This is a genomic window from Huijunlia imazamoxiresistens, from assembly GCF_037132455.1.
GTDB classification, from domain to species: Bacteria; Bacteroidota; Bacteroidia; order Chitinophagales; family Chitinophagaceae; genus Flavisolibacter; species Flavisolibacter imazamoxiresistens.
Map to the genome: position 1 here is coordinate 57,672 of NZ_JBBBEI010000002.1, position 57,671 is coordinate 115,342.

General features: G+C 56.9%; 44 protein-coding genes (2 of these 44 cut by a window edge). 33 read left to right on the forward strand and 11 right to left on the reverse strand.

Annotation, left to right across the window (positions count from 1 at the left end):
• Positions 1-2,099 carry the 5' portion of a PAS domain S-box protein gene (locus V9K67_RS02110; protein ID WP_336719740.1) on the reverse strand. 604 nt of this gene lie to the left of the window's left edge, so only the first 2,099 of its 2,703 coding nucleotides appear in the window; the start codon lies at positions 2,097-2,099; its stop codon lies off the left edge, out of view.
• 397 nt (positions 2,100-2,496) lie between these two features.
• On the opposite strand from V9K67_RS02110, the gene V9K67_RS02115 reads away from it, so the two are divergent.
• The gene (locus tag V9K67_RS02115) at positions 2,497-5,451 is read left to right on the forward strand and encodes a CheR family methyltransferase (RefSeq protein ID WP_336719742.1); all 2,955 of its coding nucleotides are present in this window, start codon (positions 2,497-2,499) and stop codon (positions 5,449-5,451) included.
• Positions 5,452-5,501: 50 nt separating this feature from the next.
• Here the strand turns inward: V9K67_RS02115 and V9K67_RS02120 are convergent, their stop codons facing one another.
• A complete protein-coding gene (locus V9K67_RS02120) occupies positions 5,502-6,518 on the reverse strand; it encodes a chemotaxis protein CheB (protein ID WP_336719743.1) in 1,017 nt (338 codons plus the stop codon).
• A gap of 124 nt (positions 6,519-6,642) precedes the next feature.
• Here V9K67_RS02120 and V9K67_RS02125 point away from each other — a divergent pair, with 124 nt between their 5' ends.
• Positions 6,643-7,449 (forward strand): chemotaxis protein CheB, encoded by an 807-nt coding sequence (locus V9K67_RS02125; RefSeq protein WP_336719744.1) that lies wholly within the window; start codon positions 6,643-6,645, stop codon positions 7,447-7,449.
• A gap of 15 nt (positions 7,450-7,464) precedes the next feature.
• A complete protein-coding gene (locus V9K67_RS02130) occupies positions 7,465-7,677 on the forward strand; it encodes a hypothetical protein (protein WP_336719745.1) in 213 nt (70 codons plus the stop codon).
• 112 nt (positions 7,678-7,789) lie between these two features.
• Here the strand turns inward: V9K67_RS02130 and V9K67_RS02135 are convergent, their stop codons facing one another.
• Together V9K67_RS02135 and V9K67_RS02140 are read right to left on the reverse strand one after the other, a co-directional pair.
• The gene (locus V9K67_RS02135; protein ID WP_336719746.1) at positions 7,790-8,185 is read right to left on the reverse strand and encodes a hypothetical protein; all 396 of its coding nucleotides are present in this window, start codon (positions 8,183-8,185) and stop codon (positions 7,790-7,792) included.
• Positions 8,186-8,267: 82 nt separating this feature from the next.
• Entirely contained in the window at positions 8,268-8,957 is a 690-nt protein-coding gene (locus tag V9K67_RS02140) for a Crp/Fnr family transcriptional regulator (protein ID WP_336719748.1), read from the reverse strand.
• 180 nt (positions 8,958-9,137) lie between these two features.
• Between V9K67_RS02140 and V9K67_RS02145 the strand changes: the two genes are divergently transcribed.
• Positions 9,138-9,905 (forward strand): hypothetical protein, encoded by a 768-nt coding sequence (locus tag V9K67_RS02145; protein ID WP_336719749.1) that lies wholly within the window; start codon positions 9,138-9,140, stop codon positions 9,903-9,905.
• A gap of 72 nt (positions 9,906-9,977) precedes the next feature.
• Here V9K67_RS02145 and V9K67_RS02150 read toward each other — a convergent pair whose 3' ends face one another.
• Positions 9,978-10,664 (reverse strand): Crp/Fnr family transcriptional regulator, encoded by a 687-nt coding sequence (locus V9K67_RS02150; protein WP_336719750.1) that lies wholly within the window; start codon positions 10,662-10,664, stop codon positions 9,978-9,980.
• 570 nt (positions 10,665-11,234) lie between these two features.
• Here V9K67_RS02150 and V9K67_RS02155 point away from each other — a divergent pair.
• From V9K67_RS02155 to V9K67_RS02225, 15 genes are all read left to right on the forward strand, one after another.
• On the forward strand, positions 11,235-12,797 hold the full coding sequence (locus V9K67_RS02155) for an alginate export family protein (RefSeq protein WP_336719751.1): 1,563 nt from the start codon (positions 11,235-11,237) through the stop codon (positions 12,795-12,797).
• Between the two features lie 179 nt (positions 12,798-12,976).
• Complete coding sequence (locus V9K67_RS02160) at positions 12,977-14,206, forward strand: CmpA/NrtA family ABC transporter substrate-binding protein (RefSeq protein ID WP_336719752.1); 1,230 nt, start codon at positions 12,977-12,979, stop codon at positions 14,204-14,206.
• Between the two features lie 108 nt (positions 14,207-14,314).
• Positions 14,315-15,103, forward strand: coding sequence for a nitrate ABC transporter permease (gene ntrB / locus V9K67_RS02165; protein WP_336719753.1), 789 nt, complete (start codon positions 14,315-14,317; stop codon positions 15,101-15,103).
• Between the two features lie 75 nt (positions 15,104-15,178).
• On the forward strand, positions 15,179-16,048 hold the full coding sequence (locus tag V9K67_RS02170; protein WP_336719754.1) for an ABC transporter ATP-binding protein: 870 nt from the start codon (positions 15,179-15,181) through the stop codon (positions 16,046-16,048).
• A 611-nt stretch (positions 16,049-16,659) separates the two neighbouring features.
• Entirely contained in the window at positions 16,660-17,973 is a 1,314-nt protein-coding gene (locus V9K67_RS02175) for a NarK family nitrate/nitrite MFS transporter (RefSeq protein ID WP_336719755.1), read from the forward strand.
• Positions 17,974-18,073: 100 nt separating this feature from the next.
• Positions 18,074-21,610: a molybdopterin-dependent oxidoreductase gene (locus V9K67_RS02180; protein ID WP_336719756.1), complete on the forward strand. Its 3,537-nt coding sequence runs from the start codon at positions 18,074-18,076 to the stop codon at positions 21,608-21,610.
• 16 nt (positions 21,611-21,626) lie between these two features.
• Entirely contained in the window at positions 21,627-23,126 is a 1,500-nt protein-coding gene (locus V9K67_RS02185; protein ID WP_336719758.1) for a rubredoxin, read from the forward strand.
• 230 nt (positions 23,127-23,356) lie between these two features.
• Positions 23,357-24,322 carry a GTP 3',8-cyclase MoaA gene (locus tag V9K67_RS02190; RefSeq protein ID WP_336719759.1) on the forward strand — a complete coding sequence of 322 codons (966 nt, stop codon included), beginning with the start codon at positions 23,357-23,359 and terminating at the stop codon, positions 24,320-24,322.
• A gap of 105 nt (positions 24,323-24,427) precedes the next feature.
• Positions 24,428-24,661: a MoaD/ThiS family protein gene (locus V9K67_RS02195; protein ID WP_336719760.1), complete on the forward strand. Its 234-nt coding sequence runs from the start codon at positions 24,428-24,430 to the stop codon at positions 24,659-24,661.
• Entirely contained in the window at positions 24,621-25,136 is a 516-nt protein-coding gene (locus V9K67_RS02200) for a molybdenum cofactor biosynthesis protein MoaE (protein ID WP_336719761.1), read from the forward strand. Before V9K67_RS02195 ends, V9K67_RS02200 begins: the two co-directional genes overlap by 41 nt.
• Positions 25,137-25,216: 80 nt before the next feature.
• On the forward strand, positions 25,217-25,510 hold the full coding sequence (locus tag V9K67_RS02205; RefSeq protein ID WP_336719762.1) for an Rdx family protein: 294 nt from the start codon (positions 25,217-25,219) through the stop codon (positions 25,508-25,510).
• A 28-nt stretch (positions 25,511-25,538) separates the two neighbouring features.
• Positions 25,539-26,168 carry a molybdenum cofactor guanylyltransferase gene (gene mobA, locus V9K67_RS02210; protein ID WP_336719764.1) on the forward strand — a complete coding sequence of 210 codons (630 nt, stop codon included), beginning with the start codon at positions 25,539-25,541 and terminating at the stop codon, positions 26,166-26,168.
• 215 nt (positions 26,169-26,383) lie between these two features.
• Entirely contained in the window at positions 26,384-30,613 is a 4,230-nt protein-coding gene (locus V9K67_RS02215) for a MopE-related protein (protein ID WP_336719765.1), read from the forward strand.
• An 85-nt stretch (positions 30,614-30,698) separates the two neighbouring features.
• A complete protein-coding gene (locus V9K67_RS02220; protein WP_336719766.1) occupies positions 30,699-32,573 on the forward strand; it encodes a sensor histidine kinase in 1,875 nt (624 codons plus the stop codon).
• Positions 32,548-33,183: a response regulator gene (locus V9K67_RS02225; RefSeq protein ID WP_336719767.1), complete on the forward strand. Its 636-nt coding sequence runs from the start codon at positions 32,548-32,550 to the stop codon at positions 33,181-33,183. Before V9K67_RS02220 ends, V9K67_RS02225 begins: the two co-directional genes overlap by 26 nt.
• Here the strand turns inward: V9K67_RS02225 and V9K67_RS02230 are convergent.
• Positions 33,152-34,138, reverse strand: a complete 987-nt coding sequence (locus V9K67_RS02230) for a glycosyltransferase family 2 protein (protein ID WP_336719768.1) — start codon at positions 34,136-34,138, stop codon at positions 33,152-33,154. The two genes, V9K67_RS02225 and V9K67_RS02230, sit on opposite strands and share 32 nt — an antisense overlap.
• Before the next feature lie 501 nt (positions 34,139-34,639).
• Positions 34,640-35,458 carry an SMP-30/gluconolactonase/LRE family protein gene (locus V9K67_RS02235; protein WP_336719769.1) on the reverse strand — a complete coding sequence of 273 codons (819 nt, stop codon included), beginning with the start codon at positions 35,456-35,458 and terminating at the stop codon, positions 34,640-34,642.
• Positions 35,459-35,560: 102 nt separating this feature from the next.
• Between V9K67_RS02235 and V9K67_RS02240 the strand changes: the two genes are divergently transcribed.
• Complete coding sequence (locus V9K67_RS02240) at positions 35,561-36,634, forward strand: aldose epimerase family protein (protein ID WP_336719770.1); 1,074 nt, start codon at positions 35,561-35,563, stop codon at positions 36,632-36,634.
• Positions 36,635-36,689: 55 nt separating this feature from the next.
• Here the strand turns inward: V9K67_RS02240 and gyrB are convergent, their stop codons facing one another.
• The 3 genes from gyrB to V9K67_RS02255 all read right to left on the reverse strand — a co-directional run bounded on the left by gyrB (position 36,690) and on the right by V9K67_RS02255 (position 41,390).
• Positions 36,690-38,684: a DNA topoisomerase (ATP-hydrolyzing) subunit B gene (gene gyrB, locus V9K67_RS02245; RefSeq protein ID WP_336719771.1), complete on the reverse strand. Its 1,995-nt coding sequence runs from the start codon at positions 38,682-38,684 to the stop codon at positions 36,690-36,692.
• A 240-nt stretch (positions 38,685-38,924) separates the two neighbouring features.
• On the reverse strand, positions 38,925-39,980 hold the full coding sequence (gene lpxD, locus V9K67_RS02250; RefSeq protein ID WP_336719773.1) for a UDP-3-O-(3-hydroxymyristoyl)glucosamine N-acyltransferase: 1,056 nt from the start codon (positions 39,978-39,980) through the stop codon (positions 38,925-38,927).
• Positions 39,981-40,175: 195 nt separating this feature from the next.
• Complete coding sequence (locus V9K67_RS02255) at positions 40,176-41,390, reverse strand: HD domain-containing protein (RefSeq protein WP_336719774.1); 1,215 nt, start codon at positions 41,388-41,390, stop codon at positions 40,176-40,178.
• 281 nt (positions 41,391-41,671) lie between these two features.
• Here V9K67_RS02255 and porX point away from each other — a divergent pair, with 281 nt between their 5' ends.
• From porX to V9K67_RS02275, 4 genes are all read left to right on the forward strand, one after another.
• Positions 41,672-43,228 carry a T9SS response regulator signal transducer PorX gene (gene porX / locus V9K67_RS02260; protein ID WP_336719775.1) on the forward strand — a complete coding sequence of 519 codons (1,557 nt, stop codon included), beginning with the start codon at positions 41,672-41,674 and terminating at the stop codon, positions 43,226-43,228.
• Positions 43,225-43,521, forward strand: coding sequence for a hypothetical protein (locus V9K67_RS02265; protein ID WP_336719776.1), 297 nt, complete (start codon positions 43,225-43,227; stop codon positions 43,519-43,521). The genes porX and V9K67_RS02265 overlap by 4 nt, the downstream gene beginning before the upstream one ends.
• Before the next feature lie 71 nt (positions 43,522-43,592).
• The gene (locus V9K67_RS02270; protein ID WP_336719777.1) at positions 43,593-44,372 is read left to right on the forward strand and encodes an MBL fold metallo-hydrolase; all 780 of its coding nucleotides are present in this window, start codon (positions 43,593-43,595) and stop codon (positions 44,370-44,372) included.
• A gap of 68 nt (positions 44,373-44,440) precedes the next feature.
• A complete protein-coding gene (locus tag V9K67_RS02275; protein ID WP_336719779.1) occupies positions 44,441-45,580 on the forward strand; it encodes an acyl-CoA dehydrogenase family protein in 1,140 nt (379 codons plus the stop codon).
• Positions 45,581-45,734: 154 nt separating this feature from the next.
• Here V9K67_RS02275 and V9K67_RS02280 read toward each other — a convergent pair whose 3' ends face one another.
• Positions 45,735-47,561, reverse strand: coding sequence for an ABC transporter ATP-binding protein (locus V9K67_RS02280; RefSeq protein WP_336719780.1), 1,827 nt, complete (start codon positions 47,559-47,561; stop codon positions 45,735-45,737).
• A gap of 104 nt (positions 47,562-47,665) precedes the next feature.
• On the opposite strand from V9K67_RS02280, the gene V9K67_RS02285 reads away from it, so the two are divergent.
• From V9K67_RS02285 to V9K67_RS02325, 9 genes are all read left to right on the forward strand, one after another.
• Entirely contained in the window at positions 47,666-48,490 is an 825-nt protein-coding gene (locus V9K67_RS02285) for a glycosyltransferase family 2 protein (RefSeq protein WP_336719782.1), read from the forward strand.
• 11 nt (positions 48,491-48,501) lie between these two features.
• On the forward strand, positions 48,502-48,900 hold the full coding sequence (gene rbfA, locus V9K67_RS02290; protein ID WP_336719783.1) for a 30S ribosome-binding factor RbfA: 399 nt from the start codon (positions 48,502-48,504) through the stop codon (positions 48,898-48,900).
• A gap of 43 nt (positions 48,901-48,943) precedes the next feature.
• On the forward strand, positions 48,944-50,242 hold the full coding sequence (locus tag V9K67_RS02295; RefSeq protein ID WP_336719784.1) for an FtsX-like permease family protein: 1,299 nt from the start codon (positions 48,944-48,946) through the stop codon (positions 50,240-50,242).
• A 579-nt stretch (positions 50,243-50,821) separates the two neighbouring features.
• Positions 50,822-51,970, forward strand: a complete 1,149-nt coding sequence (locus V9K67_RS02300; protein WP_336719786.1) for a glycosyltransferase family 4 protein — start codon at positions 50,822-50,824, stop codon at positions 51,968-51,970.
• Between the two features lie 162 nt (positions 51,971-52,132).
• Positions 52,133-52,696 carry a ribosome recycling factor gene (gene frr / locus V9K67_RS02305; protein WP_336719787.1) on the forward strand — a complete coding sequence of 188 codons (564 nt, stop codon included), beginning with the start codon at positions 52,133-52,135 and terminating at the stop codon, positions 52,694-52,696.
• A 177-nt stretch (positions 52,697-52,873) separates the two neighbouring features.
• On the forward strand, positions 52,874-53,620 hold the full coding sequence (locus V9K67_RS02310) for a PPK2 family polyphosphate kinase (protein WP_336719788.1): 747 nt from the start codon (positions 52,874-52,876) through the stop codon (positions 53,618-53,620).
• A gap of 42 nt (positions 53,621-53,662) precedes the next feature.
• Complete coding sequence (gene mscL, locus V9K67_RS02315; RefSeq protein ID WP_336719789.1) at positions 53,663-54,112, forward strand: large conductance mechanosensitive channel protein MscL; 450 nt, start codon at positions 53,663-53,665, stop codon at positions 54,110-54,112.
• A 110-nt stretch (positions 54,113-54,222) separates the two neighbouring features.
• Positions 54,223-55,005 carry a segregation and condensation protein A gene (locus tag V9K67_RS02320; protein WP_336719790.1) on the forward strand — a complete coding sequence of 261 codons (783 nt, stop codon included), beginning with the start codon at positions 54,223-54,225 and terminating at the stop codon, positions 55,003-55,005.
• Between the two features lie 244 nt (positions 55,006-55,249).
• Positions 55,250-57,671, forward strand: partial view of a PAS domain-containing sensor histidine kinase gene (locus V9K67_RS02325; protein ID WP_336719791.1) — the 5' portion only. The gene runs 47 nt beyond the window's last position; only the first 2,422 of its 2,469 coding nucleotides appear in the window; it begins with the start codon at positions 55,250-55,252; the stop codon falls past the right edge of the window.

Below are 57,671 nucleotides of genomic sequence, written 5' to 3' on the forward strand. Positions count from 1 at the left end.
CCATAGTATTCCTCGCTTTTGCGGTTCCAGTACACGTAGTTCATGTTGCGGTCCAGCACCACGATGCGGTCTACGGTGGCCTGCAGGAGGCTTTCAATAAAGCTGAGGCGCTGGGCCAGGCTTTCTTTCAGCTTCACGTCTTCCGAAACGTCGCGAATGAGCTGGAGCACGCCGGCCACCTCGCCGGTTTCGGTTTTCATGGGCAGCAGGTGCAGGTCGATAAAGCCGCTGGCGGACAGGCTGGCCAGCTGGGTTTCCCGGAAGGTCTTACCCTCCAGGGCTTCCTTCAGGCGGTTGAAGACGCCGGTTTCTTTCAGCTGGGGCAGGATCTCGAACAGGTTGCGGTGCAGCACCTGGGATTTTTTCAGTTTATAAACCGCCTCGCACTGGTGGTTCCAGAAAATGATGTTGTGGTCCGGATCGGTGATCATCACCCGGTCGGGGACGTTTTCGGCCAGCAGTTCGGCCAGCTGCAGGCGATCGGCCAGGTGCCGGTGCTGGCGGTGGGGGGTAGTCACATCCTGGAAGGCGGCGGTGACGATCTTTTTTTCTTCCTGGTCGTGGAGGGCGAAGAGGACTTTTACCCGGATGGTTTCGCCGGTCCGCCACAGGTTGAGCTCAAAGGGGGCCGGGGGCTCTCCCGCCAGCACCTGGTTCAGCTCGTAGGTATAGCGTTCCCGGTCGGTGGGGTGAATAAATTTCAGCAGGAGCTGTTGGTCGGGTTCTACGGCCCCGGGCTTGTAGCCCAGCAGGCGAAACAGGTTGTCGCTCCAGGCCGTGCGGCCGCTTTCGGGAGCCCAGGTCCAGTTGCCCGCCTGGGCCAGGCTTTCGGAATGGTCCTGGGCCAGTTGCAGCAAGTGCAGCTTTTCCTGGAGTTCCCGCAGTTTTTTGTCTGCCACCTTTTCGTGGGTCAGGTCGCGCAGGGTGCCGAAGATCACCAGTTCGGTGCCACCCAGTACTTCCGGTTTACCGGTTTGTTGCAGGAACCGGATCTTGCCGTCGGGCCGCTGGATGCGGAACTCCAGGTCGGGCAGGGTATGTTCGTGCCGCATTTTGCGCAGGGATTCTTCCACCCGGGGCTGGTCGTCGGGGTGCAGGTAGGGCACGAAGGCCTCGAGCCGGGGGGTGATGGACTGGGGCCGCAGGCCGAAGAGGCGGAAACAGTTGTCGGAATACACCGTCTGGCGGGTCAGGGGGTTAAAGAACCAGTGGCCGGCATGGGTGCTTTGGTCGAGGTGGCGCAGCTGCAGGCGCAGAAGGGTTTCGAGGCGGCCGGCCTGCTCCAGCTGCCGGTCGCGTTCTTTTTCTTCCGTGATATCCTGGAGCACGCCCAGCAGGATATATTCTCCCCGGGAACTGAAGCTCCACTGGGTAGTCTGGCGCAGGAGGCGTTCCTGGCCGTCGGCCCGCAGGATGCGGAATTCTACGTGCAGGGGCAGCTGTTGGTTGTAGGCCCGGTTAAAGGCTTCGTTATAAGGCTCCCGGTCGTCGGGGTGGAGGAAGGGCAGGAAGGTGTTGGGGTGGGGGTTCAGGCTCTGGGGCGCCAGGCCAAAGAGGCGAAACACCTGGTCGGAAAAACTTGCTTCGTGGGTGGAGGCGTTGATAAACCAGTTGCCGGTCTGGGCAATGCGTTCCGAAAACAGGAAGCCTTCCCCTTTCAGCTCCTGTGCCTCCTGCTGGCGGCGGCGGGCGTGCCGCTCCTGTTCCGCCTCCATTAGGTCCAGGGTGGGATAGAGGTTCGGGGCTTCGTCGGAAAGGACCACCTGCAGGCCCTGCAGGGTTTTTACTTCGCCATAGGTGGTAATGACGCGGAAGGACAGGTCGACAGGCTTTTTTTCTTCCAGCAGCGGCAGCTTTTTCTTCAGGCCCGGAAGGTCGTCGGGATGAATCAGGGTCTGGGTACCCCGGAATTCCTTTATATGCGACAGGATCACATCGCTGCAGCAAATGGCGGGGGAGGAAAGGTCCCACTGCCAGTCGCCTGTCAGCAGCAGGCTCTTCAAGTCCAGCAACAGCACCACCTTCCGTTCTGCTGCTGCTCCCTCCTCGGGATCGGCCGTGCCGGTCATTGCCTGTGTATCTATCTGGTTCGGATTCATGGTTGTAAAAAGCTAATACCCAGTTGGGTTTCGGTTCTTTTTTACGGGTTCGGGCAGGTGATGGAACGCCTTATAAAGGTAAACCATCAAGGATAGAAAATTAAGCGATAACGGGGGGAATTTCCCCCGTTCTTTATTTCTTCACAGCAAGAATAGTGCACGGTTGAAGGCTGGTTCGGAAAGGATGTGGAAAAATAATCTGCCGGTAGGTTTGCCGTTCATTTTCAATGAAATAGGGTAAATTTATAGGTCCTCCCGGACCGGTTGGGCCTGCTGTGTGCCGGAGCGGATCAGCGGGTATAACTGCTCCGGTTGAAAATCAGCGGGGTAAACCGGGAAAGTTTGATTTTTTTTACTTTATTCGCCCTAAAACTTTTTCACCACCGATTCGATCGTTATGAAAAACGCTTCCGATAACAAAGTACAAAGTCAAGGCGGGCCCTTCCGGCGGGTGCCGGTAGTGGCCATTGGCGCTGCTGCGGATGGTATGGAAGCCCTGACTGACTTCCTGCGCCACTTACCCCTGCGTACGGGCTTTGCCTACCTGTTCCTGCAGGCGTCCGAAGCCGGCGGGGACGGCCGCCTGTCCGAAACCGTTACCAAACTGACGGAAATGCCGGTGGTGGAGCCGGAGGCGCCGGCCCGCCTGGAACCCGACCGCCTGTACGTGCTGCCCGCCGATAAGGCAGTGCGGATAACCGCCGGGACCCTGCACCTGGAGCCGGTGTCTGAGCCGGATGCCGCCCAGTTGCCCGTGGACCGTATGTTTGCCGCCGTGGCCGAATCCTTCCGGGAATCGGCGGTGGCTGTCGTGCTTTCCGGGCCCGGCGCCGACGGCGCCCTGGGCCTGAAGGCCGTGAAGCTGGCCGGCGGCCTTACTTTTGTCAACGGGAGCCTGGAAGGACTGAAAGCAACCGGCAGGGTGGGCGGCGAAGGCCTGGCCGACCTGGCGCTGCCGCCGGGCGATATCGCCGAGGAGCTGGGAAAGATCGGCCGCCATAAAGAGCTCTACAACTGGGTGTTCGAGCAGGGCGCCGAAAACGCCATCAGCAACACCGACGAAGACCTGGCCGGCCTGCTCCAGTTGCTGAAGAAATCCACCGGTGTGGATTTCAGCCAGTACAAAATGAGCACCATCAAGCGGCGCATCATCCGCCGCATGATGCTGTTCAAACAGGATACCCTGAAGGATTATACCCAGTTCATCCGCCGCAATACCAACGAGGTGAGCCTGCTGTACCAGGACCTGCTGATCAATGTGACCACCTTTTTCCGCGACCGCGAAGCCACCGAATACCTGCGCAGCACGGTGCTGCCGCGGATCATCCAGTCCAAGGGCGTCAACGACCCCATCCGCATCTGGGTGCCGGCTTGCTCCACCGGCCAGGAAGCCTATTCGCTGGCCATGCTGGTGATGGAAGTGCTGGGCGAGAATATCAACAACATACCGGTGCAAATCTTTGCTACCGACCTGAGCGAAAATGCCATTAACAAGGCCCGCCTGGGCATGTACAGCAAGATGGATGTGCTGGAAGTGTCGGCCAAACGGCTGCAGCGTTTTTTTACCAAGATGGACGGCAGCTACCGCATCGTCAAAAGCATCCGCGACCTCTGCGTGTTTGCTACCCATAACATTGCCAAGGACCCTCCCTTTTCGCGCCTCGATATCATCAGCTGCTGCAACCTGATGATCTACCTGGAAAACCAGTTGCAGAAACGGATTGTTGCCACCTTCCACTACGCGCTGAAAAGCAATGGCTACCTCATCCTGGGTAAGTCCGAGACTGTAGGGACGGCCACCTACCTGTTTGCGCAGCCGGATAAGAAATACAAGGTATATTCCAAGAAAAAGGATGCCACCGCCAAGGCCCTGTTCGAAATGAACGTTCGTACCGCCGAGGCAGAGCGCAGCGGGATGCTGGCCCGCCGCGACCTGGTTCAGCGGCCCAAGACCGACGAGCCCGATATCGACCGGGTGGTGGATGCCATGCTGCTGAAAAAATACACGCCCGCTTCGGTGATCGTGAACCAGGACCTGGACATTGTGCAATTCCGGGGCTCTACGGGCCTGTACCTCGAGCCCTCACCCGGCAAGGCCAGCCTGAACCTGATGAAAATGGCCCGCCCGGGCCTGGGCTTCGAACTGCGCAACATCGTGCACAAGGCCCAGAAGTCGGGCGAGCCGGCCCGCAAATCGCGGCTCGATATCCAGCTGGGTGCGAAGCATACCCAGATCGCCATTGAGGCCATTCCGCTGCGCGGCGAGTCGCCCGAGGAATACTTCCTGGTAGTGTTTGAAGAATTGCCCCCGCCGGCCGAAGAAAAGGAACTGGGCTCTTCCCGGGACCGCCGGGCCAAGCAGCTGGAGGCCGAGCTGACCGCCCTGCGCGAGGACATGCGCTCCATCCTGGAGGCCCAGGAAGCGGCTAACGAGGAGCTGCAGTCGGCCAACGAAGAGATCGTTTCCAGCAACGAGGAGCTGCAAAGCATCAACGAAGAGCTGGAAACTTCCAAGGAAGAGATCGAGTCGTCCAACGAAGAGCTTATTACCATCAACCAGGAGCTGCAGGTGCGCAACGAGCAGCTGGCCGAAGCCCTGGAATATTCCGAAGCGGTATTCACCACCATCCGCGAAAGCCTGCTGATCCTGGACAAGGACCTGCAGGTGAAGACCGCCAACCAGGCCTTTTACCGCACCTTCCTCATGCGCGAGGAGGAAACGGAAGGGCGCCTGCTCTACGAGCTCGGCAACGGCCAGTGGAACATCCCGAAGCTGAAGGAGTTGCTGGAGCGCATCATCCCGCAGAATAGCATCTTCCACGGTTACGAGATCACCCACAACTTCACCGGGTTGGGGGAAAAGGTGATGCTGCTGAATGCCCGCCGCATTATCCAGAAAACGAGGGGCGAGGAGCTGACACTGCTGGCCATCGAAGATATTACCGAGCACCGGCGGGCGCAGAGTCTGCTGTTCGAGCGGGAGGCCTGGTTCCACAACATGACCGACAACGCCCCGGTGATGATCTGGGTGGTGGATACCAACAAGTTCAGTTCGTTTTTCAACAAGGCCTGGCTGGAGTTCCGGGGCCTGCGCCTGGAAGAGGCCATCGGCAAAAGCTGGATCGAAGGGGTGCACCCGGCCGACCTGGACCGCTGTGTGGCGACCTTCGATACCTGCTTTGCGGCCCGCCAGCCCTTTGAGCTGAAATACCGGGTACAGCGCTACGACGACGTCTATCGCTGGGTGCTGAACCGCTCAAAGCCCAACATCGCCCCTGACGGCCGTTTCATCGGCTATATCGGCACGTGTGTGGAGATCCATGAGCAGGATGGCGAGAAGGGAATTGGTTAATTGGGAATGGGGAATTAGGGAGGGGACTTCCCTAATTCCCCATTCCCCGTTTACCCCGTTTCTTCCATGCCCTTGGTGTCGAACAGGAGTTGTTTCAGGCGGTCGATGTGCAGTTCGAGGCTGACCGCCCTGGAGCTTTTCTGGGCGGCGGTTTTACTCCATCCCTTGCTGTGTTCTTCGGCCGACATTTTCTCCAGCAGGCTTTTGCGTTCCTCCATCATGCGGAGGGCTACCCACAGGGTTTCTTCCAGCGCCTCGTTTTGCTTCAGCAGCAGTTCCGCCTGGGTATACGCATGCCCTGTATAGCAGCGGTAGCGGGTAATATTCCCCTCTTTAATTTCCCAGAGCCCCCCGCCGCAGTCGGGGCAGACAAAGCCGCTTTTTTCGCCCAGGTCCTTGATCGTGTCCATGCCCAGGGCCACCCGTTCCGCAATGGCGGCTTCGGCGGCCACATCCGCGGGCACCTGGTGGCGGGGCTGCACGCCGTTCCGGGTCTTTTCCAGCAATACGGCCCCCATATCGGCCAGGGAAATGCAGTAGTCCACTTCCATGCTGTTCAGTACCGACAGGGGCATGTCGGGGTATTCCGCTTCGTTGGGGTCCTGTACGATGCAGGTGCCGCCGCAGCGTTTCACGGCCAGCATGCCCGCCGTGCCGTCCTGCAGCATGCCGGTCATGATGATGCCGATCACCCGGCTGTTGTAGGCGGCGGCCGCCGAGCGGAACAGCACGTCGATGGAGGGGCGCCAGCGGTTTTCGGGCGGCCCCTGTCCCAGGCGGACCCGGCCGTTTTGAACGATCAGGTGCTGGTCGGGAACGGCCATATACAGGTAGTGTTTCCGGATGGGTTCATCCTGAACGGCCAGCTTGCAGGTGTAGGAGGTCTGTCGCTGCAGGCGCTGCACCAGCACATCGCCCAGGGAAACCTGCGAGAGGTGCAGCACTACAAACACCGCCGCATCCACCTCTTTGGTCAGTTGCAGGCAAAGCTCCACTACGGAGTTCAGGCCACCAGCGGAGGCCCCTACCACTACAATGTACTTGGGTTCATCGACTTTTATGTTCATGCCCGGTAATGGCGCAATGAACATGCCTAAGAGTTGCAGGGCCCTGAAAGGAAAGAAATAGGGGGCACTTTATTTGTAACAGATAACAGATTGGGTGTGCCAACCACCCTGTAAATTGCTGGGAATGGAAAAAAGGGATATTGTTGTTATCGGCGGTTCGGCGGGAAGTGTTCCGGCACTCATAGAGGTGGTAAAAGTGTTGCCGGCAGGGCTACAAGCGGCGATATTGATCGTCATGCACGTTTCGCCGAATGTACCCAGCCTGCTGCCGCAGATTCTTTCCAGGGCAGGTACGTTGCCGGCAGCCCATGCCCGCGATGGCGACCTGATGGAAACCGGCCGGATCTATATTGCCCCGCCCGACCGGCACTTATTGCTGGAAAGCAACCAGGTGCTGGTCAAAAAAGGGCCGAAGGAAAACCGGTTCCGTCCTTCCATTGACGCCTTGTTCCGGTCGGCGGCCTACTCCTATGGCGCCCGGGTGATCGGCGTGGTGCTTTCGGGCCTGCTCGACGACGGCACTTCCGGCCTGTGGGCGGTCAAGCGTATGGGGGGCTTAAGTGTGGTTCAGGAGCCCGAAGAGGCCCTTTGTGCCAGTATGCCTTCCAATGTGCTGGAATACGTGGAGGTAGACTACACGCTGCCTTCCGCGGAGATCGGTCGCCTGCTGCCCCGGCTTACCGGGGAGGAGGGAAGGCTGGAGTCCCAGCCGCTGCAGGAGGAGCTGAAAAGGCTGGAAACCGAAATTAAAATTGCTGCACAACAAAATGCTTTTGATATGGGTATTCTGAACCTGGGTCGCCCCGCTCCGTTGACCTGCCCGGAATGTCACGGAGCCCTGGTGGAACTGACAGAGGGCAATCTCACCCGTTACCGTTGCCATACCGGGCATTCGTTTACGCAGAGCTCCCTGCTTTCGGGGGTGTATTAAACCGTGGAGGAAAGTATGTGGCAGGCCGTCCGGGGGTTGGAGGAAGTGGTCATGCTGCTGCAGGAAACGGCCCGGCAATTCGAGCGGGCGGGAAATGTTCCTAAATCGCAGGAGTTCCAGCACAAGGCCCAGGATACACAAAAAAAGTCGGTGGCCCTGCGCGAGCAGATCTTCCTGCTCGAACCCGCCAGCCAGAAGTTGAGCAGCAACGGCGATAGCTCGAAGTGAGCAGGAATTAGTTAATTGGTTAATTGGGAATTGGGTGGAACCCACTGTATTTTATACCAGCCGGCGCTCCTGCCAAATTACCAATTAGCCAATTAACTAATTACCTCATTCCTTATTTCCCATCCGGCTGCTGCCTGTTTTTCTTGTACAGGGCATCCACTTCTTCTTCGGAATCACTTTTTCCATAAGATTTTGACTCGTAAAACTCCGCCCGGTTGCTGCCCGAGGCGGCATGGCTCTTATTGATGTCCAGGGCGTTGTGAAAGGCGGAGTCCAGGGAGTCGATGGTAGAGCCGGTATCGGTGGCCACGTCGTTGGCGAGCTGGCCGGTGGGCAAATTGCGCCCGCTGTTGACGGCCATCACTTCCTCGGTGGTGATCATATTGTTGCTGGCTTCATCGGTCCGGGCTTCTTCGGCGGCGGCGTTGCCTGGTTGTACGGCCGGGGCGGTTCCGGCGGGGTCATTTTTTTCCGGATGTTTTTGTTGTTGTTTGCGGTTCGCTTCCATAGTTGTAGAATTTAGGAATGGAATAAGAGAACCGATACGAAGATTGTGCCACGCCGGCAGGGTTTGTAGTTTGGTGCACAAACTACAAACTCGTTATATTGCTCATCAGTTTTTCCTTATCGCGGATCGTAAAATATTTACCATTCATTTCGATGGTGCCTTCCTGGATCATTTCGCTGAGGATGCGGAAGGCGGTTTCGTAGGTGGTGCCGGCCACCGAGGCCAGGTCCTGGCGGCTCAGGGCCACGTCGATATGGCCCGATTCGGTGCAGCCGAACTTTTCTTTCAGGCTCAGCAGGGCCTGGGCCACCCTTCCTTTCACCGGCAGGTGCACCAGGTTGCGCATCTTGCGCTCCGACTCTTCCAGTTCGTCCACGCAGTTGACCATCAGCTGGAAGAGGAATTCGTTGTTGACCCTTAGGGTACTGCGGAAAAAGGCCATCTCCAGGAAGCAGGCCTGCACGGGTTCGAGGGCGGTGGCGGAAACCGGGTAGAGGCCGTTGCGGCCCAGGCCGCGGTGGCCCAGGATGTCGCCCTTGCGTACGAAGTGTACGATCATCTCGCGGTCATGCCCCCATTGCTTATGGATCTTTACCAGGCCGTTGTACACGAAATAAATTCCGTTTACGGGTTCCCCTTCCCGGAAGATCTCTTCTCCTTTATTGAACTGGTAGCATTGCCGGTTGCCCGCCAGGGCCGGCAGCCAGTCTTCCAGGCAGGTGGTACATAAGATACAGCTTTTGAGATCGCACTCATGCTTTGTTTTTTTCATGTGAACCGCGGTTTGGTGACGGGCTGCAATATTAACGGGAAATCCTGAAAGGCAGCTCCTAACAGAAGTTTAACGGTCGGGCTTATGGGGGATTGCGCTTTTACAACGAAATTGAAGAGGTGTAAGCAGTTCCGGTTTTTAACGATACCGGCGCTGGCGACCGGATAAAAGCGAAAGGTTATGAAATGGAAAATTGCCCTGGCCGTGTTGATTCCGTGGATGTTCACAAGCTGCATGAAAAGCCTGGCCAATGAAGATGTGGAAGCTGTAGTGGTACCCGAAGCGTTTAACCACCAGAAGCTGGTAGGCACCTCCGCCCGCGAGTTGCTGACCGATGAAAAGTACACCTCCCTGAAAGTGGAGATCCAGTACATGAATGGCTTTGCGCCCAGCCGGGAAACCCTCCGCAACCTGCATGGCTTTTTAAATAAATACCTGAACAAACCCGGGGGCATTATCATCGTCACCAAAGAAATTAACCCCGAGGCTTTAGGCGCGCTGACCATCGACAAGGTGCGGGCGCTGGAAAAGGATTACCGTACGGTTTATACCACCGGCAAGCAACTATCCCTGTATATCCTTTTTACGGATGGCAGCCATGAAGATAACCGCATATTCGGCTGTGCCTACAACAATACCTCCGCGGTGGTGTTTGGAAAATCGGTCCACGACCGCTCCGGCGATATCGGCCGGCCGCACCGCGCCAAGCTGGAGTCTTCCGTGCTGCTGCACGAAATGGGGCACCTGCTCGGGCTGGTGAACACGGGCTCCGCTACCGTGGACAGCCACCACGACGATGCGCACGCGAAACATTGCACCAACCAACAGTGCCTGATGTATTTTCAAACGGAGATCCGGGATCCCTTCGACTACCTGCTGCGGGGAAAAATGCCCGAACTCGACTCCGCCTGCGCGGCGGATTTGAGGGCGAATGGAGCGAAGAGATAGTTCCTGAGTTCCTGAGTTCCTGAGTTAATCGTTGTCCTATTCGGAGTTACGCTAACTCAGGAACTCGGGAACTCAGGAACTTGTATAGGAGAGCAGCTTTTCCCTGCTCTTAATGATAACGTTCTTACCCGAGAGGCCGATGGCGTCTTCCTGGACGAGGTCGTTGATGATGCGGAAGACCGTTTCGTAGGTGGTGCCGACGTAGGAGGCGAGGTCCTGGCGGCTCAGGGAGATGCCCAGGGCGCCGGAGGCATCGGTGCCGAACTTTTCCTGCAGGCGGAGCAGCGCCAGTGATACCCGCCCCTTTACCGGCATGTGGGCCAGGTTGCGCATTTTGCGTTCCGACTCTTTCAGTTCATCGGCAAAGAAGAGCAGCAGCTGGTATAAAAAAGCCTGGTTCACCTGCAGGGAGCTTTGAAAGAACTCCAGGTCAAAAAAGCAGACCGTGGTGGTTTCCAGCGCCGTGGCCGATACGGGAAATACCAGCTCGGTACCCAGGCCGCGGTGGCCGACAATATCCCCCTTTTTGGCAAAGCGCACGATCAGTTCCTTGTCGCTGCCCCACTGCTTGTGCACTTTTACCGTGCCCGAATACACGAAGTACACGCCGTTGACGGGATCCCCTTCTTTAAATAACAGCTCGCCCTTCGTATACTGGAAATTTTGCCGGTGGGCGTCTACCGCGGGTAGCCAGTCCTTGATGGAGGTTCTGCAGAGAAAGCAGCTTTGCAGGTCGCAACTGCTTTTACATTTCTTCATAGCCGGTGAATGATTGTTGCAAATAAGCCTGCAATATTAGGAGGAATAATCAAGACGGGCGCCGCTTTGCGCCGATGATTTGCCGCTTTGGTCCAAAAAGACGCGCGGCGCTTTTATTGAAAATATTCTGAAAATAAATATTTATTGTTCAGTTGGCGGTTTGGATGCAGTGCGGGCGGGCGTTTGCCAGGGATTATATGAATTATAAATAAATAAATATAACGGCGGTCATAATTTTTTGGTCATTACTGTTGAGAAAAGCTCTACTTTTATGTCGCAGATCATTGAAACGGTAGCTGATAAGGGATAAATAAGGGAGTGTGTATTATATGTAATAAAATAACATTCGTTTACGATTTCCTTTAAAGTGTCAAAAGCGGAAGGTTTGAGGAAGGGGTGGGCTGAGAACGTTTGTATAGAATAAATGCTAATGTTTTGGTCCGTGCGGAGGGGGATGGTCCATGACCTTACCGGATAACTAAAAGTAGTTACAAAAAAGCCCCGGAAGATGGCGGTCTTGCCAGGGCGGTAGTTCTAATATCAATTCAACTTTAAAACCAGAACAAAATTATGAAGAAAAGCGTAGTGATCACGGCCGTTATGGGGATGGGTATCCTGGCCGGCAAACCTTTCGAAAGCGCGGCTCAGTTCTCTCTGAACGGTCAACTGCGTACCCGTACCGAAATGCGGGACGGTGTCGGTACCCTGAATGCCAAAGGCGCCAAGCCGGCCTATTTTACTTCCCAGCGCACCCGCCTGAACTTCGGGTACAAATGGGATCGCCTCAACTTCAACTTCGGCCTGCAGGATGTACGGGTGTGGGGCCAGGATGCTTCCACCATCAATAATGCCGATGGCGGTCGCCTGATGGTGCACGAAGCCAATGCCGAACTCACCCTGATGAATGTGGCCGATACTACCATCAAAACAAAACTGATCGATAACCTGGCCCTGAAGATCGGCCGTCAATACCTGGTCTATGATGATGCCCGCCTGCTGGGCGACCTGGACTGGTTGCAGCAAGGCCGCCGCCACGATGCGGCTGTGCTGAAAGCGATGCACAAAGGCTGGCAGGTGGACCTGGGCGCCGGCTTCAACCAGAATGCCGATGCCTTTGGAACGGCCGGTACCAGCTATGTTCCCGGAAACGTGCCGGCTTATGTCACCAACTCCAATGGCGTGCTGGTAGCGGCCCCGGCCGGCCTGCTGCCCTTGTCGCCGGGCGGTGCGGTGGGCGCCAGCAGCAGCAAAGGCGGCGCCCCGGTGCTGGCCAACACGGTAAGTACCAACGGCATGAACCAGGCGTATAAATCCATGCAGTTCCTGTACGTCAGCCGCAAGTTTGGCCAGACCAAGGTGTCCGGACTGGTATTCAAGGATGATTTTGCCAAGTACCGCCTGGATTCCGCAGGCAGCGCCGCCGGCGGTTATGTGTACGGCAGACGCTATGATGTGCAGGGCGTAAACAGCCGCTTTACCTACGGGCTGATGGCAACCGGTACGATCGGCAATGCTTCCGGTTTAAAGAAAACATGGACGGCCGGCGCCTATTTCCAGTCGGGTAACAACAAGGAAGGCCAGAACCTGAAGACGGCCCATTACACCGCGGCCCTGACCATGCAGAAGGGTAAGTTCAGCTTCGGTCCCGGCTACGACTACCTCTCGGGTAACGACGGCACGGCTCCTTCCGCTACCGACAACCGCTTCGATCCCCTGTACGGTACGCCGCATAAGTTCTGGGGCTTCATGGACTACTACTATGTGGGCACCGGTTCTCCCGCCGGCGGTTTGCAGAATGCGTACATCAAAACCAGGTATACGGCCAAGGACCTCTTCATTACCCTGGATGCCCATCGCTTCGACCTGGCCGACAAAACCATCAACACCCTTTCCTCTAATAAAGCGCAGCTGGATAAGCACCTCGGTTACGAGTTCGACCTGGTGGCGAACTATACCCTCAACAAGTTTACCGAGATCCAGGCAGGTTATTCTTATATGGTGGCCAACAACAGCACCGAGTTTGTCAAAAAAGGCACCATGGATAAGACCAACCAGCGGCCTCAGTGGGCATTCGTGATGATCAACATCCGCCCCGACTTCTTCTTTACCAAGCCCGTGGCCATCCGCCCCTAAGCGGCAAACCAGCTAACTGCAATTTTATTCAGAAGCGCCGGCAGCGGCAACGCTACGGCTGCTTCCTGTCACCCCTATGCCGAAACGACAAGTCTGCATCCCGTTTTAAATCTATCCTATCCCTTTTTCAAAAACTCTTTTTCACCCGGGCGGTGCCCGGAATCTAAAAACTGTAATTCATGAAACGTTTCTTCCGCTCTACCAAACTGCTGCTGGCAACCGCGGCACTCTTTATAGCTTCTTCTTCCTTTATCCTGCTGCACAAGGCCGACAAGCCGCTGAAAACCGTAAAGCTGGGCTTTATTCCGCTGACCGACTGCGCCTCGCTGGTGGTGGCCAAGGAGATGGGTTTTTTCAAAAAATACGGCGTGGATGTGGTGTTGTCCAAAGAGGCTTCCTGGGCCAATGTGCGCGACAAGATCCTCAACGGCGAGCTGGATGGTGCTCATTGTTTGTTCTCCATGCCGTTCTCGGTGTATACCGGCATCGGCGGAAAGGCCGGTTCGGAAATGCGCATCGCCATGGTGCTGAACAACAACGGCCAGGCCATCACCCTGTCGAAAGATTTTTGCGGCCTGGTAGGCTTTAAGGATACCAAAAAGGTGGCGGCAGCCGTAAAGGCAGTGAAGGCCCGTAAGGAAGTAACCTTCGCCATGACCTTCCCCGGCGGCACCCACGACATCTGGCTGCGCAACTGGCTGGCCGCCTGCGGTGTAAATCCCAAGTCGGTCGGCATTATCACTATTCCCCCTCCGCAGATGGTGGCCAACATGCGGGTGGATAACATGGAAGGTTTTTGCGTGGGCGAACCCTGGAACGGCGTAGCCGCTACCCAGAACATCGGCTTCACCCATATCGCCAGCCAGGACATGTGGAAGAACCACCCGGAAAAAGCCCTTGTAGTGAACAAGCAGTTCTCGGAAACCAGCCGCGAGGACATGAAGAACGTGATGAAGGCCATCATCGAAGCCAGCCAGTGGCTGGATAACATGGGCAACCGCAAAAAGGCCGCCGCTTTTCTTTCACGCCCCAACTACGTGAACGCCCCGGTAGCGGTACTGGAAGCCCGCCTGATGGGCAGCACCGACCTGGGTTGCGAGCTGGGCGTGCAGAAGTACAAGGATGATTACATGACCTTCTTTAACAAAGGTTTTGTGAACGCTCCCCGCAAGGCCCATGGTATCTGGTTTCTGGCCCAATACGCCCGCTTCGGCATGATTCCCGCCATCCCGGCCAATGCCAAGGAAGTGGTGGATCGTATCATCCTCGACGATGTGTATGCCGAAGTGGCCAAGAGCATGGGCGTGGCGTTGCCCAACGATGATATGAAGCCGTTCAAGACCGCCATCGAGCCCGTAGCCTTCGATCCCAATAACCCGAAAGCCTACCTCGGAGTGGCCAGGAAATAAGTTTACGAGTTTACAAGTTTACGAGTGGAGAGGTTGTCGGCTGGTTGGTTCAGTTGATGGCAGTTGGCCGGCAACCGCTCTTTTATCCTCTTAAAAAAATAAAAAATTATGAAAAAGAATTCCCTTATAAAAGCGCTGATGTCGGTGGTATATTTTGTGGCAGGCATGGCCTTGCTGACCGGCATCTGGGCCCTGATTTCCAAGGTTACGAACAACAGCATTCCCGGTCCTTCCAATACGATGACGGTATTAAACGAAGTGTTGCAGAATCCCTTCCAGGACGACCCGGATTACAAAGGCATCGGCACGAAGCTACTGAGCTCTTTGGGTCGTGTCGGCATCGGTTTCGGTCTGGGCAGCCTGGTGGCGATTCCCCTGGGTATGCTGCTGGGGGCGAATAAGGTGGTGATGAATATTGTAAACCCCATCGTGCAGATCCTCCGTCCCGTTTCGCCCCTGGCCTGGTTTCCCCTTGGACTGGCGGTTTTCCAGGATTCGCCCAAGGCCAGCATCTTCATGATCTTTATCTGCAGCCTGTGGCCCACGCTGATCAATGCGGCCTTTGGGGTGTCGAATATTCCGAACGACCATAAGAATGTGGGCAAGGCCTTCGGCTTCTCGGCCTGGAAATACCTGACCAAAATTATGTTGCCCTTCGCCCTGCCCCATATCATTACCGGCCTGCGTCTTTCGATCGGTGTGGCCTGGATGGTGATCGTTGCCGGTGAAATGCTTTCCGGCGGTATCGGCCTCGGCTACTTTGTGTGGGATGAGGGTTTTAACGGCGGCAGCAATGAAAAGATCCTGGTCGCTATCGTCATCATCGGTATCGTGGGTGTGTTGCTGGATCGGCTGTTCACGGCTTTGCAAAAGCGGTTTACGTACGCCGGCGCTTAAGAGAAAGTAGTATACCCTTTCCAATATCCTAAGACCATTGTCCAATAACCTATGACCCTCTAAATTCTTAAGAAAATGAGCACAGTAACTGTAAATAAAGCAACGCAGCAAAAAGATATAGCCGATGTGATCCTGGAGCCGGCGCTGAAGCCGGTCAATTCCATCGAAGTAAATAATGTAACGGTAAGCTTCAAAACCCCCGCAGGTGTGTTTACTGCGGTAAAGGACATCAGCCTGACGGTAAAGAAAGGCGAGATCATCTCCCTGATCGGTCACTCGGGTTGCGGCAAATCCACCCTGATGGGGACCATCAGCGGCATGGTGAAGCCGTCGCAGGGCGAGGTGATCGCCAACGGAAGAAAGGTGGGCGGCCCCGGCCCCGACCGCGGCATCGTGTTTCAGAACTATTCCCTGCTGCCCTGGCTGTCGGTCTATGAAAATATTTACGTGGCCGTGGATTCGGTGATGAAGGGTAAGTCAAAAAAGGAAAAGCGCGAGCTGGTGGAGGCCAACCTGAAGATGGTGAACCTGTACCCGCACAAGGACAAGCTGCCGGGGCACCTCTCCGGCGGTATGAAGCAGCGGGTGGCTATTGCCCGGGCCTTTGCCATCAACCCCAGCATCCTGCTCCTGGATGAGCCCTTCGGCGCCCTGGATGCGCTGACCAAGGGTTCCATGCACGTGGAGCTGCTGAAGTTGTGGAACCTCGACAACCGTGAAAAGACTATTATTATGGTAACCCACGACATCGAAGAAGCGATCTTCCTGTCGGACAGGGTAGTGGTGATGAACAACGGCCCTGCCGCCACTATTAAAGAGATCGTGGACATCCCGCTGGAGCGCCCCCGCAACAAAAAATCCATCGTGCATGATCCCAAATACATGGAGATTCATGACCGGCTGCTGAGCCTGCTGGTGGATAAGTTTTCCATTGAGGACCTGTAAAGCGACGGTTCATCCGCTTCCCGGTTTTCTATTATTACGATATTATTAAAAATTATAAAACGACAAGTGCTTTGATGGCGCTTCCTGGTTAAGGCCTGCTTACGACTGTATCTGTTCTGCTTTGTTCCCTTTTATCGGTCTCTTTTGTATTAAAGCCTGCGTATACCCTGGATATCCGGTTGCGCAGGTTTTTTTTTATAATGTAAATAAAATGTTCCGGAGATTTTGTTTTTGCGGGTAGGTTGGGGGTTTGTGTATAAAATCGGGCCTTTTGGCTTTAAAATTGTGTTCCAATCCTCTTTTTTTTACAGTTTGCTCCTTTCCTGTCAGGTTTTGTTGTCCCCATTCCCTGCTTTTTCCCGTCCCGAACTGGTGTAAAGCAGGGTGAACGGGCCTTTTTAAATTAAAAAAAGATATATATCATAGTATATCGGGTAGAGCTCCGCTAATTTTATACTTTTACACTACAGTCGTAATAATTAGAAAAAATAGTAATTCAAAAACTGCCTTTTGCGCCGCGGCGCGGGCAAAAGGCCGGGAAGTAACGGGACCGCCATCCATGGAATACTTGTCCAATAAAAGTAAAAACCAAATCACTTAAAACGTTCGTTATGTCAGCCAATACGCATCCCTTACAAAAGTTAAATATTTTTTCGACGAAAGGTATCCAGATGAGGACCTTTCATATTTCCTGGATCACCTTTTTCGTTTGCTTTTTCGGCTGGTTCGGTATCGCTCCCCTGATGCCCATTATCCGCGAGCAGCTGCACTTCACCAAGGAGCAGGTTGGTAACATCACCATCGCTTCGGTTTCGGCCACGATCCTGGCCCGCCTGCTGATCGGCCGCCTCTGCGATACCCTGGGTCCCCGCCTTTCCTATACCATCCTGCTGGTGCTGGGTGCCATCCCGGTGCTGGGGATCGGCCTTGCCAACAGCTACGAAAGCTTTATCATCTTCCGGTTTGCCATCGGCGTCATCGGCGCCTCCTTCGTGATCACGCAATTCCATACCTCCGTCATGTTCGCCCCCAACGTGGTCGGCTCGGCCAACGCCGTTGCCGGCGGCTGGGGTAACCTCGGTGGCGGTGTCACCAACCTGGTAATGCCGCTGATCGCCGCCGCCTTTGTGGGCCTGGGCTATATCGACGAAGGCAATGCCTGGCGCCTGGCGATGCTGGTTCCCGGCGTCATGCTGCTGGTAATGGCGTTTATCTATTTCCGCTATACCAAAGATACCCCCCGCGGTAACTATAAAGAGATCGAGCGGGAAGTGAAGGTGAAAAAGAAAGGCTCCTTCGCGGCCGCCCTGAAGGACTACCGCACCTGGATGCTGGCCTTTGCTTATGCCGCCTGCTTCGGGATTGAAATTACCGTGGACAACGTGGCCGCTACGTATTTCGTGGACCAGTACGGCGCTTCCCTGAAGCTGGCCGGCGCCCTGGCAGGCATCTTCGGCTTCATGAACCTCTTTGCCCGCGCCCTGGGCGGCATCTTCGCCGATAAAGTGGGCAAGCGCTACGGCCTCAAAGGCAAGGGCCTGCTGCTGGCAGCCTTCCTGCTGCTCGAAGGCGCCGGTATCGTGTACTTTGCCCAGTCGGGCACCATCGGAATGGCCATCGTGTCCATGCTGGTGTTCGCCCTCTTCCTGAAAATGGCCAACGGCACTACGTATTCCATCGTTCCTTTCGTCAATAAAGAAGCCATCGGCAGCGTATCGGGTATCGTGGGCGCCGGCGGCAACATCGGCGCCATGCTGGTGGGCTTCCTGTTCAAATCCAAAAACCTCACCTATGCCCAGGCCTTCTGGTACATCGGTGTGGGTGTGGCCGCCATCGGCCTGGTGATCCTGGTGGTGAGCGCCCTGCAACGCCAGAAAGAAACCATGGTGCGGTCCGAAGAAAAAGCGGCCCTGCAACGAGCTTAACCGGGCGGGGCGGCGCTTCCTAAACCGGCAGCGCTGCTCCTCCCTCCCTGAACCCTGAACTTTCTAAACCCTGAGCGGAAAATTTTTTAGCGGAACAATTATGGCGACAAAAATCCAACATACCAATTCATATTCGACTACCTGCAGCTATTGCGGCGTAGGTTGTGGCATCGTGGTCAATAAGGATAAGAAAGGGACCATTACGGTTGCCGGCAACCCGGAGCACCCGGTGAACAAGGGTATGCTGTGCAGCAAAGGCATGAACCTGCACCATACGGTGAACGACCGGGCCGACCGCCTGCTGTACCCCCAGATGCGCCCCAGCAAAAGCATGCCGCTGGCCCGTGTGGGCTGGGACAAAGCCCTGGAGCGCACTGCCGCCGTTTTTAAAACCTTTATCGAAAAATATGGCCCCGACTCGGTGGCATTTTACGTTTCCGGACAGTGCCTCACCGAAGAGTACTACGTGATCAACAAACTGATCAAAGGCTTTATCGGTTCCAATAATATCGATACCAACTCCCGCCTCTGCATGAGCAGCGCGGTAGTGGGCTATAAGATGAGCCTGGGCGAAGACAGCGTACCGGTTTGCTACGACGACATCGAGCTGGCCGACTGCTTTTTCATTACCGGCGCCAACCCCGCCTGGTGCCACCCCATCCTGTGGCGCCGCGTAGAGGCCCACAAAGCCGCCAACCCCAACGTCAAGATCATCGTGGCCGACCCGCGCCGCACCGACTCCTGCGCCCTGGCCGACCTGCACCTGCAGATCCACCCCGGTACCGACGTCACCCTGAACCACGCCCTCGGCCGCCTGCTGATCGAGAACGGCGACATCGACCTGGATTTCGTAAAGAACCACGCCGAAGGTTTTGACGCCTATAAAGAAATTGTATTTCAGAAAACCCTGGCCGAAAGCGCCGCCATCTGCGGCGTTGCGGAAAGCGACCTGAAGCTGGCCGCCCGCTATATCGGCGAAGCCAAAGGCTTCCTGACGCTCTGGACCATGGGCCTGAACCAAAGCGCGGTAGGGGTGAACAAAAACCTCAGCCTCATTAACCTCAACCTCATTACCGGCCATATCGGAAAACCCGGCTCGGGACCGTTCTCCCTCACCGGCCAGCCCAACGCCATGGGCGGCCGAGAAGTGGGCGGACTGGCCAACATGCTGCCGGCGCACCGCAACCTGGCCAACCCCCTGCACCGCAAGGAAGTGCAGGAGTTCTGGGGCGGCACCACCATTGCCGAAAAACCCGGCCTGACGGCCACCGAAATGTTCGACGCCCTCAACGACGGTCGCCTGAAAGCCATTTGGATCATCTGCACCAACCCCCTGGTGAGCCTGCCCAACGTGCGGCTGGCCGAGGAAGGGCTGAAAAAAGCCAAGTTCGTGGTGGTGCAGGATATTTCCAACAAGCCGGAAACCCTTAAATATGCCGACGTGGTGCTGCCCGCGGCCGCCTGGGCTGAAAAAGAAGGCACCATGACCAACAGCGAGCGCCGCATTTCATACCTCAACAAGATCGTGGACGCCCCCGGCGAGGCCCTGGCCGATGCCGAGATCATCTGCCGCTTTGCGCAAAAGATGGGCTATCACGGCTTCGACTTTGCAAACGCCTCCGAAATTTACGACGAGCACGCCCGCCTCACCGCCGGCACCAACATCGACGTTTCCGGCGTGAACTATGACTTATTAAAAGAAAAGGGAACCGTGCAGTGGCCCCTGGCCGCCGGCCGGGAAGACCTGGGCACCCAGCGCCTGTTTACCGACAAGAAATTTTATACCCCTTCGACCAAGGCGGTGATCCACCCCGTTCCCGATACGCTGACCAGCGAAAAGCCCGACGGTGACTATCCCTTCGTGCTGACCACCGGCCGCATCCGCGACCAATGGCATACGATGAGCAAGACCGGCAAGGTGAACAAGCTGAAACAGCACATCTCCCAGGCCTTCGTGGAAGTGCATCCCGGGGATGCCGACCGCCTGCGCATCGAGGAAGGCGACATCGTAGTGGTAAGTTCGAGAAGGGGAGAGGTACGGGTGAAAGCCAAAATTACTTCCGCCATCAAGCAGGGCGTGCTGTTCCTGCCCATGCACTGGGGCAAGATCCTCGGCAGCGACCTGAACCGCGCCAACAACGTCACCAGCGACCAGCTGGACCCCATTTCCAAAGAACCCGACTTTAAATTCTGCGCGGTACAGCTGCAGCGCTACAAAAAGCCCCGCCAGCGCATCGTGATCGTCGGCGCCGGCGCCGGGGCCTACGGCTTCGTGAAATCGTACCGCGAGTTCAATAACGAAGACGAGATCATCATCTTCAGCAAGGAAGACTTTCCTTTTTACAACCGCGTGATGCTGCCCGACTATATCAGCGGCGTGCAGCGCTGGGAGCAGCTGGTGAAAATGACCGATGCCGAAGAAGCCGAAAGCAACATCACCCTGCACCGGGGCGTGAGCGTGGAAAAGATCGACCGCGCCAGTAAAACGGTGACCGACACCCGCGGCATGACCACCTCGTATGATGTGCTGATCATTGCCACCGGCAGCCGCGCCGCGGTGCCCCGCAACGTGCCCGACCTCAAAGGCATTTGCACCATGCGTACCCGCACCGATGCCGACAACTTCCGGAACGTGGTGCCCAAGGACGGCCACGTGGTGATCGTCGGCGGTGGCCTGCTGGGCCTCGAACTGGCGGCCTCCCTGCGCGAAGTGGATATCAAGGTGACCATCATCCAGCGGATCTCCCGCTTCCTCGACCGGCAGCTCGACCCGCTGGGCAGCCAGCTGCTGCACGAGGAGATCGTGGACCAGGGCTGCGATGTGTATTATAACGACGAGGTGCAGCTGTTCTACGGGCAGTCGCAGCTTACCGGCATCCGCCTGAAGAGCGGCGCCCAGATCAACTGCGACGCCCTGGTATTCGCCATCGGCACCGTTCCCAACATCGAGCTGGCCCGTGCCTGCGGCCTCGACTGTCAGCGCGGCGTGCTGGTGAACGAGCGCCTGCAAACCTCCGATCCCGACGTCTACGCCATCGGCGAGATCGCCGAGTTCAAAGGCTTCCTCTACGGCATTACCGCCGCCGCCGAGCAGCAGGCCGCGGTGATCGCCCACTACCTCAAAGGCGACATCGCCTCGGGCTACAACGGCAGCCTGCTGATGAACATCATCAAGATCCACGGCTTCGACCTCTGCAGCATCGGCCTGCCCGAGTGCCCCAACGACGAGTACGAAGAGATCGTGTTCTACGATAAGGCCAAGCGCTATTACAAAAAATGTATCATCCACCAGGACCGCCTGGTGGGCGCCATCCTCATCGGTGATAAAGCGGAGTTCCAGGAGTACAAGGAGCTTATTTCCGCCAAAACAGAATTGGGTGAAAAACGCCTGCAGCTCCTGCGCAGCGGCAAAAAAGCGGAGCCCGTGCTGGGCAACCTGGTGTGCAGTTGCAACAACGTAGGCAGTGGCAACCTGAAAAATAAGATTGCCGAAGGCTGCAAAGACCTGAAGCAGTTGTGTTCACTTTCCGGCGCCGGGACAGGGTGCGGCTCCTGCCGGCCGGAAGTGAAACGCATTTTGGAAGAAACCCTGGCGCAAGAGCAGCGCGAACTGACCCCGCTGCGTAAAATTTCTTAAGCGAAACCGGAAAACTATGTTCAAGAAAAGCCCCATCGTCAAAATAAACCTGCCCGGCGGCATCGTTTCCGCCGGCGACCTGTACTCGATCCTGGTAGCGGCGGAAAAGGCCAAGGTGGAAGACGTGCAGTTCGGCATCCGCCAGCAGCTGTACCTGAAGCCGGCCGAAAAGCATTTCGACGAGCTGAAAAAGAACCTGGAAGAAGCCGGCATCCCCTTCGAGGACGATACCGACCTGTATCCCAACATCCTGAGCTCGTACGTGGCCGAAGGGGTGTTTGAAAATACCAACAACTGGCTGAGCGAAGGGGTGTATAAGGACGTGCTGGACCTGTTCGACTACCGCCCCCGCCTGAAGGTGAACCTGGTGGACGACAGCCAGACCTTTACGCCTTTTTTTACCGGCAACCTCAACTTCATTACCTCGCCGGTCAACAACTACTGGTACCTCTATATCCGTTTTCCGAAGACCAATACGCTCTACCGCTGGAAGGGTTTGGTGTATTCCTTCGATATCCCCCGCATCAGCAAGCTGATCGAAACGGTGATCTTCGAAAATCCTTCCCTGTTCTACGACCGCGAAGGCAGCGACGGCGACCAGTTGCACGCCCTGGTGCACGGCCGCGACAACTTTATTACCCAGCCGGTGACCACCGAGCTGGTGATCCCGGAATTCTCGCTGCCCTACTACGAAGGGTTTAACTATTACGGCAACAAAACCTGGCTGGGCATCTACCGCCGCGACGAGCTGTTTCCCGTAGCTTTCCTGAAGGACGTCTGCCTTATCTGCCTGCAATCCAAGATTGGCCAGCTGTACACCACGCCCTGGAAGTCGCTGATCATCAAAGGCATTGACAGCCGCGACCGCAAGCTGTGGGAGATGGTGCTGGGCAAATACCGCATCAACGTGCGCCATGCCTCCAACGAGCTGAACTGGCAGGTGGAAGACTTTTCCGAAGAAGCCCTGACCCTCAAGCGCTACATCATCCGCCAGTTCGACCGCGACGACGTCCGCACCTCGGGCCTCTGCTTTGCCGTAAAGCTCAATCCCAAGATCGGCCTGTTCGGTTCCATCATTATCCGCAAAAAAGAAAACGACAGCGCCAGCCGCCGCAAGGCCCTGGACCGCTACGACATCTTATATACCCGCAACTTCAACCCCAACTCCAAGGACCTGCTGCTCTTCCGCCAGGACGTGGAAAAGGAAAACCTGGGGGTATACCTTATTTCGCTCAGCAAGTATTATTACGAGCAGCAGCAAAGCTCAGAAGACCTGTTGCACCACATCTACCAGCAGGAAGCGTCCGGCAAGGAAGCCGGCGTGCAGAAGGAGGAGCCGAAGGTGTACCATTGCAAGCACTGCTATACCGTCTACGACGAATCCTATGGCGACGAGGGAGCGGGCATCGCCCCGGGAACGCCCTTTGCTGCCCTGCCCCACACCTACGAATGCCCGGTCTGCAGTGCTGCCAAAGAAGACTTCGTTCGGACCGAAGGGGTAGCAGTTAAAATGTAAAATGTAAAATTTAAAATATAAAATATAAAATATAAAATAAGGCAAATGCCGAATCGCCGCCCGGTACGGGCGGTTTTTGTTACCCGTCAGGGATGTCTTATTCCATATTTTACATTTTAAATTTTATATTTTATATTTTACATTTCTATCTTAGTTATTTCCTCCTCAAAACGATTCGGGTTATCTTAGCGGGCGTTTTAGGTAGTGTGTGTAAAACCGATCTTTCTAGCATGAAGCCGACCATTAGCGACAAATACGGGAGAACTTTCCAGACCCTGCGGGTAAGCCTGCTGAGCACCTGCAACCTCGGCTGCGTGTACTGCACCATGGGCGAGGAGGAGCAGAAGGCGGGCAATGCCGCCGGCCGGCAGAAAGTGCTGTCCGCCGACCAGCTGTTGCCGCTGATCGGGATGCTGCACGACGAGCTGTCGCTGAAAACTATCCGGCTGACCGGCGGCGAGCCCCTGCTGTATCCCCAACTGGCCCAGGTGGTCAAAGGGGTCAAAGAGCTGGGCATCCCCCAGATCCGCCTCACCACCAACGGCTTTTTGCTGCAAAAGCAGGCCCTCGCCCTGAAGGAGGCCGGCATGCAATCGATCAACGTATCGCTGGACGCGGTAGACGAGGACACCTTCTTTTTGATGAGCAAACGGCGCAACGTGCAGCGCATCCTCGACGGCATCGACACGGCCCTGGCCGTGGGCCTGGAGGTAAAGCTCAATACGGTGCTGATGAAAGGCATCAACCACCACCAGGTGCTGCCGCTGCTGGATTACGCCTTTGAGCGCAACCTCACCCTCCGTTTTTTGGAGGTGATGAGCATGGGCCACCTGTATGGCAATGCGGACCGTTACCTGGTCACCCGCGACGAGATCCTGCACACTATCGCCGGCCGCTACGATTTCGTGCCGGTGCTGCGGGAGCGTTCGGCCACGGCCTCGTACTGGAAAACGTCCACGGGCAAGCAGTTCGGCATCATCGCCAACGAAAGCGCACCCTTCTGCCACGACTGCAACCGCCTGCGCCTCGACAGCGACGGCAACATGTACGGATGCCTGAGCTCCAACCATCCCATCGACATCAAAAACATTGGCAGCGCCGCCCAACTCCGCGAAAAGCTGTCCGCCGCGCTCCGCCAAAAACAACCGTTAAAGTTCACCGGCAGCGCGCTCAGTATGTTGCACATTGGGGGATAGTTCACGAGCTCCTAAGTTCCTGAGTTTCTAAGTTCCTGAGTTGGGAGGTTGCGAGGTGTTTGTTTGGGTTAAAAGTAAATTTACGATCTTAAAATAAATCTATACATGACAGTTCAGGTTTATGCCGTTTTGAAAGACCATTTCGATGCGGCATTTGAAATAAACGAAAGCGGCTTTTCCGTGGAAGAGCTGAAGCAGAAGCTGGTGGCGATGCGGCCGGCGGCCGAGGGCATTCTGAATGCCTGCCGGTTTGCCGTCAACGATACTTTTATTCATAACGACTATAAATTAAGCTCCCATGACCGTATCGCCGTCCTTCCCCCGGCCAGTGGCGGATAAGATCGACGCCATCACTGCCGAACCCATCGACCTGGTGGGCCTGCTGGCCCGTTCGCACGACCCCCGCGCCGGCGCCCTGGTGCTGTTCAGCGGCGACGTCCGCGACCACAACGCAGGCAAGGAGGTAGACCGGCTGGAATACGAAGCCCATCCCGTACTGGCGCCCCAAATGATCGAAGCCATCGTGGCCGAGGCCCAGGAACGCTGGTCCCTGACGCTGGCCGTGGCCCAGCACCGCATTGGCAAGGTGGGCATCGGCGAAAGCGCCGTGGTCGTCATAACGGCCTCGCCCCACCGAAAGGAAGCCTATGCCGCCAACCGCTACATCATCGACAAAATCAAGCACGAAGTGCCCATCTGGAAGTGCGAATACTTTGCCGACGGCACCCGCCAATGGGGCAACAACTGCAACTGCTCCAGCATCACCGGCAAAAACGATAAACACGTCTACGAGTTCGAGCGTGAGAGCAAGTGAACCGGTGAACCTTTAACCCAGCAACTCAGGAACTCAACTCGTAAACCCGTAAACTTGTAAACTCGTAAACTCCGGGAAGCATGAAACCTACTATCTCTATTGAATATTGCCCCAAGTGCGGCTGGCTGTTGCGTGCGGCGTACATGGCGCAGGAGCTGCTGACCACTTTTTCGGACGAGCTGCACAGCGTGGCGCTGCAGCCGGCCGAGATCTCCGGCACCTATAAAATATGGGTAGGCGAGGAGGTGCTGTTTGATCGCAAACGGGAAGGCCATTTCCCGGAGATCAAGGAGCTGAAGCAGCTGGTACGCGATAAGGTGGCGCCGGGCAAAAGTCTGGGACATTCCGACCGGAAAAGCGAAAGCAGTTCGTAAATTCACGGCAAACTTCAAAAACTTGATCATGCAGGAACATAAAGGCACCGGTAACTTGTTGGGCGTTGTATTGTGCGGGGGCGAAAGCCGGCGCATGGGCCGGGATAAAGGCCTGATGCCGGTTGAAAATACGACCTGGGCCCAGTCAGTGGCCGCAAAGTTGTCGGCCCTGGGCATTCCCGTGGTCATTTCGGTCAACCCCGAGCAGCAGGAAGCCTATGGAAAGCTGTTTCCCGCGGAGCAGCTGGTGGTGGACAGCCTGCCGGTGGACGGGCCGATCCTGGGCATTTTAAGTGCACACGAAAAATACCCCGGAAAAGACATCCTGCCCCTGGCCTGCGATATGATCGATATGGATGATGCCACCCTGCGCGAGCTGCTGGAGGCCTACCAAAAAGATACGACTTCCGAATTCATTGCCTTTCATCATGATGGCTTCCTGCAAACGCTGGGCGCCGTCTACACCTCCAGGGGCCTGGCGCCCCTGTTGCAACAGGCAAAGGACGGCAGCCTGAAGCATTTCAGCCTGATCCGGGTGCTGGACCATGGTACTACCCACCGCATCCCGGTGCCCTCCCGCGCCGCTTTTCATAACTACAACTCGCGCAACGAGCTCACCTTCCCCGAGGACGACAAGGGGCAGGAAGGAAAGAGCTGATGAATCAAACTTTCTCATAGTACGTGCTCTTAGACGGCAGAAAATACTCATTTGTAGGTATTTGTATTCAGGTAGCGGCCATTCACCTTTGCTGCTGCGAAAATTCCAATAACCTTTTGCCGGCCTGAGCGCCTCATACTGCCTTTTCCGGAAACGGACCGTAACGGGTCTGTCTGGCCGGAGCGGGTATTTATTGCCAAAACGAAAAACGTACTATGAGACATATCCTATTCGTACTCCTGTTCCTCAGCTTTCGCTGGGCTTCCGCCCAGCCCGGCACCCTGGATGCCACCTTCAACTCCTCCGACATTGGATTCGGGCAGGGCGACGGCCCTAATGACGCCCTGAACAAAACCGTTGTGCTCAGCAATGGCAAAATTTTAATGGTCGGGGACTTTACCTCCTACGATGGCACCACCCGCAACCGGATCGCCCGCCTGAACGCGGACGGTACCCTGGACGCCACCTTCAACGCCGGCTCCGGCGCCAACGGCCCCATCTACGACCTGTTGGTCCAGCCCGACGGCAAGATCCTGATCGGCGGCTCCTTTACCAACTACAACTTTAGCCTGACCCATAAAGGGTACTACACCAAAAATGTCGCCCGCCTGAATGCGGATGGTACCCTGGACCCTACGTTTGACCCCGGCTATGGTCCGGATGAGTATGTGACGACCCTGGCGCTGCAGCCCGATGGAAAGGTGCTGATTGGCGGCCTGTTCAACAACTACCATACGTCCGGCGCCACCGGCCTGGCCCGCCTGAATACCGACGGCAGCCTGGATGCCACCTTCAATGCCGGCGGCTCCGGCCTCAACCGAAATAGCAACTATAACGAAATGATTTACGCCATGGCGGTGCAAAGCGACGGCAAGATCCTGGTCGGGGGCCAGTTTTCCACTTTCAATGGCACCTCCCGGAACAATATTGCCCGCCTGAACAGCAACGGCACCCTGGACGCTACCTTTAACCCGGGAACCGGCACCAATAGTTCGGTAAACGCCTTTGCCCTGCAAAGCGACGGTAAGATCCTGGTAGGAGGGCCGTTTACCACCTACAACGGCAGCGCGAAAAATAACCTGGTGCGCATCAGCAGTACCGGTGCACTGGATGCCACCTTTACCACCGGTTCGGGGCCGAACGCGATGGTTTATTCCCTGGCCCTGCAAAGCGATGGAAAAGTATATATCGGCGGCGCGTTTACCGCCTACAATGGCACGGCCCGCAACTACCTGGCCCGCCTGACGTCCACCGGCAGCCTGGATGCGGCTTTCAATCCCGGGAGCGGCCCCGATAGTTACGCCCAGGGGATTGTCCCGCTGAGCGATGGCCGGATCCTGATTTCCGGGAATTTTTCCCAATACAATGGTGCCTTCCGGAGCCGGCTGGCCCGGGTGCATGCCGACGGCGCCCTGGATGTATCCTTCCACCCCGGAAGCGGCGCCAATTTCCCGGTCTGGGCCCTGGCGGAAAGCAATGGAAAAATATGGATGGGCGGCGAGGTGACCCTTTATAATGGCGTGACCCGCAACCGGCTGGCCCGGCTGCATGCCGATGGTTCCGCAGATGCCGCTTTTGACCCGGGCAAAGGACCCAACAATACAGTGTATACCCTGGCGGCTCAAAGCGATGGAAAGGTGCTGGCGGGCGGGAGCTTTACCACTTATAACGGTGCCGCCAAACCTTATTTTATCCGGGCGAATGCCGATGGTACCCTGGATGCCGCTTTCACTCCCGGCGCCGGTCCCAATGCCGAGGTTCGGGCCATCGTCCGGCAGGGCGATGGAAAGATCCTGGCAGCGGGTGGCTTTACTTTATATAACGGCACCAGCCGGAACCGCATTACTCGCCTGAATGCCGACGGCAGCCCGGACGCCACCTTTACCCCCGGAACGGCTGCGAACCAATACGTCTACGCAATTGCCCTGCAGCCCGATGGCAAGATCCTGATCGGGGGAAATTTCTCTTCCTACAACGGCACCACCCGCACCCGCCTCGCCCGCCTGAATGCCGATGGCACCCTGGATGGCAGCTTTAACCCGGGAACGGGAGCGAACAGTTCCATCCTGTCCCTGGCGGTGCTGCCCGACGGCAAGATTTTGATCGGGGGCAATTTTACTTCTTATAACGGTACCGCCCGGGCGCGCATCGCCCGCCTGAATGCCGACGGGAGCCTGGATGGAAGCTTTAACCCGGAAGCAGGAGCCAACAGTTCTGTTCTGTCCCTGGCCGTGCAAAGCAACGGGAAGATCCTGCTGGGCGGCGGTTTCTCCTCCTATAACGGTACGTCCCGGTTTCGCCTGGCCCGCCTGAATGCCGATGGCAGCCTCGATGGCAGCTTCACTACCGGCACGGGGGCTTTTCCCGGCAGTATCAATGCCCTGTTGCTGCAAAGCGACGGAAAAGTGCTGATCGGCGGCGGGTTTACTTCCTATAACGGTACCGGCCGGAACCGCCTCGCCCGCATCAACGGCGGCGAGCCCGCGCAAACCTTTACCGTAACCGGCGGCGGCAGCTTCTGTGCCGGTGGCGCCGGTGTGGCGGTCGGCCTCAGCGGCTCGGAAACCGGCATCAGCTACCAGCTTACAAGGGATGGCGTCCCTGCAGGCCCCGCCGTACCCGGAACCGGCTCGGCGATCTCTTTCGGCAACCAGGCGGAGGCAGGCACCTATGCCGTAACGGCTACCACCGGTTCCACTGCCATGATCAGCGGTACGGTTACCATAGTGGTTACGGCTCCCGTTACTCCTTCGGTGAGCATCAGCGCCAGCGCTACTGCCATTGAACCCCGTACGCCGGTCACCTTTACCGCCACTGCTGTGAACGGGGGCGCCAATCCCATCTACCAATGGCAAAAGAACGGCGAAAACGTGGGCGGGAACAGCAGCACGTATACCGCAGCGGCTTTGGACAATGGCGACACGGTTACCTGCCGGCTTACCAGCAATGCCCTTTGCGTGACCACGGCCACTGCCGTCAGCAACAGGCTCACGATAACGCTCACCCGAAGCATTACCGTGAACCTGCCCTCTGCCCTTACCCTTTGCGGCGGCACTCCCCTCGATATTCCCTTCGCGGTTACCGGCGACTTCGGTGCGGATAATGTCTTTATTGCCCAGCTCAGCGACGCCTCCGGCAGCTTCGATGCGCCCGAATATGTAGGCGATGTGGCGGCCAGCGCTGCCGGGTCGTATACCATCCGGGGTTTTCTCTCCTCGATGGCCTCGGGTGGCAGCGGCTACAGGGTCCGCGTGATCACCATCGATGAAAGCCTTTCGGGCGTGCATAAAGGCAGTTTAACCATTCACGAAGCGCCCCAGGCCGTATCCATAACGGGCGGCGACGCGGCCACGATTTGCAGCGGCGGTGGCGTGTCCATCAGCATAGGCCGGGCCGATACCTACCTGTGGTACCGGAATGACGTGCTGCTGCCCGGGGTGACCGGTTCGACCTATACGGCAACCAGCCTGGGACTTTATAAAACCGAGCTGGCCAATGCCAATGGCTGTTCCGCTACCGTGACCGTGAACCTGCAGGCGGCTACTTTTTATAAGGATGTGGATGGCGACGGCTACGGAAGGGACCACACTACGGTCCAGGCCTGCTCGGCTCCTGCCGGTTACGTGGCCCGGGGCGGCGACTGCATCGACTGGGACCCTGCCATTTATCCGAATGCCCCGGAGCTGTGCGACCGCAAGGACAACGACTGCGACGGATCGATTGACGAAGGCCTGGCCACCCGGCCTTTCTACAAGGACGTGGACAAAGACGGCTACGGCCGGAACAACGAGGTCGTATACGCCTGTTCCGCTCCTGCGGGTTATGTAACCGTTAACGGCGACCTGGTGGACTGGGATCATACGATTTACCCGGGCGCTCCCGAGCTGTGCGACCGCAAAGACAACGACTGCGACGGCTCTATCGACGAGGGACTGCCCACCCAAACCTGGTACAAGGATGTGGACCGGGACGGGTACGGCAACAGCAGCACCGCGGTGCAGGCTTGTTCGGCCCCTGCCGGTTATGTTGCCGTGGGCGGCGACTGCAAGGACTGGGACAGCACCGTGCATCCCGGGGCGGTGGAAGTGCTCAACGGCGCGGACGACAACTGCGATGGCCTGAAGGACAATGTGGTGGCGCCCCCGGTAGCCGGTATAGCGGCGGCACAGGCCGCAGAAACGGAAGCCGCAGTTGCCGGCTTAAAGGTCAGCGCGGCGCCCAATCCATTCGCTTATTCCGCTACGCTGCTGCTCCGTAGCAGCAATACGGAACCCATTTCCGTAACCATATGGGACGGCCTGGGCCGACTGGTGGAAGCCCGGAAAGTGGTGGCCGCCGGAAGTAACCTGGCGCTGGGCCATCACTACGGTCCGGGTATGTACATCGTGGAGGTCGTACAGGGTTCCGAACGGGTCCTTGTGAAGCTCCTAAAGCAACGCGATTAAGCCTTTTTGTTCGATTGGTTATAGAGGGTCCTCCGCTTCCGGGCGGAGGGCTTTTTTGTTTGGGGTTTTCCCTCAATTTTTGCATATGCCTACAGCCGTTTATCGATCCCTTCTGGTCTTCCTGGTTTTCCTGTTGGGATACCATTCTTCCCGGGCGCAGCCTGCCGGCGGTGGTTCTTTTTATGTATGGGAGGATGCGGGCAAGCAGCTCGGCAGCGACGACGCCTGGGCGCTATGGCAGCGACACCAGTTTAAAAAGCTTCCTGCCGGCCACCACAACATCGGCTTTACCCGTTCGGTGTACTGGCTGGCCTTTGTAAACGATACGGACAACCCAATAGACACGCTGCTGTGGCAGATCGGCGACCACCACATCAACCGGATCGACTTTTTTGCCTCCTCCGGCGGCAGGCCGCAATTGCAGTTCACCACCGGCGACCGCTTTCCCTTCCGGCAGCGCCCCGTAAAGGCCGCCGGCTTTTATTTCCCCGTCAGCCGCAAGGGCGTGTACCTGGCCCGGGTGGACAAGGCCAATGAGTCGCTGCAATTGTTTTCCGGCCTGATCTCCCGGGAAGCTGTAACCGAAAGAGAATTGGCCGATACTGCCATCCTGTCGCTGCTGACAGGCTTTGTGCTCCTGCTGGTGTTGTTCAGCCTTTATCTTTTCGGTTTTACCGGCGACCGGCTGTACCTGCTTTACTTGTTGTACGTTGCTGCCGTCTGGCTGTGGGTGCTGTCCAACTCGGGTTTTGCCTTCCAGTATCTCTGGCCTGCCGCCACCAGCTTTACCAGCAAGTCGCGGTTCGTGTTTACCCTTTCCTCCGTGGCCCTGTCGGTGCCCTTTATGCTGCGCTATACCGGCGGCCTGGCCAGCAGGGCCGCCCGCCTGTTTGCCCGGGGGTTGCAATGGGTGCTGTGGCCGGCGATCCTGGGCATGCTGCTCTATGAGAACCGGGAAAGTTCGTATTGGTGGGGCTTCCAGTTCTTTTTTTCGGCCGTGGTGCTCGCCTATGCGGTCTTCGCCCTGTCGCTGCTGGGGTACAAGGCCTGGAAGGGCAACCGCCTGGCCCAGTTTTACCTGGCTGCCATTGCGGGGTTTATGGTGCTGGCGCTGTTGCAGCTGGCCTTTTATACCGGTTATTTCAACCACCTGGATAGCTTTTTAAGCCGCTTTGGCTACTCCGCCGGCTTTATTGCCGAACTGGTGATCCTGATGGCGGGCCTGGTGTACCGCTTCAACCAGTACCGGCTGGAGCGGGAGCGCCTGTTGCGCCAGGTAGCCGAACGGCAGCAGGAGAATACCCGCGTGATCATGGAGGTGCAGGAGTCGGAGCGCAGCCGCATCGCCAACCAGCTGCACGACGTCGCCGGCTCGCTGCTGTCGGCCGCCAAGCTGAACCTGTCGTCCCTGACCGAGCAGCCGCATAGCCCGGAGGAAACCGTCCTGCGCCTGAAAAAGGCCGAAGAAGCGGTGAGCATGGTTTCGGATACCGTCCGGGGCCTGAGCCATGCCCTGAGCCCGGTGATGCTGGGCAAGACGGGCTTTCGCCAAACCCTGGAGAACGTGGTGTCGATCTTCAATGCGGCCGGCAAGATCCGCATAGGACTGGTGGTGATGGGTTTTGAAACCTACCGGCCGGAACTGCATGCCTTTTATACCGGCTTTTACGCCATCATTTACGAGCTGCTCAACAACGTGGTCCGGCATTCCCGGGCTCGCCATGCGCTGGTGCAGGTGGCCGAGCACGACCAATCCTACTGCATTATCGTGGAGGACGACGGCATCGGCATGGACCCCGCCCTGGCGCTGCAGCGGCAAACACTTGGACTGGGAGCTATTTCTTCCAAAATTGATTACTTTGGCGGCTCCATCGCTTTTGACAGGAACGACCCCCAGGGGTTGATCATCACTATAGAAATACCCGTAGTCCGGCATGCCCAGAAAACTTTTACTCCTTGACGACCACCAGCTTTTGTTGCACGGCATTACCGCGGTTTTAAACGAAATGGAAGAGGTGACGGTGGTGGCTACCCTCACCAACGGCCGTGAGCTGATCGAGGCCGTACGCCGCTACCAGCCCGACCTGGTGCTACTGGACCTGAATATGCCCGGCCTCAACGGGCTGGATTGCCTCCGGGAGCTTCGGGCAAATTTCCCTTTATTGAAAAAGCTGGTGCTGACCAATTACAGCCAGCCCGAACTCGTAGACGAAGTCAGGGCCCTGGACGCCCAAGGCTTCCTGGTAAAGAATTCTTCGTCGCTGGAGCTGAAGGAGGCGGTGGCCGCCGTCCTTTCCGGCAAAACCTGCTTTCCTACCCGCCAGCGGCTGGAGCCCGCCGTGGAAGACGGCTTTTTCTTCGATGACTTTTTGAAAAAGTACCAGCTGACCCGCAGGGAGGTGAAGATCATCCGCCTCATCTGCCAGGGCCTTAGCACCCGGGAGATCGCCCAGGAGCTGCACCTCAGCGAGTTTACCATCAGCACGCACCGGAAGAATATTGCCGGCAAGCTGAAGATCGGCAATGTGGCAGGGCTGATCAACTTTGCACGCGAAAACGGCCTGGCCTGAGCGCCGCTTCGTGCCGGAACTTCCATTTGCCGTACCAGTACCAGTAAACCGATGCAAAGGGCAGCAGGGCGGAGGTCAGGGCCACGGCCGCTGCATACGGCAGGGAAGGGGCGAAGGCCGACAGCCGGTGGAGGGTATGGGCGGTCCACAGCAGCAGCCAGCAGATGAGGGCGCCCTGCGCCAGCCATTCCAGGGAAGACAACAGGCCGGCAGCCGCCAGCAGGGTGCAGGCCACCCTGGCGTAGTCGCTGCCCGGCGGGGGGGCGAAGGCTTTCAGCGGGTAGAATTCGGGGTATTTCCGGTACAGCATTGCATGGAACATGCCCTTCTTCTGTTCTCGGATGCTGTGGCGCCACGAGGCTTCGTAGGCCGGGCGCAGCACCAGGGCGTCCGGCAGGTAGCGGGGTGCAATGCCCTGCTGCAGCAGCTTGAACTCCAGGTCGCTTTCGGTGAGCCAGGACATCGGGAAATGTTCGTCGAAGCCGCCCGCCTTTTCCAGCGCCGCCCGGGTGCAGCAGCAGTTGGCGGCCTTGAGGTCGGTGGTTTCCTGGCCGGCGGTATACTGTTCAAATTCATTCAGGGGAATGGAAAGAGGGACCTGCACCCGCCCGGCAAAAGCGGCCTCCGCCGCCCCGTTGTACGCCTGCACAAATGCCTGCAGCCAGGCCTCGTCCGGCAGGCAATTATCGTCGGTAAAGGCGATCAGCCTTCCTGCGGCCGCCTGCCAGCCGGCATTGCGGCCCGCAGGTGAAGGCAGGCAGCGCACCGCAATGCTGGTTGGGGTAAAAAGTTCCACCACTTTGCCCGCGGCCCCATCCGGCTCCGCACCTGCACCGACCACCAGCACCTCGAAAAGACGGTGGTCCAGGGTCTGCTTCACCAGCGCTTCCAGGCAGCGCTTCAGGAATACCGGGTTGCCGGAACTGGAAAGAATAACGGAAATCATCAGCGACATAGGATTCTGGCTTTGGTACCTCGACGGTTATAGCTCAAAAAAAACGCCAGCCGCGACGGAGTTTACGAGTTTACAAGTTTACGAGTTCGGTTCCGGCGCCGGGTTTTTTGTTGGGGATTATTTTGTTGATAAGTTAGTGGGATTTGGGTGATGCTGATTTTCCGCTGCACCCAATACCATTTTTACATGGACTGACCGGGAGGAACCGGAAGCCCGGAGGGCTTCAACAAAAGTAGCCCCGGGTGCAACCCGGGGTCAGCAGTAGTTAGGCACACAACCCCGGATGGGGTTGAATGTGGGACCCACAACAAACAAGCAGTCCGGGATCAGGACAGCTTTTCGAAAATCCCTTCAGAGTTGAAATCTTTTATAAATTGAACAGGACACATTCAACCCAATTCAGGGTTGTGGGGACAAACTACTGCTGACCCCGGGTTTCACCCGGGGCTACTTTTGTTGAAGCCCTGCGGGCTTCCCCTTTCTTCCAATGAACTAATTCCCTTACTTCAGCTGATAGGCAATGACCGACTTTTTGTAAAAAGTGGGCACGTAGATGATCTTTTTGCCGGCATGATAGCCGATGTCGGCAGTATTCATCTTTTGTTCGTGGGTGTCGAGCAGCAGGTCCTTTTTGCCGTTGGCGTATACGTAGTACATGTAGCCCGGCCAGGAAGTGGCAATGAAATCACCCTTGCCCACGGGCTCCAGGCCGTCGCCGCCGGTTTCCAGCGGGGCGATGGTCGTCAGCTTTTTGTCCGGGCCGGCTTTATACACTTCTTTGGCGGTAACCAAATAAAGGTCCTTGCCGATGGCTTTCAGGCCGTTGACGCCTTTCAGGTCTTCGAGGTAGGGGGTGATGGCGCCTTTTTCCATACGGTAGATCCTGCCGGCACGGGAGTCGGAAATGTACACGATGCCCTTAGGCGACACCGTTATATCGTTCAGGGCCTGTGCCCCTTCCACCGTGATCTTGTTGTCTATTTTGCCGGAGGCGATGTCGATGACGACGATCTGGGTGACATCGGCTACGTATAGCTTGTTGTTCCACTGCCCCATGCCTTTGGGGGCGTTCAGTCCCGTGATCCAGTTGGCATTGCGAATCTTTCCGTCCAGGTCCAACTGGCCCACGCCTCCTTTGCCATCCACTTCCCAGGCGGCGCCATCGATCAGCGATACATAGAGCACGCCTTTTTTCAGGTCGGGCAGCACCGATTCGGGTACGGCCAGCGTGGTGTCGGTTTCCCAGAGCTTTTCCACCCGGTGCTGCGCCTTCGTGCCGGCCGCGAAAAACAGAGAAAGAAGAAAAAGGCTTTGTTTCATCTTCAAACAATTTTGGGGTGAACTTAGGGTAAAATGTTCCATTTTACATTTTGCATTTTAATTTCTAGCCGTTACATTTAATACTTTACCTTTTCAACCGATATGAATACAACTCTTTCTTTGCCGCAGCGCGAAGCTTTTCAGCGGACCATCGACGGGAAACAAACCGACCTTTTCTATTTGAAAAATGCCGCCGGTGCCCAGGCCGCAATTACCAACTTCGGCGCCCGGCTCGTGAGCCTGCTGGTCCCCGGCAGGGACGGCAACCTGGTAGACGTGATCGCCGGCTTCGACCATGTGGACGGCTTCAACTCGGCGGGCGACGCCTTTTTCGGCGCCATTGTCGGCCGCTTTGCCAACCGCATCGCCAAAGGCAGGTTTACCCTATACGGTCATGAATATACGCTGGCCATCAACAACGGTCCCAATCACCTCCATGGCGGCGTTAAAGGCTTTGGCGTGGTGGCCTGGGAGGCCGAGCAGCTGGACGAATCCTCCCTGCTGCTGACCTATTTTGCCGCCGACGGCGAAGAAGGCTATCCCGGCAACCTGAATGTGGAAGTGGTGTACACCCTCACCGACAACAACGAGCTGCGCATCCAGTTCAAGGCCGCCACCGACAAGACCACGGTGATCAATCTCACCAACCACGCGTATTTCAACCTCAATGGCCCCGGCAGTGGCACGGCGCTCCACCACCTGCTGCAGATCAATGCCGACCACTATACACCCATCGACGATACTTCCATTCCCTTTGGCATCCTGGAGCCGGTAGCGGGCACGCCTTTCGACTTCCGCCAGCCTACGCCCATCGGCGCCCATATCGGCGACGACCATGTGCAGCTGCGCAACGGCCACGGCTTCGACCACAACTATGTGCTGAACAAAGCATCCGCTTCCGCCCTGACCTTTGCCGCCCGGGCCACCGGTGAGCAAACCGGCATCGTGCTGGAAGTATACACTACCGAGCCGGGCGTGCAGCTCTATACCGCCAACTGGCTGGAGGGCAAGTATACCCACAAGGGCGGGTTCCCCGACGAGGTCCGCACGTCGTTCTGCCTCGAAACGCAGCACTTCCCCGACTCGCCCAACAAGCATACCTTCCCGTCCACCCTGCTGGAACCCGAAGGGCTGTTCCAGTCCGAAACCGTCTTCCGCTTTAGCGTACAGGCCTAAAAAAAGCGATCCCGCCGAGGCGGGATCGCTTTTTTATGGGGTAGTCCGAACCAGGTTACACGTCGATGCGGGCATACTTGGCGTGGCTTTCGATGAATTCGCGGCGCGGGGCCACTTCGTCGCCCATCAGCATGCTGAAGACGCGGTCGGCTTCGGCGGCGCTTTCAATGGTCACCTGCTTCAGGGTGCGGCTCACGGGGTTCATGGTAGTTTCCCACAGCTGCTCGGCGTTCATCTCACCCAGACCTTTATAGCGCTGGATGTTCACGCTGTCGTCCTTGCCGCCGCCGAGGCGCTCCACCAGCTGGCGGCGCTGCTCGTCGTTGTAGGCATAGGCGTGTTCTTTCCCTTTCTTCACCAGGTACAGCGGGGGCTGGGCGATGTAGACATAACCCTGTTCCACCATTTCCTTCATGTAGCGGTAGATAAAGGTCAGGATCAGCGTGGCGATGTGGCTTCCGTCCACGTCGGCATCCGTCATGATGATCAGCTTGTGGTAGCGGAGCTTGGCGAGGTTCAGGGCCTTGGGGTCTTCGGGCGTGCCGACGGTTACCCCCAGGGCGGTGTACATGTTGCGGATCTCCTCGTTCTCGTAGATCTTGTGCTCCATGGCTTTTTCCACGTTCAGGATCTTACCGCGGAGCGGCAGGATGGCCTGGTAGCTGCGGTCGCGGCCCTGCTTGGCAGTACCGCCGGCCGAGTCACCTTCGACAAGGTACAGCTCGCAGCGTTCGGGGTCGCGGTCCGAGCAGTCGGCCAGCTTACCGGGCAGGCCGCCGCCGCTGAGGACGCTTTTACGCTGTACCATCTCGCGCGCCTTGCGGGCCGCGGCACGGGCCTGGGCGGCGAGGATCACCTTGTTGATGATGTTCTTGGCTTCCTTGGGGTTTTCCTCCAGGTAGGCATCCAGCACCTTGGAAACCGTGCTGTCCACCACGCCGCTCACCTCGTTGTTGCCCAGCTTGGTCTTGGTCTGGCCTTCGAACTGCGGCTCGGGCACTTTTACCGAGATGATGGCGCTGAGGCCTTCGCGGAAGTCGTCGCCCTCAATGGTCACCTTTGCTTTTTCAAACAGGCCCTGCTTGTCGCCATACGACTTGAACATGCGGGTCAGCGCCCGGCGGAAGCCCGCCACGTGGGTACCGCCCTCGATGGTGTTGATGTTGTTAACGTAGGAGTAAATATGCTCGTTGTAGCTGTCGTTGTAGCTCAGCGCCACTTCCACGGCCACGTTGGTATTCTCGTCACGGCCTTCCACGTACACCACTTTCGGGATCAGGGGGTTGCGGCCGGCGTTCTTGTCCAGCATTTCTACGAATTCGGTGATGCCGCCTTCGCTGTAGAAAACCTTGGTGAAGGTCAGGCCGCTTTCTTCGTCCTTTTCCCGCAGGTCGTTGAGGGTGATGCGGATGCCCCGGTTCAGGAACGCCAGCTCGCGCAGGCGGCTTTCCAGGATGTCCTTGTTGTAGATGGTGGAGGTGAAGATGGTCTCGTCGGGCCAGAAGTGCACGGTGGTGCCGGTGGTGTCGCTGGCGCCGATTTCCCGAACGGGGTATTGCGGGGCGCCGATGCGGTATTCCTGCTCGAAGATCTTGCTTTCCCGGCGCACGGTCACGTGCAGCTTGGTACTGAGGGCGTTCACGCAGCTCACACCCACACCGTGCAGACCGCCGGAAACCTTGTAGGAGCCTTTGTCGAACTTACCGCCGGCATGCAGCACGGTCAGTACCACTTCCAGGGCAGAGCGGCCTTCCTTGGCGTGCATGCCGGTAGGGATACCGCGGCCGTCGTCCTCCACGGAAATGGAGTTGTCCTCGTGGATGGTTACTGTAATGTTTTTGCAATAGCCGGCGAGGGCTTCGTCGATGGAGTTGTCCACCACTTCGTACACCAGGTGGTGCAGGCCTTTGACGCCGATGTCGCCGATATACATGGCGGGGCGTTTCCGCACCGCTTCCAAACCTTCCAGAACCTGGATGCTGTCAGCGCCATAGCCCGGGTTAGAGGCGGGCGCCGGTTGTGTCACCAATGTATCGATATTCTCACTCATTTTTTGCTTTTGTTTAAGTCCAGAAATGGCTCTGGGCCATTCGGGCAAATATACCGAAATCAGCCTGTTCTGCCGTTCAAAATGCGTTAAAAATGCGTGATTTTGAGGCCTTTGGAGCTGAATTTATTAGATAAGTCGAAAGTTTTTAATACGGGAGGCGAAACACGGCCGGATGGGGCCGGCAGGGGCATAAAAAAACGGCCTTCCGGGAGGCCGTTCCTGCAATAATGTTGAGCTGGCTTACAGGCTGCTGACCTTTTCGGCCATCAGCTGGCGCACCAGGTCTTCCAGTTCCTGCAGGCGCTTTTCCATTTCGGGCAGGTTGCGGAAAACGGCCTGGCTGCGCAGGGCGCTGGTGTAGTCGGCGGCGGGGGAGCCCGTCACGGTGGAGAAGGGGGCTTTCAGCGATTTGCTGACGCCGCTCTGGGCGTTGATCTTCGAGCCGTCGGCGATCTGGATGTGGCCCACCAGGCCGGCCTGCCCGCCGATCATGACGTTGCTGCCGATCTTGGTGCTGCCCGAAACGCCTGCCTGGGCGGCAATAACGGTGCTGTTGCCCACCTCTACGTTGTGGGCGATCTGGATGAGGTTGTCGAGCTTGGCGCCCGATTTAATGACCGTGGAGCCCATGGTGGCCCGGTCGATGGTGGTGTTGGCGCCGATCTCCACGTTGTCTTCGACGACCACGTTGCCGATCTGGGGTACCTTTTTGAAGCTGCCGTCGGCCTGGGGGGCGAAGCCAAAGCCGTCGCTGCCGATGACGGTGCCGGCATGGACCACCACGTTGTTGCCCAGCACGCAGCCTACGTAGATCTTTACGCCGGGGTGGATCACGCAGTTGTCGCCGATCTGTACGTTATCGCCAATGTAGGCGTTGGGGAATATTTTGGTGTTGTTGCCCACCTTCACGTTCTCGCCCAGGTAGGTGAACGCGCCGATGAACACGTCGGTGCCCAGCTTGGTGCTGGGGGGAAGATAGGAAGGCTGCTGGATGCCTTTTAACTGCTGGGTGGCCATTTCCTGGTATTTGCTCAGCAGCATCGCAAAGGCGGAATAAGCGTCGGGAACCCGGATGAGGGTGGGGGCCACCGGCTCTTTCAACTCGTAATTTTCGTTCAGGATGACAATCGAAGCCTGGGTGGAGTAGAGGAATTCTTCATATTTGGGGTTGGCAAAGAACGTAAGCTGGTAGGGCTGGGCTTCTTCGATTTTCCCGAAAGTAGTCACCACTGCCTCGGCATTACCTTCAATTTTACCATTTATTATAAACGAGATCTGAGCGGCTGTAAACTGCATACCTTAGTTGTTGGCACAAAGAAAAGTCAAATCTGTCAAAGGTCAAATTTGTCTGTTGCATTAAGAAGGCAAAGAATCAAAAAAGTTTAATAAGTCCGGAATGGGAAAAATTCCCCCATCCGCTTAGCCTTCCCTGATAGCTTTGGCCGGTTCCCTGCCGCGACGGCCCTTATATATTGCTTTTTTGCGCTATTTTTATTTGAGGTGGCAAAGGTAATATTTTTTGATCGGGCTCGAAGTTTGGTGGTGAATTAATGCGTTATCCACCCCCGAAATGTCGGAAACATGGCCGTCTTTGAACAGAATTTTAATGCGTTCGTCCGAAGGGTTGTAGGTGGTGTTTACGGCTTCGCCGGTAAAAACCAGGTAGGCCGCTTCGGGAACGGAAATGTTTAACCGATCGGCGGTTTCCCGCCGCAGTTGTTCTACAAGGTCGTCCGGAAAAGGTTCGGTCTGGAACCGGATCTTCAGCAGCCGGCGGTGTACCAGTCCCTTGCTGAGGCGGGACAGCACCGGGTCGGCATGGCCGCACCAGCCTTTGAGGGTGCACATCACGTCGGTATCGTCGAGTTGGGAAAATTTTTCCAGGTGGCGCACAAACAGGTCGCCGGGCAGGTGTTCCTTTAAAAAAAAGTCCAGCACCGGCGAGGCTACGGGCAACCCGATGTCGTTGGCCAGCAGCTCCCGGGCCCGCTCCATCACCTGCACCAGCATTTTTTCGGCGGCCACCACGGTCTTGTGCAGGTACACCTGCCAGTACATCAGGCGGCGGGCCACCAGGAATTTCTCCACCGAGTAAATGGCTTTTTCCTCGATCATCAGCTCGCCTTCGTGCACCACCAGCATTTTCAAAATGCGGTCGTAGCCGATCACGCCTTCGGCCACGCCGGTAAAAAAGGCATCGCGGCTCAGGTAATCCATGCGGTCCACGTCGAGCTGGCCCGACACCAGCTGGTGCAGGAACTTTTTGGGGTAGCGGCCGCTCAGGATGTCGATGGCGGTTTGCAGGCGCCCGTTGAACTGTTCGTTGAGCAGTTGCACCATCATCAGGGAAATTTCCTCGTGGTGGACGCCGCGGATCAGCTTGCGTTCCAGCGCATGGGAGTAGGGGCCGTGGCCGATGTCGTGCAGCAGGATGGCGATGCGGGCGCCCTGTTCCTCCTCGCGGGTAATGTCCACGCCTTTGTTTTTCAGTTCCGAAAGGGCACTGCCCATCAGGTGATAAGCACCCAGGGAGTGGTGCAGGCGGGTATGCACCGCCCCGGGATACACCATGGAGGCAAAGGCCATCTGGTGAATGCGGCGCAGGCGCTGGTAATACGGGTGGGAGATGATGTCGAAAATCAGGGGATCGTCGATGGTAATGAATCCGTAAACCGGGTCGTTGATGATCTTGCGTACATATGCCATGCTAAAAAAAATTGTTAAGGTGGCCAGGTGATGACTCAAAATTACTGGGCCATTGGCTTATCTTTAAATTTGGCCGGAAAATAGCGTTCCGGAGAACGGGGAATTCGTTCATGCATTCATTTGTTTATTGGGAATCCGACACGGTAGCGCAGGTTGTTTGTTGAACCTCATCCTCATAATAGCTTATCCTTTTGGAAAAATCCCCGCAGCCTGCCCGGTTTTTCAAGGCCCGGTTTCTGCAATCCGTGTCAATCCTTTCATTCGAAAAATTTAAAATCATTATGTCAGTGCCGAAAATAATCTGGGTGGATGATGAGATCGAAAGCCTCCAATCGCAAAAGCTGTTCCTGGAAAACAAAGGGTACCAGGTGCAAACCTTTACCAATGGTTTTGACGCCATTGATTACGTAAAAGAGAACATTGTGGATGTGGTGCTGCTCGACGAAACCATGCCGGGCATTACGGGCCTGGAAACCCTGGCCAAGATCAAGGAGGTGAATGCAGGCATCCCGGTGGTGCTGATTACCAAGAACGAAACCGAGAACCTGATGGACGAAGCCATCGGCAGCCAGATCACCGACTACCTCATCAAGCCCGTCAATCCCAACCAGGTGTTGCTGTCGCTGAAAAAGATCATTGACAACCGCCGCCTGGTGGCCGAAAAAACCACCACCGCCTACCAGCAGCAGTTCCGCAACCTGTTCATGGCGCTGAACTCCAATCCCGATTTCAACGAGTGGATGGATATCTACAAAAAGCTGGTGTACTGGGAGCTGGAAATGCAAAAAAGCGACAGCCCCGAAATGCAGGAAGTGCTGCAAAGCCAGAAGGGCGAGGCCAATACCGAGTTCTTCAAATTCATCTCTAAAAACTACGCTTCGTGGATAACGGGCAAGAACAGCCCAAAACCCGTTCTTTCGCATACCCTTGTGCGTGATAAAGTGCTGCCGTTTGTGGAAAAAGGCACACCCACTTTTTTTATCCTGATCGACAACCTGCGGTTCGACCAGTGGAAGGCCATCCAGCCCATTTTTGCCGAAAGCTTCCGCATCCAGGAAGAGGATACGTTTTACAGCATCCTGCCCACCGCCACTCATTATGCCCGCAACGCCATCTTCTCGGGCCTGCTGCCCACGGAGATCGAGCGGCGGTTCCCGGCGCAATGGAAGAACGATGACGAGGAGGGCGGCAAAAACCTGAACGAGGAGGAATTCTTCCGGGCGCAGATGAAGTCGCTGGGCAAGGGCGACCTGCGTTTTTCGTACACCAAGGTGCTGAACAACCATGCCGGCCTGGAGCTGGTGAACAACATGCACAACCTGCTGGTCAACGACCTGAACGTGATTGTGTACAACTTCGTGGATATGCTCAGCCATGCCCGCACCGAGATGGAAGTGCTCAAGGAACTGGCCGGCGACGAAACCTCCTACCGCAGCATCACCACCTCCTGGTTCGAGCATTCGCCCCTGCACCAGGCGCTGAAAAAGATCGCCGACAAGAACATCCGCATCGTCCTGGCTACCGACCACGGCAGCGTGCGGGTAAAAACCCCCGCCAAGGTGATCGGCGACAAGCAGACCACCACCAACCTGCGCTACAAGCATGGCCGCAACCTCAATTACGATCCCAAGGAAGTGCTGGCCTTCCGCGACCCGCGGGAAGTGGGGCTGCCCGTTCCCACCGTCAATTCATCGTATATCTTTGCCGGCGAGGATACCTTTTTGTGTTATCCCAATAACTATAACCATTACGTGAATTATTACCGCAACACCTTTCAGCACGGGGGCATCAGCCTGGAGGAAATGATCGTGCCGGTAATAAAAATGATCAGTAAGTGAAATATACCCAGACCACGTTAAACAAGATCGAAAAACTAATCGAGGATGCCGGATACATCGTCCGCTTTGAAAGGGGCACCTTTCAAAGCGGCTTCTGCATCCTGGAGCAAAGAAAGGTGGTGGTGCTCAATAAGTTCCTGCCCCTGGAAGGACGCATCAACACCCTTATCGACCTCATTCCGCAGCTCAATATCGAGGGCAGCGCCCTGTCGGAGGACAGCCGCAAGCTCTTCGACGACATCATGGGCCGCTACCATGCCGCAGCAGGGGAGGAGCAGGAGGAAGGGCAATAAAAATTTCGGATGTCGGATTTCGGATACCAGTCTTCTCAGCTTATAACGACTTTATATTTTACATTTACACGGTGAGCTGCCCCCCTTTAAAAATAACCTTTCTCGGAACCGGCACCAGCAGCGGCGTACCCATGATTGCCTGCGGATGCCCCGTGTGCACGTCGGAGGACAAACGCGACAACCGCCTGCGTTCCTCCATCCTGATCGAGTCGCCCACCACGACCGTGGTGGTGGACACCACCCCCGACTTCCGCTACCAGATGCTGCGCGCCCGTGTCAAAAAGCTGGACGCCGTGCTGTTCACCCATTCCCACAAGGACCATATCGCGGGCCTCGACGACATCCGGGCCTTCAACTACCTGCAGCAGCAGCCGATGGTGGTCTACGCCAACCAGAGCACCATGAAGGAGCTGAAGCGCGAGTTTGAATACGCCTTTGCCGAAAACAAATATCCCGGCGTGCCCGATATCGAGCTGGTGACCATCACCACCGAACCCTTCCGGATCGGCGACATCCCCGTAACGCCGATCATGGTATGGCACCTGAAGATGAAAGTATACGGTTTCCGCTTCGGCAAATTCACCTACATCACCGATGCCAACCGCATCGACGAAAGCGAAAAGCAGAAAGCTGTCGGCAGCGATACCATCGTGCTGAACGCCCTGCGCCACCAGCCCCACATTTCCCATTTTTCCCTCAGCGAGGCGGTCGGCCTGGTGCAGGAGCTGCAGGTGCCCCATGCGTATTTTACCCACATCTCGCACCAGCTGGGACGCCATGCCGACGTAGACCCCGGCCTGCCCGGCGGCATGCACCTTGCATATGATGGATTGGTACTCCAGTTTGATTAAGCCACCGGCAGCGGTTTCCTTCTTCCGGACTTTTGGCTTATCTTATTATCGGAACCAATCTGTCAGCTATGAATTTCGAAACCTCCGAGATCACCCAGCAGGCCGCACAGGCCGCCCGCGACTTCGCCCACCAGCAGATCAAACCCCATGTCATGACCTGGGACGAAAGCCAGGAATTTCCCGTGCCGCTCTTTAAGCAGCTCGGCGAACTGGGCATGATGGGCGTGCTGGTGCCGGAGCGCTACGGGGGGGCGGGGTTGAGCTATTACGAATACAAAGCCATCATCGAGGAAATTTCAAAAGTCGACGGCTCCATCGGCCTGAGCGTGGCGGCCCACAACTCGCTTTGCACCGGCCACATCCTGGCCTTCGGCAGCGAGGAACAAAAAGAAAAATACCTCCCTAAGCTGGCGACCGCCGAATGGATCGGCGCCTGGGGCCTGACCGAGGCCAATACCGGCAGCGATGCGGGCAACATGAGCTGCACCGCGGTGCGGCAGGGCGATCACTGGGTGATCAATGGCACGAAGAACTGGATCACCCACGGCCGCAGCGGCGACGTGGCGGTGGTGATCTGCCGTACCGGTGAGCCGCGGGTCAGCGACAACGCTACCGCCTTTATCGTGGAAAAAGGCACGCCGGGTTTCAGCGGCGGCAAGAAAGAGAACAAGCTGGGGATGCGGGCCAGCGAAACGGCCGAAATGATCTTTGACAACTGCCGCATTCCGGATGCCAACCGGCTGGGGGAAGTCGGCGACGGCTTCCGCCAGTCGTTGAAAGTGCTGGATGGCGGCCGCATTTCCATTGCCTCCCTGGCGCTGGGCATTGCCAAGGGTGCCTACGAGGCTTCGCTGGAGTATGCGCAGCAGCGCCACCAGTTCGGCAAGCCCATAGCCTCCTTCCAGGCCATCGCCTTCAAGCTGGCCGACATGGCCACCGAGATTCAGGCGGCCGACATGCTGACCCTGCAGGCCTGCGACCTGAAGAACCGCGGCCAGTCGGTGACCAAGGCGTCGGCCATGGCCAAGTACTACGCCAGCGAAGTGGCGGTAAGGGTGGCCACCGATGCCGTCCAGATCTTTGGCGGCTACGGCTATACCAAGGATTTTCCCGTGGAAAAGCATTTTCGCGATTCCAAACTCTGCACCATCGGTGAAGGCACTTCGGAAATCCAAAAGGTGGTGATCTCGAGAGAGGTGTTGAAGTGAATATAAAATGTAGAATGTAAAATATTAAATGTAGAATAAGGAAAAGAGCAGGCTTGGAGCCTTCCTTAAAAAAGCAACTGCCCCTCCACGGAGGGGCAGTCCTGTATTTATCCTTATTTTACATTTAATATTTTACATTCTACATTTTATATTCCTACCGCACTTCCTGCATCTGCACCAGCCTTGCATAGTAGCCCGACTTCCGCATCAGCTCGTCGTGGGTGCCCCTTTCTACGATCACGCCTTTTTGCAGCACGATGATCTCGTCGGCATGGCGGATGGTGGAGAGGCGGTGGGCAATGACGATAGCGGTGCGGTTTTCCATCATTTTATTAATAGCGTCCTGTACCAGGCGTTCGCTTTCGGTATCGAGGGCCGAGGTGGCCTCGTCGAGCACCAGCACCGGCGCGTCCTTGAAAACGGCCCGGGCGATGGTCAGGCGCTGGCGCTGGCCGCCGCTCAATTTCATGCCGCGGTCACCCACCGTCGTCTGGTAGCCGTTTTCGGTTTGTTCGATAAAGGGGTGGGCATTGGCTACCAGGGCCGCCTGCTTTACCGCTTCTTCCGAAGCGTTCTCGGTGCCGAAGGCAATGTTGTTCAGGATGCTGTCGTTGAACAGCACGGCTTCCTGCGATACAAAGGAGATGAGGCTGCGCACATGGGTGAGCTTGATGTCGCGGAGGTCGGTGCCGTCGATGAGGATCTGGCCTTCCGAGGGGTCGTAGAAGCGGGAGACCAGGTCGGCCAGGGTGGATTTGCCCGAGCCGCTTTCGCCCACCAGGGCGATGGTCTTGCCCTTGGGGATGAACAGGTTGATGTTCGTCAGCACGTTCTGGGTGCTGTAGCGGAAGGAGACGTTGCGCAGCTCGATGCCCTCGCGGAAGTCGGTCTTGGCCACACCGCCGGGCTTTTCCTCGATCTGGACCGGCTCGTCCAGCACCGAAAAGATCTTGGTGGCGGCCACGATGCCCCGCTGCACGTTGCCGCTGGTGCTGGAGATGGCCTTCAGCGGCTGGATGATCTGCGAGTACAGGGCCAGGTAGGTAATGAATAAGGAACCCGTCAGGGCCGACTTGCCGGAAATGAGCAGGTAGCCGCCGTACAGCACGATGGTCACCACCACCAGGATGCCCAGCAGTTCGGACAGGGGAGAGGTGAGCTCCTTGCGGCTGAACATCGAGCGGCTGGTATTGGAAAAATCCTTGTTGACCTTTTTGAAGCGGTCGATGGTGTACTTTTCCGCCGCAAAGCTCTGGATCACCCTTATGCCCGAAAGAGTTTCCTCGGTATGGCCCAGGATTTTGCCCAGCTGCTCCACGCTGAAGTACGACAGGCGCCGCAGCTTGTTGGTAATAGTAGCGATGAGGATACCCGAAACCGGCAGGAAGATGATGGTGAACAGCGTCAGCTGCGGCGAAATATAGAACAGGCCGATGAAATAAACGATCACGATAAAGGGATCCTTCAGCCAGCTCTGGAGCGCGTTGATCAGCGAGCTTTCGATTTCCTGCACCTCGTTGGTCATTACCGACAGGATATCACCCTTGCGGGTGTTGTGGTAAAAGTGCAGCGATTGGTGGGTAAGTTTGGCATACAGGTCGTTGCGTACCCGCTCCATGGTGTTCAGGCGGAGGCGGATGAGTACTTTCACGGCCAGGTAGCGGAACAGGTTGGCGAAAACGGTGGAAAAGAAGATCAGCACGCAGACAAAGCCCAGGGCATACATCTTGCCTTTGGTGGCGATGATGTGGAAAAAATAGTAATTAAAGAGGCCGGTGAAATAGGAAACCGACAGGCTGAAGGAGGGCGGTGCGGCCGGGGCTTCGGCCGGGGCGACCCCGAACATGATGTTGAGGATGGGGATCAGCATGGTAAAGTTGATCAGGCCGAAAATGATCCCCAGAAAGGTATATATAATGTATTCGGGCAGGTAGTGGTGCAGAGGCGTGGCGTACTTCAACAGCCGCTTGATTGCTTTCATTGAAAATTCGGTAAACGGTAAGAAAGGGCCGCAATTTAGCCCATTTTACGCCAAACGTCCGGCAAATGAATAAATTTGTGCGTTTAACAGCTTCGCAATCAGATATGTCGAAACCCACTTGCAGCCTCATTATTGCTACCTACAACTGGCCGTCGGCCCTGCGCCTGTGCCTCCAGAGCGTGCTGGAGCAGGTGGTGCTGCCCGATGAGATCATCATTGCCGACGACGGCTCGGGTGCCGAAACGGGCGCGCTGGTGGCGGATTTCCAGCGCCGCAGCCCGGTGCCCCTGCGGCACATCTGGCAGCCCGACGAAGGCTTTCAGCTGGCGCGCATCCGCAACAAGGCCTTTGCCGCGGCGGAGGGCGACTACCTGGTGCAGATCGACGGCGACCTGGTGCTCCACCCGCGGTTCGTGCACGACCACCTGCGCTTTGCCCGGAGGGGCGCCTTCGTCAGCGGCGCCCGGTCGCTGCTCGACGAAGCGTATACCCACCAGGTGCTGGCGGCGGCAGCCGTTCCGAAGCTCGGGCCGGGCCATCCCCACCTGAAAAAGAAGTATAATGCCGTACGTTTGCCGCTGCTGGCGGCGTTGAACTACCGGCTGCAACGGGGGAAAAAGAACATGCACTACGTGCTGGGCTGCAATATGGCCTTCTGGAAGGACGACCTGTGGCGGGTAAACGGCTACAACGAAGCCTTTACCGGCTGGGGCAAGGAGGACAACGACCTGGCGGCACGCCTGATCAATGCCGGCCTGGAGCTGCGGTTCGTCAAGTTCGGCGCCGTGGTGTACCACCTCCACCACCGCGAGGCGCCCCGCGCAACCGTTTCGGTCAACGAGGCGCTGTTCCGGCGGAGCGTGGACGAAAAGGTCACCTTCGTGGAGGCGGGCATTAGCCGGCACCGCGAACAACTGAGTACACTATAAATATTATATATATGCAGGAAGGAAAAAGACAAAAGCAAGTGGGCGGACTGATACAGGAAGAGATGAGCAGCATTTTCCAGCGGCTGAATCTCAGCATGATAGAAGGCGCCATGGTATCCATTTCATCGGTGAAGGTAACCCCCGACCTGCTGGAAGCCCGTATTTACCTGAGCATCTTCCAGGGGCCGGACCATAAGGCCGTGATGAAGAAAATTGAGGAAAAAGCCTGGGAGATCAAAAAAGAGCTGGCCGCCCGCGTCAAGCAGCAACTCCGGCGCATGCCCGAACTCAAATTTTTCCTGGACGATACCCTGGACCACGTGTTCAAGATGGAAGAACTGTTCAAGCAAATCAAACAGCAGGAGCCGCCCACGCCCCCCGAAGGAGCGGAGCAGGGAGATACCAAATAAAGGGAAGTCCGGGCATCCGGACTTTTTCATCTATATTTTCTTTATGAACAGAAAGGAATCGAATGGTCCCGGTAGCGCCTCCGGCCAGGAGCTGGGGGGAGGACGCGGCGTCCGGGGCCTTGCAGGTTTGTTTGCCTGGCGCTATTTCAAGGCGAAGAAAACGACCAATGCCATCAATGTCATTTCCTGGATCTCGATCGTGGCCATCACCATCGGCACGGCGGCCCTGATCCTGGTGCTCAGCGTATTCAACGGGTTCGAGGACCTGGTAAAATCGCTGTTCTCTTCTTTTTACCCCGATATCAAGGTGTCGGCCGTTGCCGGAAAGCAGGTGACCCTGCGGCCGGGGCAGCTCCGCGACCTGCGCGCCGTGCCGGGCGTACAGGCCCTGTCGCTGGTGGTGGAGGAAAAGGCCCTGCTGCAGAACGGCGAGTACCAGTCCATCATTTATTTAAAGGGCGTCGACGAGCAATACACCTCCGTCAGCGGGGTGGCCGATTATATCGTCAGCGGCACCTTCGACGTGGGCACCCGCGAGCGCCCGCTGCTGGTGCTGGGCGCCGGCATTGAGAATGCCGTCAGCGTGCAAAGCGACCGCAACCTGGCGCCGCTGGTGGTGTACCTGCCCAAGAAGGCGGCCGTGGACCTGTCCAACCCCCTGCAATCCATCAGCGCCGATACCATCAATACGGCCGGGGCCTTCATCATCCAGCAGGATTTTGACAACAAGTACGCCCTCTGCAACCTGGCCTTTGTCAAAAAAATGCTCGACATGCCCCCCGATAACTACAGCGCGGCGGAGATCGCCCTGCAGGACGATGCCGATCCCGAGACGCTGAAGGTGTCCCTGAGCCGCACCCTTGGCCCGGGCTACCTGGTGCAGACAAGGTACGAGCAGAACCAGAGCCTGTATTCCATCATGAGCGCCGAAAAATGGGTCATTTACGGGGTGCTGTCGCTGATACTGGTAGTGGCGGCCTTTAACATGATCGGCGCCCTGACCATGCTGGTGCTGGAGAAGAAGAACGATATCAGCGTGCTGCATGCCCTGGGCGGCGGCCGTGCCTTTATCCAAAAGATCTTCCTCAACGAAGGGTTGTTCCTTGCCCTTATCGGCGGCGGCTCGGGCATGCTCATTGCCCTGGCGCTGGCCCTGATCCAGATCCATTACAAGATCATTCCCCTGCAGGGCGGATCGTTCCTGATCGATTATTTCCCGGTCAAGCTGTCGGCCATGGATTTTGTGCTGGTCGGTTCCACCGTGCTGGCCATTGCACTGATCGCTTCGTGGATACCTGCCCGTAAGGCCGCGCTGCAACAGCTGCGGTTGCGGGAAGAGTGATATGGCTGTGGCGTGAATTATCGGAAGGATATACGAAAACCATGTTTTTTGACAGGTGCTTACCCTTATTTTTAAGCGATTCTTTTCCCTTATAGCCTGGAATTTGTTCCAGGAAATTTTTTTCCTTCATTCGCCCGTTTCTGCCCGGTACGGGGGCGGGAGCGGGCAGGTCCTGCAACCTGTGGCACCATAAGGCAAGCATCGGTTCCGGCCATCCCGGGCCATCCTGTATGCTTTCCGAAAGGGCGTAACGTAAACTTCATTTTCGTTGCGGCGGGGCCGTTGGAAGGGGAAAAGCCCTGTAGGCGCGGGCTTTGGAGCGGCTGCAGGTGCGTGTGGAAAACTTTTTTGACCGAAACGGACCACCTCTTCGCTATTGTAATTGGGCTGGCATAGAATTTTCGAAGAGGTTGGGTCTATTTTTTTGAGAAACAGGGAGGTATGAGCGGTAATTTATAATATGTTGAAGGATCGGAGGCCCAAATTGCCGGGCAGGATCGGTTATAAATATATTAGGAAATTATTTTAGTTTGAATTCCTTGTTCGATAAACCTATTTTTGTGCCCCTAAACATTCTGTATGCTGGATGTGTTACTGACTGGATCCCTTTCTTTCCTGATCACCTTTTTAGCGATTCCTGCTATTATTAAGATTGCACAGGAGAAAAAGTTGTACGATGTCCCGGATGAACGGAAGTTACATAAGAAACCTATTTCCTCACTGGGTGGCGTAGGTATTTTCGGAGGTTTTTTCCTGGCCTCACTTCTGTCCATCAATAATACGATCAACCCTGAGTTTCAATATTTTTATGCCGCCGCTGTCGTGATCTTCTTCCTGGGCGTAAAAGATGATATCCTCATCCTTACCGCCACCAAGAAATTCATCGGGCAGGTGACCGCTGCCGCTATACTGATCCACCTGGGCGGCCTCCGGATCGGCAGCATGCACGGCCTGTTCGGCATCAACGAGCTGCCCGAGATCTTCAGCATCGCCCTGACCTATATTACCATTATCCTGATCATCAACGCCTTTAACCTGATCGACGGCGTGGACGGCCTGGCCGGCACGCTGGGATTGCTGACCATGGCGGTTTTCGGCTCTTACTTCTATATGGTGGACATGACCGCTTATTCCATGCTCGCCTTTGCCATGGCCGGCAGCCTGATGGCGTTCCTCATCTTCAATTACAACCCGGCCAAGATCTTTATGGGCGACAGCGGATCGCTGATGCTCGGCATGATCAACTCCATCATGGCCATCAAATTCATATCGGTAGCCGACAGTACGTTGGTTTCCTTCCGCATACAGTCGGCCGTGGCCATCGGCATCGCCGTGCTGATGATCCCCCTGCTCGATACCCTGCGGGTGTTCAGCATCCGGATCCTGAAAGGCCGCTCGCCCTTTTCTCCCGATCGTAACCATATTCACCACCTGCTGCTCGACAGGGGCCTGAACCACAAGAAAGTAACCTTCTCCTGCCTGTTGCTGAACGTGGCCTTTATCGTCCTGGCCTTCATTGGCCGCGACCTGGGACCTACCTATCTCCTGGGATCCATCGTGCTGGTAGCCCTGGCGTTCTTAGGTATCCTGGTCTATTATAAAAAGGAAGCCCGGGTGGTGCGCGCCGAAAAGCCGGCCTCCATTTCTCCTCAAAGCATCAAAACAATCATCCCCACTACCAAGGTGATGACGCTCAATGCCGAGGTGCCTGTAGCCGTAAAAGACTAACGAAAGCCGGGATGCCTTCCCGGTTTTTCAACGATCAAAGGGGTGAACGCCTGCTGTCCGCAGCCGTTCGCCCCTTCTGTCGTTTTGCGGGTGTACGCTTAATTTCTGGAGCACATATGTATAGGGTTTATTAGTTTTGCGGGAACTAAACCGGATTATTATATGTCAGAAGAAGTATCGCTAACGCTGGAGTTAGCCGAAGATTCCATGAAAAAGGCTATTGGTCACCTCGAGGCCGAACTGGTAAAGATCCGCGCCGGCAAGGCCAATCCGCAAATGCTGGAGGGAATCATGGTGGACTACTACGGGTCGTCTACGCCCATCAGCCAGGTGGGCAATATCAGCGTGCTGGATGCCCGCACCCTGACCATCCAGCCCTGGGAAAAGAATATGCTGCAGCCCATCGAAAGAGCGATCATCGCTTCCAATATAGGGATCAACCCCCAGAACGACGGGGTGATCATCCGCCTGTTCCTGCCCCCGCTGACCGAAGAACGCCGCCGCGAGCTGGTGAAGCGTTGCCTGGGTGAGGGCGAACATGCCAAGGTTTCCATCCGCAATATCCGCCGCGATGCTATCGAGAGCATCAAAAAACAGCAGAAGGCCGGCCTGAGCGAAGACGCCGCCAAGGATGCCGAGGCCGATGCCCAGAACCTGACCAATAAATATATTGCCCTGGTGGACAAGCACCTGGCTGCAAAGGAAAAGGAGATCATGGCCGTTTAACGGTCCCGGCCGGGCCGCTGCGGCTGCCCGGCGCCTTGCATTTTTCTGGTAAATAGCAACCCTAACGGTAGTAAAGATGCCCTTCCCCGCGTCTTTATCGAAAACGGCAGGCGGTTGCTATTGCTTTTTTCAGGGTACCCCGTTTCTCTGTTGGTAACCACCTAAATTCCTCTGGTTATGATAAAGCTTGCAGACATCTCTACCCGGGCGCCGGAGCACCTGGAGAAAAAGGAAATCAAGGAGCAGACCCTGGCCCTGCTACAGGAGCTGGACGACCTGCAGAACCTGTTGTATGCGTCGAAATCCCATTCCGTGCTGGTGATCCTGCAGGGCATGGATGCCAGCGGCAAGGATGGCCTGATCCGCAAGGTGCTGGGGCAGATGAACCCGCAGGGCGTGCTGGTGCACTCCTTTAAAACCCCTACGGAAGAGGAAAAAGACCACGACTTTTTATGGCGGGCCCACCTGCGGGCGCCGGCCAAAGGCATGATGCAGGTATTCAACCGCTCGCATTACGAGGACGTGCTCATTACCCGCGTGCACGGCTGGTGCGACGATGATGCCGCCCAAAAACGCTTTGCGGCCATCAACCATTTTGAGCAGCTGCTCAGCCGCCACAATGCCACGGTGATCCTTAAGTTTTACCTGCACATCTCCCGCGAGGAGCAGATGGAACGGCTGCAGGAGCGCCTGCAGAACCCGCAGAAGTACTGGAAGTACAATGCCAAGGATTTTGACGAGTCGGCGCACTGGGACCGCTACCGGGCGATGTACGAGGACGTGTTCGACCATTGCGGCGAGCCGCCCTGGACCATCGTACCCGCCGACCAGAACTGGTATAAGGAATACCTCGTGGCCCTAACGTTGGTGGATACCCTGAAAAAACTCGACATGGCCTATCCGGCGCTCGGAACTTCTAGGTAAAAACCGTATCTTTTTCCCCTCTCTTCTACTAAAATTACGTATATGGGAATGCTTAAAGAGTTTAAAGAATTTGCCGTTAAAGGCAACCTGGTCGATATAGCCGTTGCTTTCGTCATGGGGGCCGCCTTTGGCCGGATCGTCACCGCCCTGACCGAGGGGATCGTCACCCCCCTGGTGGGCCTGCTGCTGGGCGGCTTCGACCTGTCGGACAAGGCTTATATCATCAAGCCGGGCATAGCCGAAGTAAAGGATGGTACCGGCGCCATCGTGCAGCCCGCCGTAGCGGAAGTAGCCGTCAAATGGGGCGCCTTCGTAACGGCCGTCATCGACTTTATCATCGTGGCCTTCGTGATGTTCCTGATCGTAAAAGGCATCAACCGGCTGAAGCGGCAGAAAGAGGCCGCAGCCGAAACCCCGGCCGCACCGCAGTACACCACTTCCGAAAAATTACTGATGGAGATCCGCGACCGCCTGGGAACGCAGAGAATGTAAAATGTAGAATATAAAATGTAAAATGTAAAATATGGATAAAAGGCCAAATGCCTGATTTTCATCCATATTTTACATTTTATATTCTACATTTTACATTCTACATTTACCCTGTGAGTGATTCGTACAAAATAAAATTGCCGCAATTCGAGGGCCCGTTCGACCTGTTGCTGTTCTTCATTGAAAGGGACGAGCTGGACATTTACAATATCCCCATTACCCGGATCATCAACGACTTCCTCGATTACATCCACCACCAGGAGTCGCTGAACATCGAGCTTTCCAGCGAGTTCATCCTGTTTATTTCCACCCTTATGCGCATCAAGGCAAGGATGCTGCTGCCCCGCAAGGACCTCAATGCCCAGGGCGAGGAGATCGACCCCCGGCAGGAGCTGGTGGACAAGATCCTCGAATACAAAAAATACAAGGAGGCGGCCGTGCGCATGGCCGAAATGGAGGCCGAACGCCTGCTGCAGGCTAAAAGGGGCAACGTGCAGCGCGAGCTGGCCGCCATCGGCGAAGAGGCCGGCGAAGGTACCGAGATCCAGACTATTACCCTATTTCGCCTGATGCGGGCCTTTGAGCGGGCGATGCAAAAATACCAGGACCGCTTCAACCGCCCGGTGCATACCGTGGTGCGGTACAGCTATTCCATGGAGCACACCAAGGCCGACATGATCTCCCTGGCCCAGCGCGAACGCACCCTTTCCTTCCGCAAGGTCTTCGAGGGCGTGGAAAACCGCGTGCATGCCATCTTTACCTTTCTTTCCATGCTGGAGCTGGTACAGCAGAAATACCTGCGCATCATTATCGGCGAGGGACGGAACAACTTCCTGGTGGAGTACAACGAAACCGAAGAAGGCCTTACCGACGAGGAGCACATGCACCTGCTTTAAGGAGCCAAAAAGGCCTGCACGCAGCTGAGGCCTATTGCGTAGCTTCTCTACGTAGAAATACTTGTGTTGTTGTAGTGGGTTGTTTTACAGTTTGCTCCCTTGTTTCCCTTAGAGCTTTTTATGTACGGTTCTAACGGAAAAATCCCCTCTCTTGCCGATATTTTAACGGCCATGGATATGGCTGAGCCTACTTTTGCTGCGCCGGGGAAACATCTTTCCGGCCAACCACTACCTAATTGCTGATATGTTGAATATTACGAATGAATTTGGGCCGCAGGGGGCAGAGGGATCCGTGAGCCGCGCCCTCCCTGAAGGGGAGCGGGAGCGAAGGCACCAGGAGGCCCTGTTTCAGAGTATGTACGAGGGAAGCCCGGACTGCATTAAGATATTGGATTTGAACGGACACATCCTGTCCATGAACCAGCAGGGCCTGCGCCTGATCGAGGCCGAAGGGCTGCCGGATGTGCAGGGCGCCTGGTGGCCGGGCTTTTGCACCGGCGACGACCGGCAGGCCGTCCTGGCCGCCATGGAGCGGGCCAAGATGGGCGGCATCGGCCGCTTTGAAGGGTATTGCCCCAGCCGGAAAGGCAAGCCCATGTGGTGGGAAGTGGTGATCACCCCCGTATATGGTGAAGGGGATTCCGTTGTTCAGCTACTGACTTCCTGCCGCGATATTACGCCCCGCTACCAACTGGAGCGCCGGGTAAAGGAAAAGGAAGGACGCCTGCGGCTGGCCCTGGAAGCCGCCCGCATGGGCGCGGTGGATATCGACCTGGTGGCGGAGACAGCCTACCTGGACGACCGTGCCCGCGAACTGTTGTGCTACGAACCGGGAGAGGAGTCCAGCTTGCCCAACTTTATGGCCAAGGTGTATCCCGGCGATACCGCCGTGATGCTGCAGTTTTTCGAAGACCTCCGCCAGGGAAGATCCGTACGCTCCGTCGAGTTCCGCATCGGGCAGGAGGGAGGCGACCTGCGCTGGGTGCGCACCCTGGGCCAGACCTACTTTAACGACCAGGGCCGGCCGGTACGCCGCCGCGGCCTGGTAAAGGATATTACCGAGCAAAAGACCGCCGAGCAAAAGCTGCTGCAAAGCGAGCGGCATTTCCGCAACCTGTTCAACAATGCCCCGGTTTCGATCTGGGAAGAAGATATTTCGGAGGTGATGGCCCTGATCGGGCAACTGAAGGCGGAAGGCGTAACGGATTTCCGGGCCTACCTGGCGCAAAACCCGCTCTTCCTGTTTCAGCTGATCGGGTCGGTGCAGGTGCTGGACGTCAACCGCGCTTCCATCCGCCTGTTTGAAGCGAATAGCAAGGAAGAGCTGGTACAAGGGCTGCACCGCGTGTTCCTGCCGGAAAGCCTCCAGTTGCTGGAAGAAGAACTGGTAGTGCTGGCCTCCGGGGCCACCAGCTTTGAAGGCGAAGCCGTGCTGCAAACCCTGAAGGGCAAAAAAATTACCGTGCTGGTGAGCCTGGACCTGCCGCCCGGTACCGATTACAAGTCGGTGATGGTCAGCCTGACTGATATTACCGAGCGCAAAAAGATGGAAGAGGAGCGGAAAGCCCAGGCGGCCCGCATCGAGCAGATCCTGGAACTGCTGCCCCAGATCGCCTGGGCCTGCACCCCCCTGGGCGAAGCTACCTACCAGTCCGCTGCCTGGTGCGAATACACCGGCCAGAGCTTTGAAGAAGCGCTGGGGATGGGCTATCTCGATGCCATCCATCCCACCGATGTCGAACAGTTCCGCGATGCCTGGCTGCAGGCGGCAGCGGAGGGCGGCGACTTCCGCGGCGAGCTCCGCGTGCGCAAGAAAAACGGGGAATACCACTGGCACCTGATCAAGGGCATTCCCTTTAAAGATGCAGAGGGCACGATCCATTCCTGGGTGGGTTCCTGTACCGACATCCATGAACGGGTGTTGAAGGCCGAAGAACTGGAGCAGATCGTAGCGGCCCGAACGGCCGACCTGCGCCAAACCAATGCGGAGTTGGAACGTTCCAACCGCCAGTTGGAGGAATTCGCCTACGTCGCCTCCCACGACCTGCAGGAGCCCCTGCGCAAGATCCGCACCTTTTCGGGTATGCTCCAACAGCGCGGCGACGCCCTGCCGCCCGACCTGCGCATGTACCTCGGCCGGATCGATCATTCCGCCCAGCGCATGACCGACCTGGTGCACAGCCTGCTGGACTACTCGCGCCTGTCCGGCAACGAGGCGCCGCCCGTGCCGGTGCCCCTGAGGGCCGCTGTGCGGGACGTGGTGATCGACTACGAGTTGCTGATCGCCGAAACAGGCGCCACCCTGAATGTCGGCGCCCTGCCCGTGGTGAAGGCCCAGCCCATGCAACTCCACCAGCTGTTTCAAAACCTCATCAACAATGCCCTGAAATTCTCGGCCCCCGGGATTCCGCCCGTTATCGACATTTCCAGCAGGGAAGTGGCCTTAGAGGAAGGGGTGGCCCTGGGCCTCAATCCCCTCCGCACCTACCAGGAAATAACCGTCCGGGACAACGGCATCGGCTTTGAGCCGGAATTTGCCGAAAAGATCTTCGTGGTGTTCCAGCGCCTGCACGACCGGGGCGCGTACGAAGGCACCGGCATCGGGCTGGCGATCTGCAAAAAGATCGTTACCGGACTGGGCGGCCACATCCGCGCCGTTTCCGAAG

Excerpts from the sequence above, each read along its gene's own strand:
- V9K67_RS02115 (WP_336719742.1), top strand. The coding sequence starts at position 2,497 with ATGAAAAACGCTTCCGATAACAAAGTACAAAGTCAAGGCGGGCCCTTC.
- V9K67_RS02120 (WP_336719743.1), bottom strand. The coding sequence starts at position 6,518 with ATGAACATAAAAGTCGATGAACCCAAGTACATTGTAGTGGTAGGGGCC.
- V9K67_RS02125 (WP_336719744.1), top strand. The coding sequence starts at position 6,643 with ATGGAAAAAAGGGATATTGTTGTTATCGGCGGTTCGGCGGGAAGTGTT.
- V9K67_RS02130 (WP_336719745.1), top strand. The coding sequence starts at position 7,465 with ATGTGGCAGGCCGTCCGGGGGTTGGAGGAAGTGGTCATGCTGCTGCAG.
- V9K67_RS02135 (WP_336719746.1), bottom strand. The coding sequence starts at position 8,185 with ATGGAAGCGAACCGCAAACAACAACAAAAACATCCGGAAAAAAATGAC.
- V9K67_RS02140 (WP_336719748.1), bottom strand. The coding sequence starts at position 8,957 with ATGAAAAAAACAAAGCATGAGTGCGATCTCAAAAGCTGTATCTTATGT.
- V9K67_RS02145 (WP_336719749.1), top strand. The coding sequence starts at position 9,138 with ATGAAATGGAAAATTGCCCTGGCCGTGTTGATTCCGTGGATGTTCACA.
- V9K67_RS02150 (WP_336719750.1), bottom strand. The coding sequence starts at position 10,664 with ATGAAGAAATGTAAAAGCAGTTGCGACCTGCAAAGCTGCTTTCTCTGC.
- V9K67_RS02155 (WP_336719751.1), top strand. The coding sequence starts at position 11,235 with ATGAAGAAAAGCGTAGTGATCACGGCCGTTATGGGGATGGGTATCCTG.
- V9K67_RS02160 (WP_336719752.1), top strand. The coding sequence starts at position 12,977 with ATGAAACGTTTCTTCCGCTCTACCAAACTGCTGCTGGCAACCGCGGCA.
- ntrB (WP_336719753.1), top strand. The coding sequence starts at position 14,315 with ATGAAAAAGAATTCCCTTATAAAAGCGCTGATGTCGGTGGTATATTTT.
- V9K67_RS02170 (WP_336719754.1), top strand. The coding sequence starts at position 15,179 with ATGAGCACAGTAACTGTAAATAAAGCAACGCAGCAAAAAGATATAGCC.
- V9K67_RS02175 (WP_336719755.1), top strand. The coding sequence starts at position 16,660 with ATGTCAGCCAATACGCATCCCTTACAAAAGTTAAATATTTTTTCGACG.
- V9K67_RS02180 (WP_336719756.1), top strand. The coding sequence starts at position 18,074 with ATGGCGACAAAAATCCAACATACCAATTCATATTCGACTACCTGCAGC.
- V9K67_RS02185 (WP_336719758.1), top strand. The coding sequence starts at position 21,627 with ATGTTCAAGAAAAGCCCCATCGTCAAAATAAACCTGCCCGGCGGCATC.
- V9K67_RS02190 (WP_336719759.1), top strand. The coding sequence starts at position 23,357 with ATGAAGCCGACCATTAGCGACAAATACGGGAGAACTTTCCAGACCCTG.
- V9K67_RS02195 (WP_336719760.1), top strand. The coding sequence starts at position 24,428 with ATGACAGTTCAGGTTTATGCCGTTTTGAAAGACCATTTCGATGCGGCA.
- V9K67_RS02200 (WP_336719761.1), top strand. The coding sequence starts at position 24,621 with ATGACCGTATCGCCGTCCTTCCCCCGGCCAGTGGCGGATAAGATCGAC.
- V9K67_RS02205 (WP_336719762.1), top strand. The coding sequence starts at position 25,217 with ATGAAACCTACTATCTCTATTGAATATTGCCCCAAGTGCGGCTGGCTG.
- mobA (WP_336719764.1), top strand. The coding sequence starts at position 25,539 with ATGCAGGAACATAAAGGCACCGGTAACTTGTTGGGCGTTGTATTGTGC.
- V9K67_RS02215 (WP_336719765.1), top strand. The coding sequence starts at position 26,384 with ATGAGACATATCCTATTCGTACTCCTGTTCCTCAGCTTTCGCTGGGCT.
- V9K67_RS02220 (WP_336719766.1), top strand. The coding sequence starts at position 30,699 with ATGCCTACAGCCGTTTATCGATCCCTTCTGGTCTTCCTGGTTTTCCTG.
- V9K67_RS02225 (WP_336719767.1), top strand. The coding sequence starts at position 32,548 with ATGCCCAGAAAACTTTTACTCCTTGACGACCACCAGCTTTTGTTGCAC.
- V9K67_RS02230 (WP_336719768.1), bottom strand. The coding sequence starts at position 34,138 with ATGTCGCTGATGATTTCCGTTATTCTTTCCAGTTCCGGCAACCCGGTA.
- V9K67_RS02235 (WP_336719769.1), bottom strand. The coding sequence starts at position 35,458 with ATGAAACAAAGCCTTTTTCTTCTTTCTCTGTTTTTCGCGGCCGGCACG.
- V9K67_RS02240 (WP_336719770.1), top strand. The coding sequence starts at position 35,561 with ATGAATACAACTCTTTCTTTGCCGCAGCGCGAAGCTTTTCAGCGGACC.
- gyrB (WP_336719771.1), bottom strand. The coding sequence starts at position 38,684 with ATGAGTGAGAATATCGATACATTGGTGACACAACCGGCGCCCGCCTCT.
- lpxD (WP_336719773.1), bottom strand. The coding sequence starts at position 39,980 with ATGCAGTTTACAGCCGCTCAGATCTCGTTTATAATAAATGGTAAAATT.
- V9K67_RS02255 (WP_336719774.1), bottom strand. The coding sequence starts at position 41,390 with ATGGCATATGTACGCAAGATCATCAACGACCCGGTTTACGGATTCATT.
- porX (WP_336719775.1), top strand. The coding sequence starts at position 41,672 with ATGTCAGTGCCGAAAATAATCTGGGTGGATGATGAGATCGAAAGCCTC.
- V9K67_RS02275 (WP_336719779.1), top strand. The coding sequence starts at position 44,441 with ATGAATTTCGAAACCTCCGAGATCACCCAGCAGGCCGCACAGGCCGCC.
- V9K67_RS02280 (WP_336719780.1), bottom strand. The coding sequence starts at position 47,561 with ATGAAAGCAATCAAGCGGCTGTTGAAGTACGCCACGCCTCTGCACCAC.
- V9K67_RS02285 (WP_336719782.1), top strand. The coding sequence starts at position 47,666 with ATGTCGAAACCCACTTGCAGCCTCATTATTGCTACCTACAACTGGCCG.
- rbfA (WP_336719783.1), top strand. The coding sequence starts at position 48,502 with ATGCAGGAAGGAAAAAGACAAAAGCAAGTGGGCGGACTGATACAGGAA.
- V9K67_RS02295 (WP_336719784.1), top strand. The coding sequence starts at position 48,944 with ATGAACAGAAAGGAATCGAATGGTCCCGGTAGCGCCTCCGGCCAGGAG.
- V9K67_RS02300 (WP_336719786.1), top strand. The coding sequence starts at position 50,822 with ATGCTGGATGTGTTACTGACTGGATCCCTTTCTTTCCTGATCACCTTT.
- frr (WP_336719787.1), top strand. The coding sequence starts at position 52,133 with ATGTCAGAAGAAGTATCGCTAACGCTGGAGTTAGCCGAAGATTCCATG.
- V9K67_RS02310 (WP_336719788.1), top strand. The coding sequence starts at position 52,874 with ATGATAAAGCTTGCAGACATCTCTACCCGGGCGCCGGAGCACCTGGAG.
- mscL (WP_336719789.1), top strand. The coding sequence starts at position 53,663 with ATGGGAATGCTTAAAGAGTTTAAAGAATTTGCCGTTAAAGGCAACCTG.